Genomic DNA, 57671 nt, shown 5'->3' with positions numbered 1-57671 from the left:
TACCTCGACACGCGTCCCGGCCGCCTCCAGGGCGCCACCGGCACCCGTGGCACCCCCCGCCGCTCCGGCGGGCGCCGACGCGGCGGCGGGCGGCCGGGGTTCCTGGCGCGGACTGTCGCCACCGCCACGTCCGGCCGGGTCCGCCGCCCCGCCGACGACGGCGGGTCCGGCCTGCCCGACGGGCCTGGTCGGTCGCTTGGCTCCGGCGGCGACGGACTCGGCCTGCCCAGTGGGCCGAGCCGGTCGCCCAGCACCGACGGATCCGGCCTGCCCGGCGGACCGGGCGTCACCAACGGCGGACCCGGCCAGGCCGATGGATCGAGCCCCTCGTTCCCCTCCTACGGCGGACACGGCCCGTCCGGCGGGCCGAGCCCGTCGCTTCGCGCCGGCCGCCGTTCGGGCGCGCGGGCGGCCGGGGGCGCCGGGTCCCGCCGGGCTCCCGCGGGCCCCGGCCGGTCGTCCAGGACGCTGCTGACCGGAGTCGGTGTGGCCTCGGCCGTACTGCTCGCGGCGGTCCTGGCGATCACCCTGTGGCCGGACGGCGGGGCGGGCACCGGCGCGGCCCCCGGCACCGGGTCCCCGTCGGGCTCCGCCTCCACCCCCGGCACCGCGGGCCTGCCCGCCGTCGGCCGCCCGGCCCGCTGGCGCGACGCCACCGGCCGGTGCCTGGACGTCAAGGGCAGGCCCCGGGCCGGGGCGGGCGCCGTCCTCGCCGTCTGCTCCGGCGCGGCCACGCAGCGGTGGACGTACGACCCCGACGGGCTGCTGCGCAGCGCGGCCGGCCCGGGCCTGTGCCTGGACTCCCACGCCGACGCCGGAGTGGTGATCCTCGGCGACTGCGCGGGCGCCGGCTCGCGGCGGGGCGACGACGTGCGCTACGACCGCACCGCCGAGGGCGAGTTGCTGCCCCGCTGGGACCGTACGCTCGCCCTCGCCGCGGCCGGCGGCCGGCCCGGCGCCGACCTCGTCGTCAAGGTCCGGGACGGCTCCGCCGGCCTGCGCTGGCGGACCGACACGCCGACGGCGAACAGCGCTTCCCTGCCGGTCACCCACCCACCGGCATCGCGACGCGCCTCGGGTGGGCGGCCTCAGGCGGGGCTCTCGGTCAGGTCGGCCGTCGTCACCGTCGCCGGTCCTGCGTGTCCGGAGAGGGCGAGGGTGAGGTCGAACTCCGCCAGCACACAGCGGATGACGTGCTCCACGCCCGCCTGGCCGTCCAGGCCGAGCCCGTAGACGTAAGGGCGCCCCAGGAGCACCGCCCGCGCGCCCAGGGCGAGCGCCTTGAACACGTCGGCACCGGTGCGCACCCCGCTGTCGAACAGCACCGTCAGCCGGTCGCCGACCGCGTCCACGACCCGGGGCAGGGCGTCGGCCGCGGCGACCGAGCCGGCCACCTGCCGGCCGCCGTGGTTGGAGACCACCACACCGTCCGTTCCGGCGTCCGCGGCCAGCCGGGCGTCGTCCGGGTGCAGGACGCCCTTGAGGACGATCGGCCCCTCCCAGTGCTCGCGCAGGAAGGCCAGGTCCGGCCAGGTGTGGCCGGGGTCCCCGAACAGACCGAGGAAGTGCAGTACCGCCGCGTTCGGGTCCTCGTGCACCGGCTTGGCCAGGCCCGCCAGGAACGCCGGGTCGGTGAAGTAGTTGGCGGTGCCCACGCCGTGCAGGAAGGGCAGGTACGCCTGGTCCAGGTCGCGGGGGCGCCACGCCAGCAGCGGGGTGTCCAGGGTGACGACCAGCACCGAGAACCCGGCCGCCCGGGCCCGGGTGAGGAAACTCCGGGTCACCTCGCGGTCCCGGCCCCAGTACAGCTGGAACCATCGTTCCGCGTCCCCCATGGCCTCCGCCACCTGCTCCAGCGGCGTGCTCGACGCCGACGACAGGATGTACGGCACGCCCTGCGCGGCGGCGGCCCGGGCGGCGGCGGACTCGGCGTCCGGGTGCATGATCGACAGCACCCCGACGGGCGCGAGGGCGAGCGGCGCCGGCAGGGTCCGTCCCAGTATCCCGGTGGTCAGGTCCCGCTCGTGGACGTCCCGGAGCATGCGCGGCACGATGCGGCGCCGGTCGAGGGCCGCCCGGTTGGCGCGGGCCGTGCCCCCGTCCCCCGCGCTGCCCGCGACATACCCCACCGGGCCCGGGCCGAGCCGGTGTTCGGCCAGGTCCTCCAGCCGGGTGAGGTCGGTGGGAAGCCGGGGCACCACCCCGGTCATCCCGTTCAGATAGATCTCGTACTGGAAGTCCGCCCAGTGCTTCGCCATCGTCCCTCCCGCGTCGTCGGCCGCCTGCGCACCCGACGATACCGACCGGTAAGTCGGTGCCCGGCCGGTACCGATGGCGCGGAATGACGGAAGAGTCGGCTCCTGGTGATCACTTCATGAACACAAGGAGTCATCAGGAGGCGCAGAGGGGACCGGGCCGGAATGTTTCAGGACGATTAACAAACAGCTGTTTTTCAGCCAGCTGGCCGCTTCGGGGACGAGGGAACCGCTCAGTTCCGGGCCCGCGTCGGTCGGATTCCGTGACTTCACGCCACTGATTCAACACGAAAGGTTACTGAAACCCGTGGGTTCGATGTGTATTTCGCTGGCGGACTCGGCAGAGTGGCGCTCGCCGCTCCGGTGCCCGACCGGATCCGGAGCCGGCACCCTGTCATCTCGAGCGGAAGGATGCACACAATGCGGAACACCGCGCGCTGGGCAGCGGCCCTCGGCCTCACGGCCGCCGCCGTCTGCGGACCCCTGACCGGGGCCGCCGTCGCTGCACCGGGCGCCGCCCCGTCGTCGCTCTACGCCCCCTCGGCCCTGGTGCTCACCACGGGCCACGGCAACGACGCGGCCACGGCCACTCCGGAGCGCGCCGTCACCCTGAACTGCGCCCCCTCGGCGTCGGGCACCCACCCCGCCGCGGCTCAGGCCTGTGCCGAGCTGCGGGGCGTCGGCGGTGACTTCGACGCCCTGAAGGCGGCGAACGACGTCATGTGTACCAAGCTCTACGACCCGGTGGTCGTGACCGTCCAGGGCGTCTGGCAGGGCAAGCGCGTCGCGTACGAGCGGACCTTCGGCAACATGTGCATGAAGGACGCCGTCGGCGGCAGCCTGTTCGCCTTCTGAGACCGGGATCGTGAGTCCCCGTGGACGCCGGAACAGGCCCGCAACTGGGGAGTGCGGCCTCTGGAGCGGGGAACCCGCGATCTCGAACCGGGGCAGGCGGGCGGAGTGGGGCCGCCCGCCGGCACCGGGAACACAGCCGCTCCCCGGCCGGCCCGTGGGGGGCCGTCCGGGGAGCGGCGAAAAACAACCGGTTTCAACCAGAGACTCAGGCCTTGCGCCGGTGACTCGTGTCGCACCAGGGATAGCGGCGACTGCGCCGACAGGTACACAGAGCGACACGGAAGCGGTCCGAGGAGACCGTGGTCCCGTCCTCCAGCTCGATCTCCACGGGCCCCTCCACCAGCAGCGGCCCACGCCGCCGCATGGTGATCCTGCGGGGCTCGTCAGCGCGGTCGTTCGGCACGGATGACCACCAGCTCTTCCCTGTCGTCGGCCGGCGCGAGCAGCCCGCGCCGGCGCAGCCATTCCTCCCGGGAGCGCAGCACCGGACCGAAGGCGATCCAGCGGCGCCGGACGACCGTGGCCTTCAGGCCCGCCGCCTCCAGCAGCTCCAGGGTCCGTTCGGGACCGCTCAGCGCGGAGTGCACCAGCAGCAGCACCCCGCCGGGGCGCAGCAGCGGTGGCGCGTCCTGGCAGATCCGGTCCAGCAGCAGCCGCCCGTCGAGCCCCGCGTCCCAGGCCCGGGCGCGACCGCGCGGCCCGGGCCCGGCGTCGGGCGCCGGCACGTAGGGCGGGTTGGCCAGGATGATGTCGTACGTCCGGCCGCGGACCGGCGAGAAGAGGTTGCCGCGCCGGATGCGCACCGGCAGCCGGGTCAGCCAGGCGTTCAGCCGGGCCGTCCACACCGCCCGCCGGGAGACGTCCACGGCTGTCACCCGCGCGCCCCGCCGGGCCGCCTCCAGCGCCAGCGCACCGCTGCCGGTGCCCACGTCCAGCACCTGGGCGCCGGGCGGGGGATCCTCCTCGTGGAGCACCTCGGCCAGCAGCTCCGTGTCGTCCTGCGGGGCGTACACACCCGGAAGTACCAAAGCGATCACACCGCGCGTGTACCCACAGCATCAGGATGTATGAGACATCTCCTGTTCCCGGGGTGCCGGCCGGTCCCGGTCCAGGGGAGTGCGCAGCGACGAGCGTCCCGCCCGCCAGTCGGCGAGCAGCCGCCGGCCCAGCCGGTCCTCCAGGAACTCGGTCGCGTCGATCCCGAAGGCCACGTCCGGCGCCAGCTCCGGCTCCTCCTCCAGCAGTCCGCCGATGACCTCCTGCCGGACGACCTGCTCGTGCACCGCGTCCGCCTCCACGTGCTCGTCGTAGAAGAACTCGGCGGCCGGGCCGGCACCGGTGCGGCGCATCGCCCCGGCGAGCCGGCGGGAGCCGGGCGAGGAGGTGATCTCCACCTCGGCGAAGTGGCCCACCAGCGCGCCGCGCAGCCGGCGGTGCAGGCCGAACAGGGACATCAGATTGACCACGGCCAGCATCTCGGCGGGGGCCGCGTCCAGGTAGCGGCCGTACGTGGTGTCCAGGCCGAGGTCCGTCATCAGGTCGGCGAACAGGCGCGCGTGCACCCGGTCGGCCCGGCCGCCGCCGAACTCGTCGAACTCCACGGCGGCCATCCCCGCCTTGGCCCGGCCCCACAGCCGGGGCAGCACCCAGGCGTGCGGGTCGGCCTCCTTCAGGTGGTACAGGGAACGCTGGGCGGCGTACTCGCGTACCTGCCACAGCTCGCCCTCGTCGCACAGGAAGTGACTGACGCCGGTGCCCTCGGCCGGCTCGACGAGCAGGGCGCCCAGCGCGTCGTCCAGGTTGTCGTGGGCGGGCGCGTCGGCGCGCAGCGCGGACAGGAAGCGCTGCTCCAGCGCCGCGCGGATCCGCAGCAGCTCCGGGTCCCACTCGGCTTCCGGGGGGACGCCGGCGAATCCGCGGTAGTGCAGCTCGTAGCACAGGTACAGGGCGAGCTGGAGGTCGTCGCCGTACGGGTCCGCCGCCGCGGCGTCCGCAGGGGCGGGGAGGGGGCCCGTGCCGCGCAGGTACGCGTCGACCGCGCCGGAGAGCGGGCCCCGGGGCGGGGGCAGCTGGGGTCCTCGCAGGTGGTGGTGGTTCATGGAACCCGGGTACCCGGCCCGCGGCAAAGCACGACCGCGGGCGGAGCGACCCGCGCCGCCCCGCCCGGCCGCGCTACTCGCCGTGCGCCTGTTCCTGCGCTCCCGTGTTCGGGGTGATGGCGTCCCCGGCCTCGCCCGAGGCACCCTGGTCCCCGTCGCCCTCGCCGGTCTCCTCGACCTCCCGGAGCACCTCCTCCACCGCCGTCCCGGGCTTCTTCTCGCGGTCGTCGCCGCCGGACATCCTGTCTCCTTCCGCCGTCCTGCCGATCTTCCCTGCGGGTAACCCGCCGACGCCGTCTCAAGCGTGGCGCCGGGGGGAGCGGCCGTGGTCAGGGGCCGGTGGCCCAGGACCAGGCAGCCATGTGACGCCCGGCGCCTACGGGCCTCCGCCGTGCGCGGTGTTTCAGGGTGTGGCGCCCTGGATACACCGCGAGGACTCGGTACCGGAGCCCGCGCGCCCGTGCACACCGTCGCAGTGAGGTCGCCACCATGTCCCACGCCCCGCCCCCCGCAGGCCCGTCGAACCGCGCCCGGCCGGTGCGGGACCTGGCTCCGGAGACGGGCTCCGCCCCCCGCCCGGCGCGGTCCCCGGCCGGCCGTGGCGGTACCGCCCTGGTGACGGGAGCCTCCTCCGGCATCGGTGCCGCCGTGGCCTGCCGGCTGGCCGCCGAGGGCTGGCGCCTCGCACTGAACGGGCGGGACGTCACCCGACTGGAGCAGGTGGCCGCAAAGGCCGGTGCCCTGGCCCTGCCCGCCGACCTGACCCGGCCCGGCGCCCACCACCGTCTCACCGGCCTGGCCCTGGACCACCTCGGCCGCCTCGACCTGCTGGTGGCGGGCGCCGGCGTGGGCTGGGCCGGGGACTTCGCCGGGATGCCCGCCGCGCGCATCGACGAGATCGTCGGCGTCGACCTGCTGGCCACCGTGCACCTCGTGCGCGCCCTGCTGCCCCACATGGTCGCGGCCGGCTCGGGGCGCGTCGTCCTCGTCGGCTCCTTCGCCGGCAGCGTGGGCGTACGCGGCGAGGCCGTCTACTCCGCGGCGAAGGCCGCCCTCGCCGCCTTCGCCGACGCCCTGCGCTACGAGCTGCGCGGCACCGGAGTGGGCGTCAGCCACGTCATCCCCGGTGTGGTCGACACGCCGTTCTTCGACCGGCGGGGCACCCCCTACACGCGGTCCTGGCCGCGGCCGGTACCCGCCGAACGCGTGGCCGGCGCCGTGTGGTCCGCCGTCACCCACGACCGGGACGAGGTCTACGTCCCCGGGTGGCTGCGGCTGCCCGCCCGGGTGCACGGCGCCGCGCCCGGACTCTACCGGCGGCTCGCCGCCCGCTTCGGGTGAGCGGCCATGACCGCCGTCACGGTGCTGCTCGCCCTGTTCGCCGCCCTGTCCAACGCGTCCGCCTCGGTGCTCCAGCGCCGGGCCGCCGTGCAGGAACCGGACGACGGCAGCGGAGCGGGGTCCGTCGTACGCCGGTTCACCCATGTGCTGCGTCGCCGCTCCTGGCTGGCGGGCGTCGCCCTGCTGGCACTGTCCGGCCTGCTCCAGGCCGGGGCGCTGGCCGTCGGCAGCCTGTCCCTCGTCCAGCCGCTGCTCGCCGCCGAGCTGCTGTTCACGCTGGCCGTGGGCAGCGTCGTCTTCCGGCGCCCGCCGGACGGCCGTACCTGGCTGGCGTTCGCCGCGCTCGCCGTGGGGCTGGCCCTGTTCCTCCTCGCGGCGGCACCGACAGCGGGCCGCACCAGCGCGCCGCCCCGGGCCTGGCTGCTGGGCGGGGCCGGGGTGCTCGGTGCCGTCGTCCTGTTCGCCGTGGCCGCCCGCCTCGCGAAGGGCGCGTCCCGGGCGGCGCTGCTCGGCCTCGCCTCCGCCGTGTCCTTCGCCACCACCGCCGCGCTCCTCAAGGAGGCCGTGGGGCGGCTCGGCGACGGGCTCGGGGCGATGTTCGGGCACTGGTCGCTGTATGCCACCGGGGTCGCCGGACTCGTCGCCTTCCTGCTGTTGCAGGGCGCGCTGGGCGCCGGCTCGCTGACGGCCTCCCAGCCGGCCCTCACCCTCGGCGACGCGCTCACCAGCGTGGTCCTCGGCTGGGTCCTGTTCGCCGAGACGGTCCACCTGGGCCTGAGTCTGCTCCCGGAGGCGATCGGCATCGCCCTGATCGGCGCGGGCAGCATCGGCCTGGCCCATGCCCGGACCGTCGGCGGGGAGTGGGACACGGCCGCCCCGGACCGCCCGCCGGCCCGGGACGGGACCCCGGCGCCGGCGCCGCGCAGACACTGATCCCTCGCCGACCCGCTGCCGGCCCGCTGTGCCGAAGGAGGTGGTCACCGATGTCCCTCGGGTCCGGCCGCGCGTGGCGGGCGGCGGCCTTCCTGCTGCCGGCCGGTGCCGCCGCCGCGCACATCGGACCGGCGGCCACCTGGCTCCCCGGCGTACGGCTGCCGCTGTTCCCCGGGCTCTCCGGCACGGGGCACCGCCACCACATCGCGCTCACGTTCGACGACGGACCGGACCCGGCCTCGACCCCGCGCTTCCTCGACGCGCTGGACGGGCTCGGGGTCCGGGCGACGTTCTTCGTGCTCGGCGAGCACGTGGTGCGCCATCCGGCGCTGGCCCGGGAGACGGTACGGCGCGGACACGAACTCGGGGTGCACGGCTGGACCCACGACCGCCCGTGGCGTCCCGCGTTCACCCGGACCGCCGAAGGGGTCGAGCGGAGCGTCCGCGCGGTGCACGACCTCACCGGCTGCCGCCCGCGCTGGTACCGCCCCCCGTACGGCATCCTCACCACGAGCCGCTGGTGGGCCGCCCGCCGGGCCGGGTTGCGGACGGTGCTGTGGTCCGCGTGGGGCAGGGACTGGACGGCCGACGCCACACCGGCGTCCGTACGGGCCCGGATCGCGGCGGACCTGCGCGGCGGCGGCACCGTCCTGCTGCACGACTCCGACCGGCATTCGGCCCCCGGCTGCTGGCACGCGGCCCTGGGCGCGCTGCCGGCCCTGGTCCGGGACTGCCGGGAAGCGGGCCTCTCGGTCGGCCCCCTCCGCGAGCACGCCCCACCCCGGCCGGCGGCACGGTCCGGCACCCTCACGGAGTGAGCGGGGAGGCGCGCCGGTCCCGGTCCGGTCGCTCCGGTGCCGGTGCGGGGCCGTCCCGAGGCGCGACGGGATCAGAGGTCGGTGAGGTGGTCCAGCGGGTCGTGGCGGAAGAGGGCGTGGCCGCGGGTCACCCGTTCGGCGCGTTCGGGGGCGTCGTCCGTGAGCCGGGCGAGTGCCGCCAGCAGGGCGGGGCCGTCCGGGGCGAGTTCGGACAGGCCGAGGCCGGCCATGCGGCGCACCCCGTCCGCGCCGTGGCCGGGCAGGGGGCGGTGGCCGACCACGGGCAGCCCCGCGGCGAGGGCCTGCACGGCGGTCTGCCCGGCGGCGTTGTCCACCAGGGCGTAGGACGCGGCCAGCAGGCCGGGCATGTCGTCGACCCAGTCCAGGGCGAGCACGGCGGGCTCCCGGGAAACCCGCGCGCGCAACCGGTCGTTGCGGCCGCACAGCACCACCGGGAGGTAACCGGCCGCCGCCAGCAGCGAGGCGGTGGCGGCGGGACGGGACGCCGCGCCCCAGGCACCCGCGGACAGCAGGACCGGCGGCCGGCCGGGCGCACGGCCCGCGAAGCGCTCCCGCCACCGCGCGGCCCCGGGGGCCGGCGCGCGGAAGGCGGGCGCGACCACCGGTCCGGTCGTGACCACGGGAACGGCGAGGGAGCGGCGCACGTCGGCCGCCGTCGCGTCCGTCAGACACAGATACCGGTCGTTGCCGGGATGCAGCCACTGCCGGTGCACCGCGAAGTCGAGCAGGAAGACGGCGCTGGGCACCCGCAGCCGGCCCCGGGCCCGCAGATGGCCGGTCAGCTGCGCGGCCAGATGGAAGACGGACACCACCACGTCGGCGCCCGTGCGGTCCACGAGATCGGTCAGCCGGTCCGCGGCGAGCCGCGCCAGCGGCACCCCGCTCGGGCGCCGGCCGGGCCCCTCCCTCAGGAACGCGCCGTACAGATTGGCGTACACCCAGGGCAGGTGCCGTACCGACACCTGGTAACCGCGGCGCAGGCCCGTGCCGAGCCCGTACGGCAGGAGCCGCAGGACGTCCACGACGTACGCCTCGTGCCCGGCCGCGGTGGTCCGCCGCGCGAGTTCGGCGGCCACGGTGTCGTGGCCGGCGCCCATGCTCGCGCTCACGATCAGCGTCGTGCGCCGGCTGCCCGGCGCCTGAGGGTCCGTGGTCCGCACGGCTTCCGATTCTCCGGTGGCGCGGCGCGGAAACGGCGGACGTCCCGGCCGTGTCGCCGTGGCGCCGTGCGGGTGTCCCCGGTCCGGCCGCGAGTTGCCCGGTGCGGGCCGGGGTGGATGAATCGGCACAGGGAAGCGTGTGGGCGGCGAGCACGGGAGGAGCTGTGATGCGGTGGCGGCGCGGCCTGCACCGTGCGTGGGAGTGGCTCGGCGTCCGGGCCCTGTTCACGCACGGGCGTGAGCTGGAGCTGATGCACCGGGCCATGGGGTTCGCCACGCTGGCCCTGGTGACGCTGGCGCCGCTGCTGATCGTGGTGGCCGCCGCGGACCCCCTGGTGCGGGGCGGGTTCGCCTCGTGGCTCACCGACGGCATGGGACTGTCCGGCCGCTCCGCCCGGGTCCTCACCGACGTGATCAGCCCCCCGCGGAAGGTCATCGGCACCACCAGCGTCTGGAGCGCGGTCCTGCTCGCCGTCTTCGGCGTGTCCTTCGGCGGCAGCGTGCAGAACGCCTACGAGCGGATCTGGCTGCTCGCGGCGGGCCCCTGGCACCGGGTCTGGCGGCAGGCGACCTGGCTGGTGGTGCTGATGGCGTACCTCTACCAGGAGGTGACGACGAAGGCGGCGCTGCACGGCACCCAGCGGATCGCGCTCTCCGCGGTCAGCGGCGTGCTCTTCTTCTGGTGGGGGCAGTGGTTCCTGCTGGGCGGCCAGATCCGCTGGCGCGCCCTGCTGCCGGGGGCGCTGGCCACGGTGATCGGCCTGGCCGGCCTGCGGGTGTTCTCCTCCCTGGTGTTCACCCCGCTCATCGTCACCAATGCGCTCAGCTACGGCGCCGTCGGCACCGTGCTCGTGGTCGAGTCGTGGCTCATCGGCGTGGGCTTCGTCATCTACGGCGGTGCCCTGTTCGGCCGCTGGTTCTGCCGGCACCACTGGATGCCGTCCCACTACGACGGGCCGGAGTACGGGGACGACGAGGGGCCGGAGCCGCCGGCCCACCTGCCGGGCGCGCTGGGCGAGCTGCCGCGGTCCTCGGACGGCCCGCCCGGGACCCCGGGGGAGCGCGACTAGAGCCGGACTAGGCCAGCTGCCGGCGCACCAGCTCGTGCAGGCGGCCCGTGGTGTCGGCGAGGAGGTCGGCCGGGGCGCCCTGCTGGACGACCTTGCCGTCCTCCATCACGATCACCCGGTCGGCGTCCAGGACGGTCGACAGGCGGTGGGCGATGACGATCCGGGTGGCGTTCAGCTTGCGGGTGCTGTCGATGACGATGCGCTGGGTGTCGTTGTCCAGGGCGCTGGTCGCCTCGTCGAAGAAGAGGATCCGCGGGCGCCGGACGAGGGCCTGCGCGATCATCAGGCGCTGCCGCTGTCCGCCGGAGATCGCGCCGTTGCCCGCGACGATCGTGTGCAGCCCCATCGGCATCCGCTGGATGTCCTCCGCGAGCCCCGCCAGTTCGGCCGCCGCCATCGCCTCCTCCGGCGTGTACGGCCCGGTGCCGCAGATGACGTCCAGGATGGAACCGCTGAACGGCTGCGCGTGCTGGAGGACCACACCGCACTGGCGGCGCACCGCGGACTGGTCGAGGGCCGCGAGATCCTGGCCGTCGTACAGGACGCTGCCCGAGACCGGCCGGTCGAAGCCGATGAGCAGGCGCAGCAGCGTGGACTTGCCGCAGCCGCTCGGCCCGACGACCGCGACGAACTCGCCCGGCCGTACGGCGAAGGACACGTCGTCCAGGACGAGCGGTCCGTCGTCGGCGTACCGGAACGACAGCCTGCGGGCCTCCAGCGCGCCGGACAGCGGGCCCGGGCGGGTGCTCGCCGTGCGCACCTCGGGCGTGGCCTCCAGCACCGGCTTGATCTCCTCGAACAGCGGCAGCGCCGCCACCGCCGACACGAACGCGCCGGTCAGCTGGGTCACCGAGGTCAGCAGCATGGTGACCGAGGTGTTGAAGGCCAGGAAGTCCGCCGCCGACATGGCGCCCTTCGCCGGGCCGGCCAGCAGCATGAACATCAGCAGCGTGCAGACCGGAAGGTACACGGCGCCGAGGACCGTGGTGATGTTCTTGATCCGGCCGGCCCGCTGCTGGAGTTCCCGGCTGCGGGCGAACTCCCGCGCCCACGCCGCGTACGCGTAGTTCTCGGCCGCCGCGACGCGCAGCTTGGGCAGGCCGCGCAGGGTCTGGAACGCCTGGTTGTTCAGCTTGTTGCCGAGCACCACGAGCCGCCGCTGCCAGCGCACCTGCCACAGCCCGAGCCCGAGGAACACCGCCGCGATGACGACGAGCATGCCGAGCGCGGCCATCGCCATCGGCACGCTGTACCAGAGGAGGAGGCCGAGGTTCATCGCGCCGACCGTCACCGACTGGGCGACCACCGGGCCGACGCCCGCGAGCATCCGCCGCACCGCGCTGATGCCCATGGCCGCGCTGGCCAGTTCGCCCGTGGAGCGCTGGGTGAAGAAGCGGGTGGGCAGCCGCAGCAGCCGGTCCCAGACGGCCGGCTGGAGCGCCGCCTCGATACGGCCCTCCAGCCGCAGGATGGACAGGTTCTCCAGCAGCGTGAACGCCGCAGCGACGACGCCGCTGACCATGACCGCCAAGGACACCTGCACGATCAGCCCCGTCCGGGCCTCGGGCACGTACTCGCCGAGCACCTTGCCGGTCGCGATCGGCACCAGCGCCCCGATCGCCACCGTCACCAGCCCGGCGAGGAGCAGCCGGAGCAGGTCGCCCCGGGTACCGCGCAGGCTGAACCGCAGCAGCCCGAGCGGCCCGAGCCGCCGGTCGGGCAGCGGCCGGTAGAACATCACCGCGCGCGGTTCGAACTCCGCCGCGTTCGCCTTCTCCACCGGCGTCTCGCGCCCCGTCCCGGGGTGGACGGCCACATAGCCGCCGCGCCGCCACAGCAGGGCGACCGGCGCCCCGGACAACGCCCGGTGGCCGACCAGCGGGCCCACGTCCTCCCGCCACCAGCGCCCGTCCAGGCGGACCGCCCGGGTGCGCACCCGGGACGCCAGCGCGAGGCGTTCCACCGGGTCCAGCCGGTCACTGCCGGCACCGCTCCGCGCGGGCTCGGCGAGGGTGATCCCGGCCGCCTCGGCGACCAGCCTGCACGCCGCGTGGGTGGCGTCGGTGTCGGCGGTGGTCGTACGGCGGGAGGAGTGCCCGCCGATGGAGGCCAGCAGGGTCCGGTCGGCCTGGGCGCGCACGGCCTCACCGGCCTTGATCCCGGCCGCGGCGCGGGTCTCGTGGGTGCGCTCCAGCTGCTCGATCCACCGGTCGAGCGCGGTCAGCAGCCGGTACTGCTGATCGACCATGCTCTGCCACAGCGCCGGGTCCATCAGCAGGTCGGCGGCGGCCTCGGCCCCGTACAGCGAGCCGTACTGCACGCTGCCCGGCGGCACCTGCATCCAGAAGACGTCGTCGTCCGCCGGCGCCGCGGCCCGTTCCTCGGCCATCGGCGCCTGGAACAGCACCGACAGGCCCCGGCCGACGCCCAGGGCGACCGCGTACTCCAGCGGGCTCGACGCCGGCGGGACGTACTGCGGGTTGCCGTCCGCGTCGTAGGACCAGGTCTGCGTGTGCGCCGGCTGGTACAGCTCGCGCAGACCGACGCGGTGCACCACACAGTCGCGGACCGGGCGGGCCACCAGGGTGTGCTGGGGCCCGGTGACCGGGCCGAGCAGCAGCGTGCCCGCCTCCAGCCGGCCGAGGTGGTGCCAGTGGCCCTGCTCGGCGGCGTCCACCGCGAACAGGTCCAGGGCACCGGACGCGACCAGCCACAGCACCTGCGGGCCCGCCAGGTCCAGGCGGCCGAGGCCGGCGCAGTCCAGCCGCGTGCCCAGCGCGTCGAGCGCCCCGAGGACGAGGTCGCCTTCGTGCACGGACGTCATCTCACCGCTCCCTGACCAGTGCCGCGTACGCGCCGCCGCGCGCCACCAGCTCCTCGTGCCGCCCGCGTTCCACCACGGTGCCGTGCTGGAGCACGACGATCTCGTCACTGTCGCGGACCGTGCTCAGCCGGTGCGCGATCACCACGCAGGCGCAGCCGCGCCGCCGCAGGTTGTCCATCACGATCTGCTCGGTCTCCGCGTCCAGCGCGCTGGTCACCTCGTCCAGCACGAGGATGCTGGGCCGGCGCACCAGTGCCCGCGCGATCTCCAGACGCTGGCGCTGCCCGCCGGAGAAGTTCCGGCCGTCCTGCTCGACCCGGCTGTGGATGCCGCCGGGCCGGCGCGTCACCACGTCGTACAGGGCCGCGTCCGTCAGCGCCTCCACCACGGCCTCGTCGGGGATCGACGGGTCCCACAGGGCCACGTTGTCGCGGACCGAGCCCTCGAAGAGGAACACGTCCTGGTCGACGAAGGAGACCGAGGCGGCGAGCGCTCCGCGCGGGATGTCCTCCAGCCGCCGGCCGTCGATGCGGATGACCCCGTCCCACGGCGTGTAGAGACCCGAGATCAGCCGGGAGACCGTGGACTTGCCGCTGCCGGAGCCGCCGACCAGCGCCACCTGCCGACCGGGGCCGACCGTCAGGTCGAAGCCGGACAGCAGCGGCTTGTCCAGCGGGCTGTAGCCGAAGGTGATGTTCTCCAGCTCGACGTGCCCGTGCAGCCGGCGGGTGGAGTCGGCGCCGCCGGGGCGGGCGTACAGCGGGTCGGCCTGGAAGTTCTCCACGTCCTTCAGCCGCGCCACGTCGGCCGCGAAGTCCTGGATGCGGCCCGCCACGCCGTTGAGCCGGGTCAGCGGCGCGGTGAAGCGCGTGACCAGCGCCTGGAAGGCGACCAGCAGGCCGATCGAGAGGTGCCCCTCGACCGCGCGCAGTCCGCCGATCCACAGGATCAGCGCGCTGTTGACGGTGGCGAGCGTGGGCGCGACCACGCCCAGCCAGGCGCTCGGCACGCCGAGCCGCTGCTGCTCCTCCAGGGTGGTGGCGTGCTGCCCCGCCCACTTGCGGAAGTACCCGTCCTCGCCGCCGGTCGCCTTCATCGTCTCGATCAGCTGGAGCCCGGTGTAGGCGGTGTTGGTGAGCCGTGCGCTGTCCGCGCGCAGCTTCGCCGTACGGGTCGCGCGCAGCCGTACGACCAGCCGCATGGCGACCACGTTGAGCAGGGCCACGCCGATGCCGACGCACGTCAGCTGCGGGTCGTAGGTGTACAGGAGCACCGCGTACAGCACGACCACGACCGCGTCCACGCCCGCCGCCGCGAGATCGCGGGCCAGGGTCTCGGCGACCTGGTCGTTGGACTGGAGGCGCTGCACCAGGTCGGCGGGGGAGCGCTGGGCGAAGAACGTCACCGGCAGCCGCAGCAGATGGCGCAGGAAGCGGGCGCTGGAGAGGGTGGAGGAGATGATCCGGCCGTGCAGCAGGTTGGCCTGCTGGAGCCAGGTGAGCACCACGGTGAGCAGGACGCACGCGGCCATGGAGGTGAACAGCACGCCCAGCAGCGAGGTCTGGCCGCCGATGAGGAACGTGTCGATGTAGGTGCGGCCGAGCGCGGGGACGGCGGCGCCGACGGCGACCAGCAGGAGGCTGGCCAGGACCGCGGCGGGCAGCGTGCCCGCGGTGCCGCGCAGCCGGGCGGGCATGGCGCCGAGCACGCCCGGCCGGCGCCCGCCCCGGGTGAAGCCGTCACCCGGCTCCAGCACCAGCACCACACCGGTGAAGCCGCTGTCGAACTCCTCCATGGGCACGAAACGACGGCCCTTCGCGGGGTCGTTGACGTAGACGCCGCGCCGGCCGAAGCGGCGGCCCATGCCGTCGTAGACGACGTAGTGGTTGAACTCCCAGAACAGGATGGCCGGCGCCCGCACCTCGGCGAGGGCCGCCAGGTCCATCTGCATGCCCTTGGCCGTCAGGCCGTAACCGCGGGCCGCCTTCAGCAGGTTGGAGGCGCGTGAGCCGTCGCGGGAGACACCGCAGGCGATGCGCAGTTCCTCCAGCGGGACGTGCCGGCCGTAGTGGCCGAGGACCATCGCGAGGGAGGCGGCGCCGCATTCGACGGCCTCCATCTGGAGCACGGTGGGGGTGCGGACCGTGCCGGTACGGGAGGCGGGGACCGGACGCTTCGCGGGAGCCGCCCGTCTGCGGCCGCGGGTTTCCTGGGCGGTGGTCACGGGAGCAGCCAATCGACGGGGTGCTGGTCGGCGAGCCGTACGGAGGCGGTGGCGAGGGTCATGGAGTCCAGCCGGAACGGCGGGCCGTCGGCGGTGGACCACCGGTAACCGCTCCTCGTGGTCCGGGAGGTGTCCAGTTCGACCAGGACGGCCACCGGTCGGCCGGCGCGGGTGAACTGCTCACCGAGCTGGCTGTCACCGAGGAACGCGGCGATGGACTGGGCGGACTGCGCGCCGCGGTCCACCGACCTCACCTCGCCGCGCAGCACCCCGTACCGCTGTGCCGGTACGGAGGACAGGGTCAGGTCGACCGGGGCGTGCGCCGGGATGGCGGCGGCGTTCTCCGCGGGCACGTACACGGTCGCGTACAGCGGGTCGGAGGCGTGGGCGGTCCGTTCGACGGCGGCGACACCGCTGCCGGTCCGGATGATCTGGCCGATGGTGGCGGCGAGTGTCGTGACGCGGCCGGCGGCGACGGTGCGGACCACCGCGTCGCCCCGGTCCGTACGGACCTTCACGACGGGTGCGCCGGCGGGCAGGCGCTGGCCCTGCCGGGCGAGGACGGCCGTCACCTGTCCGGCGACCGGGCTCTGGAGCAGGTAACTGCCCTGTCCGTGCGTGAGGATGGCGGGCGCGCCGACCGTGGAGGCGACCGAACCGGTCACCGCCCAGACGGAGGCCGCCGCCAGGACGACGACGGTGACGGCGAGCGCGAGCCAGCCCTGCGGGCGGGCGAGCCGCACCGGAAGGTCCAGCTCCTCCGGTGACTGGAGCTTGGCGAGGGCCTGTTGGCGGAACTGCACGGGACTTCCCTCACCCGGGGAGAGACAGCGGAACGGCGGTGTACCGGGGCACCCGAGAGTCCCGGAGCCGAGGGACGGCTCCGGGACGCCGGTGACACCGGGGTGCGGTCAGAGACCGGCGACCAGGTTGGTGACCGGCTGGGTGTGCAGGCCGGTGACGCCCTCGACGGTGCCGACGACGGTGTCGACCAGGCCGGAGACCGGGGCGATGCCGTTGACGGTGCCGGTCACGGTGGTGAGGGCGTTCACGGACAGGCCGCCGGAGACGTTGTCCAGCTCGGCGTCCGAGATCTCGGCGGTCTGGACCTGGGGGGTGGAGTTCATGGTGGAACTTCCCTTCGTATGGGTATTTCTCAAGGGGGAGAGCGGCCCCCTCTGGGGACAGACGGACGGCCGCGGCCGCGGGCGCCGGGCACCCGTCTCCGGGGCCCGCCGGACCCCCGCGGTGCGTTGGATCAAAGCACGCACGGCGGATGCGCTTCCAATCAACCAGGGCTCTCACCTGCGCACTTGGCTGGCCGACGGGCGTAACCGTGCAGGTGTGCGCACGGCTTGTCGGCGACTCCTTCACATGCGGCCCGGCATCGCCGCACCGGGCACCGCGCCCGCCGGACCGCGAAACCGGCACTCCGCACCAAAGGTGTGCCGCGGGGGCGCGCGGATGTGCAGATCCCCCGCCACCCGTGACGTGCCTGGGTATTCGATGTGCAGATTCCCTGAAGGGGAGATTCCGCTTCCTGTTCGACGCCGATCGTCACCGGCCGATCACGGAGTGTGCCGACTCGCGGCCTGGTGTCGGATCCTGGCCGAAGTCCCGCGGAGTGTGGCCGAATCGCCGCGCCGGTAAGGCCGTTGGGAAACGGAATTGAACGCACCGCGCGGCCGGTGCGTACCTACGACCATCCAGGCGCCCCGGTAACCACCCCCCGAACCAACTGCCCCGTCAGGGGCAGACTCCCGTCCCCAGGAGGTCGAGAAGGTTGAGTCACAAGCGAATGCCCAAGCGCAAGGCCGCGATAGCGGTGGGCGGTGTCGCGGCACTCGGAGCGGCGGCCCTCCTGCTGCCCAACGCCAACGCCTCCCAGGACAACGACCAGGCGTCAAGCGCAGCCGGCACCGCGAAGACCCTGAAGGCCCAGGACGCCTCGGACCTCAGCGCCCAGGTGCGGAAGATCCTCGGCGACGCCTTCGCCGGGTCGTACTACGACAGCGCCAAGCAGCAGCTCGTCGTCAACGTGGTCAGCGGCGACGACAACGTGGTCGGCCGGGCCCAGAAGGCCGGTGCGGTCGTCCGCGAAGTGGCGAACAGCACCGCCGAACTCAAGGCCGCCGCACGGACGCTGAAGGCCAAGGCGACCATTCCCGGCACCTCCTGGGCCGTCGACCCGCGCACCGACAAGGTCCTCGTCACCGCCGACAGCACCGTCACCGGTGCCCAGTGGAACCGGCTGCGGTCCACCGTGCGCGGCCTCGGTTCGGGCATGGCCACCGTGAAGAGGTCCTCCGGTACCTTCAAGACCTTCCTCTCCGGCGGCGACGCCATCTTCTCCCAGGTGCAGGGCGGCAACATCCGCTGCTCCCTGGGCTTCAACGTCACCGCCTCCGACGGCAGTCCGGCCTTCCTGACGGCGGGTCACTGCGGTGTCGCCGCCAAGGACTGGTCCGACTCCCAGACCGGCAAGCCCCTCGCCACCGTCGACCAGGCCACCTTCCCCGGCGCCGGTGACTTCTCCCTCGTCAAGTACAACGACCCGGCCACGCAGGCGCCCAGCGAGGTCAACACGGGCAACGGGCAGACGGTGCAGATCAACCAGGCCGCCGACGCCACCGTCGGCGAGAGCGTGTTCCGGATGGGCTCCACCACCGGGCTGCACGACGGCACGGTCACCGGCCTGGACGCCACCGTCAACTTCCAGAGCGAGACCGACCCCAACGGCGTCGACACCGTCACCGGACTGATCCAGACGGACGTCTGCGCCGAAGCGGGCGACAGCGGTGGCTCCCTGTTCACCCAGGACGGCAGCGCCGTCGGACTCACCTCCGGCGGCAGCGGCGACTGCACCAGCGGCGGCGAGACCTTCTTCCAGCCCGTCACCGCCGCCCTCCAGGCCACCGGCGCCACCCTCGGCAACGGCGGCAACGGCGGCAACGGAGCGGGGGACCAGGCGGGCGCGGGTGCGGGTGACCAGTCCGGTGCGGGTGCCGGCGATCAGTCGGGTGCGGGTGCGGGTGACCAGTCGGGTGCCGGTGCCGGCGATCAGTCAGGTGCGGGTGCCGGTGACCAGTCGGGTGCCGGTGCCGGTGACCAGTCCGGTGCGGGTGCGGGCGATCAGTCGGGTGCCGGTGCCGGTGACCAGTCCGGTGCGGGTGCGGGCGACCAGTCCGGTGCGGGCGACCAGTCCGGTGCCGGCTCCGGCGCCGGTGACCAGGCAGGCGCGGGTGACGCGTCCGGTGCCGGTCACGCGGCCGGCGGGGGTGCCGGTACGGCCGGCCACGGGGCGACGTCCCTGACCGGCACGCGCTGAGCGGACCGGCGGCCCCCTGACTCCCCGCCCGGCTCCACCCACGGCTCCGGCCGGCGGGGAGCGGTCCGGCCCTCCGGCGGGAGGGCCGGACCACGGCCGTACGCGTCAGCGGTCGTCACGTGCCCGCAGCAGCAGCACCGCCACGTCGTCCACCCGCTCCCGTGCCGCCGCACTGTGCCGGACCACCTCGTCCGCGAGATCCTCCAGCGGCCGGTCGCCGGTCTCGGCGAGCAGCCCGCCCAGGCCGGCCAGCGCGTCCTCGATGTCGACACCCGGGGACTCCACCAGACCGTCGGTGTACAGGACGAGCACCGAACCGGGAGCCAGGGACACCTCGGTCGTCGGGTACACCGCGGACGCTTCGATCCCCAGCAGCGGCCCGCCGGCCAGGTCCAGCACCCGTACCCGCCCGTCCGGCCGTCTCAGCAGCGGCGGCGGATGGCCCGCCCGCGCCATGACGGCCCGCCCGCGCGCCGGATCGAGCCGCAGGTACAGACAGCTGGCGAACAGTTCCGTGCCGAGGTCGATCAGCAGCCGGTTGGTGCTGCTCATCACCTCGTGCGGCGCCTGCCCCACCGTGGTGAACGCCCGGACCCCCGTGCGGATCTGCCCCATCAGGCCGGCCGCGGTCACGTTGTGCCCCTGTACGTCCCCGATCACCGCCGCCGCCAGCGGCCGGGTCGGCACCAGGTCGTAGAAGTCGCCGCCGATGTCCATGCCGTGCGTGGCCGGAAGATAGCGCGCCGCCGCCTCGATGCCGGGCGGTGGCGTCAGCGAACTCGGCAGCAGGGCCTGCTGGAGGCCGTGTGCCAGCCGGAGCTTGGCGTCGTAGAGCAGGGCGCGCTCCAGGGCCTGTGCGATCAGCCCGCCGAGCGAGGTCAGCACCGCCCGCTCGTCGGCGGGGAAGGCGTGCGCTTCGGCGTAGGCCAGCACACAGGTGCCGACCGGCCGGCCGGACGCGATCAGCGGCAGGTACGCCCAGGCAGCGAAGCCGTCCGGGGTCCCGTGGCGGTCCGGATACAGCCGCTCCAGTTCCTCCCGGGACGCGAAGAACGCCGGTACCCCGCTGTTCAGCGCCTGCGTCTCCGGGGCCCGCCCGGACAGCGGCAGCCTGCCGGACCGCTCCGCGACGCGCGGGTCCGGGTAGCCGCGGTGCCCCAGCACGTGCAGCCGGCCGCCCTGTGCCCGCAGGAGCGCCAGGGCCCGGCTGCCGACGGCCGGGGCCACTTCGTCCCAGACCAGCTGCACCACGTCCTGCACCCCCACCGCCTCGGTCAGCGCGCCCGCCAGACTCAGCAGCTGGGAGATCGTCACCAGCCGGGACGGGCCCGGGTCCGCCTGCGGAGCGGCGCGGGCCAGCTCCGCCACCGCCCGGGCCCGGCTGATGCGCACGCTCAGCCCGTTCGTGCTCGGATAGAGCCGGAAGGACAGCCAGTCGCCCGGCGGGCGCAGCGCCACGAACGACGTCACCTGCTGGCTGAGCAGTGCCGCCCGGTACCGGTCCTCGTACACCGGGTCCTTCAGCCAGGGCACCGACACCCAGGGCAGTGTGCCGAGCAGCTCCCCGGCCGGTCTGCCGAGCAGTTCGGTGGCGGCCGTGTTCACGAACCCGATCCGGCCGTGCAGATCCAGCGACACCAGCCCGTACGGGAGCCGGGACACCATCCGCGCCGCCTCCACCGAGCCCAGCGTGCCCGCCACGACCGAGAACGGCGCCGCGAGCACGTCCGGCTCATGGCCCAGCGGACTGTTCTCCTCCGCGGCCCCCTCCAGCCGCAGCGCCAGCCGGTCGCAGGCTTCCGTCAGCCGGTCCCGCTCCCAGTCCGACAGCTCCGGCGGATGCGCGCCCGGCCAGGTCACGAACACCGCGCCGTACACCGCGCGCCGGGTCGCCAGGGGTGCCGCGGCCAGCGCGAACGGGTACGGCAGCACCACTGAGATCCGGGGATAGCGGCGGGCCATCTGATCCTCGCCGCCCACCCACACCAGCCGCCGCTCGCGCACCGCGTCCGCGACCGGGATCGGCGCGCTCAGCCCGACCCGTTCCCAGGGCGCCGCGAACGCCCGTGGCATGCCGGCCATCACGGCCATCTCCAGGACCGGCTCGTCGGGCCGGAGCAGATACACCGCGCCGGAGTGCGCGTGCATCTCCTCCAGCATCGTGGCCAGCGCGAGCGACAGCACCGGCCGGCCGGCCGACGGCCCGTCGGCCGCCCGCACCCGTTCCGGTTCCGGCCCGTCGGACACGCCGACCACCTCCTCGTACGGCCGCGCGTCGCATCCCGGGGACCAGAGTCCCTCGCGGCGGCGCCCCGCGCACGGTGAGCGTCCGGGTGTACCCGGGAACGCGCCCCCGAAGGCGGATGGCTCCGCATACCCCGCGAGGCCGCTTCCCATGCCTGGGCGCGACCGGGTGAGGCGCGGGCGGGCGCGACGGACGGGCCGGCGGCGGGAAACGGCCACGTCCGCGGAGGCGACGCGCCGGGCGGCCTCGGGCGGCTCCTGGCCGCCAGCGCGAGCCCGGCGCGGCGACGCGCACGGCCGGCACCCGGGTCCGGCACCCGTGTCCAGCACGCGGCACGGCGTGTTCCCTTCCCCCGACGCCGGGGACGCCGGGCGGGGGGCGTGGGCCGCCGCGGCAGGAGCACGAGGTGGTGTACGTGGCGGGAGTGTGCGCCCCTGCCGCGCCTCAATGGCTGATTCCTTTCGGCGGGGCCGCGACCGGGCCGGGCGCGCCGGGGGCCGACCGGTGCCGGGCGGCGGGGGCGCGCCGGTGCGGCCGGATCGCGCCGGTGGCCGGCCGGAGCCGGCGGTGTCGTGTTCCGGTCCCGGCCCGGGTGCCGGTCCGGGCCTCTTCCACCGGCCGAATCGTCGTCCCAGATCAGGGGGCAGGTCCGGCCAACCGCCCGGCGGTGGGCCCGAGTTCCCGCGCGGTGAGCGCGCCGGCCCCGCAGGAGCCCGGGTGTGGGTCCAGCGGCATCTTTTTCCGGCGTGCGGGGTTTGCGGGAGGGTGACGGGGGCACACGCGGCAGCGGCGATCCGGCCGCAGTGTGTACTGCGGCGGGGCCCCGCCGAAGCCGCCGAACGGTGACGTGATTGCATCGCATGATCACTCTCCGTTCAACTTCAGGGGGTTGCTTACGGGTGACTCACCGTGAAGACTGTGGCCGAGTTCCATCGAAACGAAGGTGATGTGGAGCGCGGATCATGCCAATCATGGGGCGGCATGGGCTGAAGCTGCGTATTCTCACACCGCGTTTCGGGCAGTCGGAGCCGGGTGCTCCGCTGCCCGTACACGAGCCGGTAGGGCCCGTGCGCTTGGCGCGCGGGAGGTATCGCCGAGGGGGATGAGTCATGTCGGGTTGGTCTGCCGCACGCCGGTATTCGCCGCGGGGCCGTGGCCGGCCGCGAAGCCACGGTGTCCCGCACCGGACCTGCTGAGGACCTGAGGTCCGTCCCGGCACCGGTCCGACGGCGGCCGGCCGCCCGGCCGCGCACGAGGAAGCCACGCGGGTCACGCGCTCCTCCCGCCGGGAACACGTTCCAGTGGTAGTGGCCGAGCCGCGCCCGGACCGCCCCGCCCTCGTGTCGTCGGCCTCCCGTACCACCCCTGTCCGCGCGACTCCTCCGTGCCGCGCACGCCGCTACCAAGGAGACAAGGTGATAGGTAAGCAACCGACGGGCGAGCAGCTCCTGTTGGAGGTGTTACCCGACCGCTGGCGGGGCTTACGCGAGAAGGGGCCGGTGCGCTACGACGAGGCGCAGGGGGTGTGGCAGGTCCTCGACCACGCGAGCGTCGCCACCGTGCTCGCCGATTCGGCGACGTACTCCTCGGACTTCTCCTCCCTCGCCCCCACCCAGGCCGACTTCGAGACCTTCCGGCAGGGCAACTTCGTCGGCATGGACCCCCCGGAACACCGCAAGCTGCGCACCCTGGTGAGCCAGGCGTTCACCCCGCGGGTCGTGCAGGGGCTCGGGCCCCGCATCGAGGCCGTCTGCGCGCGACTGCTGGACGCCGTAGCGGACCGGGACCGCTTCGACCTGGTCGACGCGCTGGCCTATCCGCTCCCCATCATCGTGATCGCCGAACTGCTCGGCATCCCCGCCGAGGAACACCGGCTCTTCCAGGAGTGGGCGAGCGTCCTGTTCGGCGGCGACCAGCTCGGCGAAGCCCCCGACATGGCCGACCTGGAACGCGCCCTGGAGGCCATCGCCCCCACGGTGCGCGAGATGAACGGCTACATGCTGGACCACATCCGCGCCCGCCGTGCCGCCCCCGGGGACGACCTCACCAGCAGGCTCATCGCCGCCGAGGTCGACGGCGTCCGCCTCGCCGACCAGGAGATGGTCGGATTCGTGGCCCTCCTGCTCGTCGCCGGGCACATCACCACCACCGCGCTGCTCGGCAACGCCGTCGTCACCTTCGACCTGCACCCCGGCACGGACGCCGCGCTGCGCGCCGATCCCGCGGGGATCCCGGCCGCCGTCGAGGAGGTGCTGCGCTGGCTGCCCCCCTTCCCGGAGCTGGGCCGCCGGGTCACCCGCCCGGTCGCCCTCGGCGGTCAGGAGATCCCGGCGGGCGCCCTGCTGATGACCCACCTCGGGGCCGCGAACCGGGACCCCGCCCGCTTCGACGACCCCGACGTCCTCGACCTGACGCGGAACCCCAACCCGCATCTGACCTTCGGGCACGGCATCCACTTCTGTTTCGGCGCGCCCCTGGCCCGGCTGGAAGCGCGGATCGCTCTTCACATGTTGCATGAACGATTCCGCATCCTGACGGTCCCCTCCCACGAGGACATCGTCTTCCAGAACCCGGCCGTCATCATCGGCGTACGGCATCTGCCCGTCGAGGTCAGCAGGCCGTAACCCGAGCACGCACGCATTCCCGGCCGGCCCCCGCTCAGCTCTCCAGGGCCGCACCGGCACACCCGCACATGAGACCCACCCAACGGGAGTCCCCTTCTCATGCCGTACTCCATCCCTACCGCCCCGGCCGCCTCCTGGACGCCCTCGCTGTTAAGGGCGGAGCTCCAGGACCGCCTCGACACGCTCGCCCGGACCCACCGGGTACCCGGCGCCCAGCTCGTCCTGGACACCGGCACCGACCTCATAGCCGTGCACACCGGCCTCGCCGACGCGGCGACCGGCACGCCCTTCACCCCGGACACGGCCGTCCCCCTGGGGTCGCTCACCAAGCCCTACACCGCCGCCCTCGTCATGCTGCTGGCCGACGACGGCGACCTCGACCTGGACGAGTCCGCCGCCGGGCAGCTCCCGGAACTGAGAGACACGCCCGGGGTGACGATCCGCCAGCTGCTCAGCCACACCGGCGGTCTGCCCACCGGGCCCGACTCCGACACCGCCGCCGGGACCACCGCCGCCCGCTGCCTCGCGGCCGTCTGCACCGCCCGCGACCTGCTGTTCGCCCCGGGCACCGACTTCTCCTACTCCAACGCCGGCTACGTCGCCGCCGGCCGCCTGGCCGAGACCGTCACCGGCATGCCGTGGCACGAGGCGGTGAGCGCACTGCTCCTCGAACCGCTCGGCACGGTACCCGCGTTCATCGGCGACAGCGCGCCGCGCCGTGCCGTCGCCGCCGGCCACGCGGTCAACACCGCGACAGGTCGGCCCCGTCCGGCCCGGCAGACCCTGGCACCGCTGGAGGCACCGGCCGGTGCTCTGCTGGCGAGCGCCCTCGACCTGGCCGCGCTCGGCAACGCGCTGATCGGACGCTCCGACGTCCTGCCGCCCGCCGTCACCAAGGAGATGCGCCGCCCCGAGACCGCCGCCCGCCCCGGCGCACTGGCCGACGGCTGGGGCCCCGGTCTCGCCCTGTACCGGCAGGACGACCGCGTGTGGTGCGGCCACGACGGCAACGCCCAGGGCACCTCCTGCCACCTGCGGGCCGACCCGGAGAGCGGGATGGTGGTCGCCTTCACGGGCAACGCCGCGAGCGCCACCGCCCTCTGGCGCGACCTCACCGGCGAACTGGCCGGGCTCACCGGCGTCCGGGTGCCCGCCGCCGCCCAGGACACGGACCGGGGCCGGCCCGTGGCCCTGCCCGAGTGCCTGGGCAGCTACCGCAACGGCACCACGACGTACCGCGTCGCACCCGGGCCGGACGGCACGCCGGCCCTGTCCGTAGACGGCGACCTGGCCCTCCCGCTGGTCTGCTACGCCGACCTCACGTGCGACCTGGTCGACCCGGCCACCGGCCGCCTCGAACCCGGCGGCCGCTTCCACCGCGATCCCGCCACCGGCCGGATCGACCGGGTCCAGATATCCGGGCGCACGGCACGCCGCACCGACGACGGCTGAGGCGCGCGCACCGCCGGACCCGGCGGCCGGTCACCGGCCAGGTGGCCCACGTCCCCGGACCGCGAGCCCGTCCCCGGTCCCCGCGCCGGCCGGCACCACCGGTGGCCGGCACGCACCGCCGCCGGACTGCCACCGGCCCGCACACGCCGATGCCGGATCACCGCCCCGGCCCGCAGTTCCCGCACCGTCGCGCACGCCCGCCGTGCCGCCGTGACCCACCGCACCGCCCCGCGGTGGGGCGCGCCGCTGCCCGCGTCCGCCTCCGCTGCCCGCGCCGTACCGTCCCGCCCTCCTAAGGACTTCACCCATGACGGACCTGAACGACAAGCCCGCGCCGGCGTCCTCCCTGCCGCGGGCCGGTGACACCGCCGGGGCGCCGGAGAGCGCCGCGGCCACGGCGTACCCGACGCTCGGCGAGCTGTTCAGCGCGTGGGTGACCCGCACCCCGGACGCACCGGCCCTCACCGACGGCCGACGGACCTGGACCTACCGGGAGCTGTCCGCCCGCGCCGACCGGCTGGCCGGGTACCTGACGCGGCACGGGGCGGGCCCCGACCGGGTGGTGGCGCTCGTGCTGCCGCGCTCCATGGAGCTGATAGCGGCCGAGCTGGCCGTCGCCCGGGCGGGAGCGGCCTTCCTGCCCGTGGACCCCGCCTACCCGGCGGACCGCCGGGCGCTGATGCTCACCGACGCGGCACCCGCGGTCGTCCTCGACGACCCGCGGCGGACCGGCGAACTGCTGGACGGCGCGGACGCCGCCGAGCACCCGGCCGGCGCCGACACCGGGGTCGGGGCCGACCACGCCGCCTACGTCATCTACACCTCCGGATCCACCGGCACCCCCAAGGGCGTGACGGTCACCCACCGCGGCATCGGCGGCTTCACGGCCGCCGCCGCCGAGCGGTACGCCGTCGGCCCCGGCGACCGCGTGCTCCAGTTCTCCTCACCCAGCTTCGACGCCTCCGTCCTGGAGCTGTGCGTCTCCGTCCTGTCCGGTGCCACGCTCGTCGTACCGCCGCACGGGCCCTGGCTCGGCGACGAACTCGCCGCCGTCGTGGACGAGCACCGCATCACCCACGCCCTCATCCCGCCGGCCGCGCTGGCCACCCTCCCCGACCCGGGGGAGGGCACCGCGCGATCGCTGCGCACCCTGATCGTGGGTGCCGAGGCATGCCCGGCCGGGCTCGTCGACCGCTGGGCCCCTGGCCGCCGCATGGTCAACTCCTACGGCCCGACCGAGGCCACCATCGTGGCCACCTGGACCGGGCCCCTCACCGCCGGCCGGGGCACCCCGACGATCGGCGACGCGCTGCCGCATACCCGGGTGTACGTCCTCGACACCGCGATGCGGCCCGTGGCGCCCGGCACGGACGGCGAGTTGTTCGTGGGCGGCGACGCGGTGGCCCGCGGCTACCTGGGCCGGCCGGGCCTGACCGCCGCCCGCTTCGTCGCCGACCCCTTCGGCCCGCCCGGAGCCCGCCTGTACCGCACCGGCGACCGGGTGCGCCGGACCGCCGAGGGGGAACTGGAGTACCTGGGCCGGCTGGACCGGCAGGTGAAGATCCGCGGCTTCCGGATCGAACCCGGCGAGATCGAGGCGGCCCTGCGCCGGCTGGCCGGGGGCGCCGTCGGCGAGGCCGTGGTCGTGGTCCGCGAGGACGAACCTGGCCACCGCCGCCTGGTCGCGTACGTCACCCCGAACGATCCGCGCGGGTCGGCCGAGACCGGGGTCGCGGTGGATTCCCTCGGGGCGGCTCAGGCCGGGGGTGCGGCGGGTTCCGCCGGGTCGGCCGGTTCCGGGGACGTGGTGGCGTCCTCCGGGTCGGCCGGTTCCGGGGACGTGGTGGCGTCGTCCGGGACGGCCGGGGCCCGGAGCGCCGGGGCGTCGTCCGGGACGGCCGGTTCCGGGGACGGGCCGGCTGCCTCGGCGGGGGCCGTCGGCGAGGTGGCCGAGTCCGAGGGTGTGGTGGCGTCCTCCGGGTCGGCCGGTTCCGGGGACGTGGTGGCGTCGTCCGGGACGGCCGGGGCCCAGAGCGCCGGGGCGTCCTCCGGGACGGCCGGTTCCGGGGACGGGCCGGCTGCCTCGGCGGGGGCCATCGGCGGGGTGGCCGAGTCCGAGGGTGTGGTGGCGTCCTCCGAGGCGGCCGGTTCCGCCGACGTGGTGGCCGGCTCGGCCGGGGCCGTCGGGGAGGCGGTCGCCGGCGAGGTGGGCGAGTCCGATGGCGCCGTGGAGTCCTCTGAGGCGGCGTTCCCCGGCACGGGGGCCGAGTCCGTTGGCGCAGGGGTCGCCAACGGGGCCGCCGGGGCCGGGAGAAGACCCGGTGCCGTGGGTGAGGACCGGCCCTCGGGTTCGCCGGCCGTGGGTCACCCACCCGTCTCCTCCGGCCCCTCCGCTTCCGTGGAACACCCCGGCACCGCCGGTGTCCCCACCCCCGCCCGCCCCCTCGACCCGGCCACGTTGCGGGCCGCCCTCGTCGCTGTGCTGCCCGGGCACATGGTGCCGGCCGCCGTCGTGGTGCTGGAGCGGATGCCGCTCACCCCGCAGCACAAGATCGACCGACGGGCCCTGCCCGCTCCGGAGCGGGCGTCCACGGCGGGCCGCGTGCCGCCCCGTTCCCCCCGGGAGCGCTCCCTCGCCGCGATCTGGGCCGACGTCCTGGGCGTCGACGGGATCGGTGTGACGGACAACTTCCTGGACCTGGGCGGTGACTCGGTTCTCGCCGCGCGCGCCCTGTCCCGCATCCGGGACGAGCTGGGAGTGCGGCTGACCGTACGCGACGTCTTCACCGCCCGTACGGTCGCCGCCCTGGCGCCCCTGCTCGGCGACCCGTCCGCCGCCGCCCCGCCGGACCCGATCCCGCCGGCCCCCGCCGGCGGCGTCCTGCCGCTGTCCAGCGCCCAGCGCCGGCTGTGGTTCCTGGACGACCTGACCGACGGCGGCACCGAGTACAACACCGGCGTGTCCCTGCGGCTGCGCGGCGCGCTCGACGAGGACGCGCTGCGCCGGTCCCTGCACCGCCTCGCCGCCCGGCACGCCTCGCTGCGCACCACGTTCACCACCGTCGACGGACAGGGCGTCCAGCGCGTCGCGGCCGACCCCGACCTGCCCCTGCGGACGGCCGACCTCACGGGCGTACCCGGGGCGCGCCGGGCCGAGGCGGCCGAGGAACTGCTCACCGGGGAGCTGTGCAGCCCCTTCGACCTGGAGGCGGGCCCGCTCACCCGCGCGCTGCTCGTCCGCCTCGCCGAGGACGACCACCTGCTGCTGCTGGCCCAGCATCACATCGTCACCGACGGCTGGTCGGTGGGCGTCCTCACCCGGGAACTCGCCGCCCTCTACCGCGCCGAGGCCACCGGCGAGCCCGACGGGCTGCCCCGGCCCGCCGTGCAGTACCCGGACTTCGCCGTGTGGGAGCAGGGGCAGCGGGCCGGGAACGCCGGAAACGCCGGGAACGCCGAAAATACAGACGCCGCTGACCTGGCCTACTGGAGACGGCACCTGTCGGACCTCCAGCAGCTGGAGCTGCCCACCGACCGGCCGCGTCCGGCGGTGCGCACCACCGCCGGGGCGGCACACCACCACCGTCTCCCCGCGGAGCTGACGGCCCGGCTGCGGCATCTGGCGACGGGCCGCGGCACGACCGTGTTCACCCTGTTCGCGGGGGCCGCGGCGCTGCTGTTCGCCCGCTACTCGGGGCAGCGGGACGTGGCGTTCGGCACCGTCACCAACGGGCGGGGCCGCCGGGAGCTGGAGGACGTGCCGGGGTTCTTCGCCAACACGGTGGTGCTGCGCACGGACGTGGACGAGCGGGTGACCGTCGACCGGTTCGTGGAGGGCATGCGGACCACGGTGCTGGACGCCTTCGCCCACGACGGCGTGCCGTTCGACCGGGTGGTGGAGGAGCTGGCGCCCACCCGGGACCCCAGCCGGACCCCGCTGGTGCAGGCGCTCGTCGTCCAGCAGACGCCCCTCGGCGTGCCGCCCCTCGCCGGCGGCCTGCGTCTGGAGGAGCATCCGCTGCCCCGCCCGGCCGCCCGCTTCGACCTGGTCCTGGAGTTCACACCGGACGCCGACGGCGGCTGCGCGCTGACCGTCGAGTACAACACGGACCTGTTCGAGGCGGTGACCGTGGCCCGCCTGACCGGTCATCTGCACCGCCTGCTGGCGGGCATGGCGGACGGCCCGGGCCGCACGCTGACCGAGCTGCCCATGCTGTCGGCCGCGGAGCGGCACACCCTGGTGGACGCCTGGAACCCGCCCGCGCGCCGGAGCCGGGACACCGGGGACGTCACGCTGCCCGGGCTGTTCCGCGCCCAGGTCGCCCGGACCCCCGGCCGGACCGCCGTCGTCTGCGGCCCCGACCGGCTCGACTACGCCGAGACCGACCGGCGCGCCGGCCGACTGGCGCGGCTGCTCGTCGCGCGCGGCGCCGGCCCGGAGACCCTGGTCGCGCTGTGCCTGCCGCGCTCGGTCGACCTGGTGCCCGTGCTGTGGGCGGTGCTGAAGTCGGGCGCGGGCTATCTGCCGGTGGACCCCGCCTATCCCGCCGAGCGGATCCGCTTCATGCTGGACGACGCCCGGCCCGCCCTCGTCCTCGCCACCCGGGACACCGCGTCCGCCCTGCCCGAGGACTGCGTCCCGCTGCTGCTGGAGGACTGCGCCGGCCAGGACGTGCCCGACCCGGACCTGGCCGACGCCGACCTGACCGACGCCGACCGGATCCGGCCGCTGCTGCCGGACCATCCCGCGTACGTCATCTACACCTCCGGTTCCACCGGGCGCCCCAAGGGGGTCGTGGTCACCCATCGCAGTGTCGCCGCGCTGGCCGCCTGGGCGGGGGAGCGGTTCGGACCCGACGGGCTCGCCCATGTGATCGCCTCCACCTCCCTCAACTTCGACGTCTCGGTCTTCGAGCTGCTGTGCCCGCTGCTGGCCGGCGGCTCCGTGGAGGTGGTCGCCGACCTGCCGGCCCTCGCCGACACGCCGGCCCCGCGCAGCGCCGGGCTGCTCAGCGGAGTGCCCTCCGTCGTCTCCCGGCTGGTCGCGGGCGGTACGGCACCCGTGACGGCGGACACCGTCGTCCTGGCCGGTGAGGCCCTGCCCGCGCAGACGGTGCACGACGTGCGCGCCGCCATGCCCGCGGCCCGGATCGCCAACATCTACGGCCCCACCGAGGCCACCGTGTACGCCACCGCGTGGTTCGCCGACGGCCGGCTGCCGGAGCAGTCCCCGCCCATCGGCGAACCCGTGGCCGTGACCCGGGCGTACGTCCTGGACGGCGCCCTGCGGCTCCAGCCGCCCGGTGTCACGGGCGAGCTGTATCTCGGGGGCGGCGGCCTGGCGCGCGGCTACCTGAACCGTCCGGGACTGTCCGCCGCCCGCTTCGTCGCCGATCCGTTCGGCGCGCCGGGTGAGCGCATGTACCGCACCGGCGACCTGGTGCGCCGGCGGGCCGACGGCCGGCTGGAGTACCTCGGCCGGATCGACCAGCAGGTCAAGGTGCGCGGCTTCCGGATCGAACTGGGCGAGGTGGAGGAGGCGCTGCGCCGCTGCGCCGGCGTGGCCGAGGCGGCGGCCACCGCGGCCGACACCGACGGCCACCGGCGCCTCGCCGGCTACGTCGTCCCGGCCCCCGGAGCGCGGGTCGACCCCGAGGCCGTACGCCGGGAACTGGGCCGTACGCTGCCCGACTACATGGTCCCGGCGGTCGTCGTCGTGCTGGACGACCTGCCGCTCAACCCCAACGGCAAGATCGACCGCGGGCGCCTGCCCGACCCCGGCCCCGCCGTGCGGGCCGTACGGCACGTCGCCCCCCGCACTCCCACCGAGCACGCCCTCGCCGCGATCTGGGCGGACGTGCTGCACGTGGAGCGGATCGGCGTCGACGACAACTTCTTCGAACTCGGCGGCGACTCCATCCTCAGCATCCAGGTGGTGGCCCGGGCCCGGCAGGAGGGCCTGATGCTGACCTCCCGGGACCTCTACCAGCACCAGACGGTCGCCGCCCTCGCCCGCCGCGCGGACGCCGCCGGAAGCTCCCGCGCCGCGGCCCCGGCCCCGGAGGCGGCCACCGGAGCGGCCCCTCTGACACCGATCCAGCACTGGCTGTTCGGCACGGCCGCCGAGCGGGCGGCCCACTTCGCGCAGGCGCTGTCCGTCCAGGTGCCCGACGACCTGGACGCGGCGGCACTCGAGGACGCGCTGAACGACCTGGCCGCCCATCACGACGCCCTGCGCTCCCGCTTCACCGCCGGCGACGGCACCCCGCGGGTCGGCTGGGCCGTCGCGGACCGGGCGCCCCGGATCGTCCTGGGCCGGCACACCGGCCCGGACCAGGACACCCCCCACTTCGGCTCCTTCGACCTCGCCGCGGGGCCGCTGCTGCGGGCCGTGCTGCACGACCGCGGCCCCGGCCTGCCGCGGGTCCTGCACCTCGCCGTGCACCACCTGGTGGTCGACGGCGTGTCCTGGCGGATCCTGCTGGACGACCTGGACACCGCCTACCGGGCCCGCCGCGCGGGCGACGACAGCGCGGCGGCCCTGCCCGCGAAGTCCACCCCCGTACGGCAGTGGGCGCGCCGGCTGCACGCGCACGCGGCGGACGGCGGCTTCGACGACGAGCGGGAGTACTGGGCCCGGGAGGTCCCGGACACCGCTCCCGCCGTGCCCCAGGACACGGACGGCGCCAACACCTACGCCTCCCAGCGCGCGGTCACCGTCCGTCTGAGCCCCGAGGACACCGCGGTCCTGCTGCGCACCCTGCCCGAGACCTACCGCACCCAGGTCAACGACGTGCTGCTCGGCGCCCTCGGCCGCGCCCTGTGCGCCGGGACCGGGCGGGAACGCGTGGTGGTCGACGTCGAGGGCCACGGCCGCGAGGAACTCTTCCCCGACCTGGACCTCAGCCGCACGGTCGGCTGGTTCACCACCCGTTACCCCGTCGCCCTCACCGTGCCCGGGGACGCCGGCTGGGACACCGTCCTGAAGGGGGTCAAGGAGCAGCTGCGCGCCGTACCCCGGCACGGCCTCGGCCACGACGCGCTGCGCCACCTCGCCGCTCCCGGTGCCGCGCCCGGCACCCCGCACGCCCAGATCAGCTTCAACTACCTGGGCCGGATGGGGCTGCCGGACGGCGGCGACGGACTGTACCGGGGCACCGTCCGGCCGCTGGAGCTGGACGCCGACCCGGCCGCCGAGCGCCCGCACGCCCTGGAGGTCGTCGGCCACCTCGACGGCGACCGCCTGGAGTTCACCTGGTTCTACTCCGACCGGCTGCACCGGCAGGACACGGTCCGGGCCCTCGCGGACCGCTTCGCGGACGCGCTGACGGACCTCGCCCGGTACGCCGCGTCACCGGGCGCCGCCGGACGCACCCCGTCCGACTTCCCGCTGGCCCGGCTCGACCAGGCCGCCGTGGACCGCGTCACCGGCGCGGACCCGGCCGCCGTGGCGGACGTCCTGCCCCTCACGCCGACCCAGGCGGGCATGCTCTTCCACGGGCTCTCCCAGGACGACCGAGGCGTCTACTTCCAGCAGCTCACCTTCGTCCTGGACGGCGTACCGGACCCGGAGGCCCTCGCCGCCGCCTGGCAGCACGTGACCGACCGCACCGAGGTGCTGCGCGGCCGGGTCGTCTGGCAGGACATACCCGAGCCGCTGCTGGTGGTGCAGCGCCACGCGGCCCTGCCGGTCACCCACCTGGACTGGCGCGACCTGACCGAGGACGAGCGCCGCGCCCGGCTGGACGACGTCCTGGCCCACGACCGCGCGGACGGCATCGACCTGACCCGGGCCCCCCTCCAGCGCCTGCTCCTCGCCCGCGTGTCCGGCACCGCCGTGCGCGTGGTGTGGTCCTTCCACCACCTGCTCCTGGACGGCTGGAGCCTGTTCCAGGTCCTCACGGACGTCTTCGCCCGGCACGCCGGCACCGCGCCGGAGACCGGCCGGGACCGCCCGCCCTACCGCGACTACCTGGCCTGGCTGCGCGGACGCGACACGGCCGAGGCCGAACGGCACTGGCGGCACCGCCTGTCCGGCCTGACCGAGGCCACGCCTTTGCCGTACGACCGCGAGCCGCGCGAGAGCCACCGCGCCGAGTCCACGCACGAGGTCCGGGCCACCGTGCCCGCCGCCGCGACCCGGGCGCTGGAGGAGCTGGCGCGCACCTCGGGCCTGACCCTGAACACCCTCGTGCAGGGCGCCTGGGCGCTGCTGCTGGGCCGTCAGGCGGGCCACGACGAGGTGGTGTTCGGCACCACCGTGTCCGGACGGCCGCCCGAGCTGCCCGGCTCCGACGCCATGACCGGCCTGTTCATCACCACCCTGCCCACCCGGGTCGCCGTCCCGGACCGGGGCACCCTCGTGGACTGGCTGCGCGCCCTGCAGCGCGACCAGAGCGAGGACCGGCGCTTCGACCACGTACCGCTCACCCGGATCCGGACGTTCACCGGACTACCGGAGCGGGTCGGCCTGTTCGACAGCATCGTCGTCTTCGAGAACTACCCGGTGGACGACGGTCTCGCCGCCGCCCACGGGCTGCGCCTCAGCGGCCTGGAGGGCATCGAGACCACCAACTACCCGCTGAGCCTGACCGCCTACCCCGGCCCGGAGCTGACCCTGCGCCTCGGCTACGACCCGGAACTGTTCGACACCGGCACCGCCGAGCGGCTGGCCGAGTACCTGACCGTGCTGCTCACGGGCATGCCCGGCGCGTCCCCGCGCCCGCCCGCCCGGCTGTCGCTGCTCGGCCCGGACCGTCGCGAACAGGTGCTGCACGCCTGGAACGACACCGCCACCGACCTGCCCGACACCACCGTCGCCGGCCTCTTCGCCGCCCAGGTGCGCCGCACCCCCGACGCGGTGGCGCTGGAGGCCGGCACCGAGCGCGTCACCTACCGGGAGCTCGACGCGCGGTCGGCGCGCCGGGCGGCCCGGCTGGCCGCGCTCGGCGTACGGCCGGAACGCCCGGTCGGCGTGCTCGTGGACCGCTCCGTGGAGCTGGTCGTCGCCCAGCTGGCCCTCGTCCGCACCGGCGGGGTGTACGTCCCGCTGGACGGCCGGGCACCGCGCGAGCGGCTGCGCCGGATGCTGGCCGAGGCCGGGGCGGACCTGCTGCTCACCGACGCCACGTGGGAGGAGACCGCCCGCGACCTGCTGCCGGACGACCGCGTCCTGCGGGTCGACGTCCCGGCCGGGGCCGACCACCCCGCGCCCGCCCACGCCGTCCACCCCGACAACGTCCAGTACCTGATGTTCACCTCGGGCTCCACCGGCGTGCCCAAGGGGGTCGCGGTGCGCCAGCGGGACGTCGTCGCGCTCGCCCTCGACCGGGCCTTCACCGGGCACGACCGGGTCCTCGTGCACTCCCCGCACGCCTTCGACGCCGCCACCTACGAGGTGTGGGTGCCGCTGCTGCGCGGCGGCACGGCCGTCCTCGCCCCGCCCACCGACCTGGACGCCGCCGCCGTCCGCCGTGCCGTCACCGAACAGGGCGTCGGCTGCCTGTGGCTCACCGCCGGGCTGTTCCGCCTCCTCGCCCAGGAGGACCCGGGCTGCCTGCGCGGCGCCCGGGAGGTGTGGACGGGCGGCGAGGCCGTGCCGGGGGCGGTCGTGCGCCGGGTGCTGGACGCCTGTCCCGGCCTGACCGTCGTGGACGGCTACGGCCCCACCGAGACCACCACCTTCGCCACCCGCCGCGTCTTCCGCGCCGGCGACCCGCTGCCCGCCGTGCTGCCCATCGGACGCCCGCTGGACAACACCCGCGTGTACGTCCTGGACGGCGCCCTCCAGCCCCAGCCGCCGGGTGTCCCCGGCGAGCTGTACATCGCCGGCGCGGGACTCGCCCGCGGCTACGCCGGCCGGCCCGGTGCCACCGCCGCCCGCTACCTCGCCGACCCCTTCGGACCGGCCGGCGCGCGGATGTACCGCACGGGTGACGTCGTGCGCTGGAGCGCCGACGGCGAACTGCACTTCGTCGGCCGCGCCGACGACCAGATCAAGATCCGCGGCTTCCGCGTCGAACCCGCCGAGATCGAGGCCCGGCTGACCGCCCACCCCGGCATCGCCGAGGCCGTCGTGTCCCTGTACGAGGACGCGGGCCGCAAGCGGCTGGCCTCCCACCTCGTGCCGGCCGAGGGCGCCGCGGTGCCCTCCGCCGCCGCACTGCGCGACCACCTGGCGGCCGGGCTGCCCGACTACATGCTGCCCGCCGCGTTCGTCACCGTGTCCGCGCTGCCCCTGACCGCCAACGGCAAGGTCGACCGGCGGCGGCTGCCCGCCCCCGACTGGTCGGCGGGCGCCGAGGACGCCTACCGGGCCCCGCGCAGCGAGGCCGAGCGGCTGCTCGCCGGGATCTGGGCCGACCTGCTCGGCGTGGAACGGGTCGGCGTGGACGACAACTTCTTCATGCTGGGCGGCGACTCCATCCTCAGCATCCAGGTCGTCTCCCGCGCCCGCGCCGCGGGCCTCACCCTCACCCCGCGCGACCTGTTCCGGCGGCCCACGGTGGCCGGGCTGGCCGCCGGTGGGGCCGCCGCACCCGCCGTCGCCGGCACCGGGCCGGTCAGCGGCGAGGCGGACCTCACCCCCATCCAGCACTGGTTCCTCGACCCGCGGCCCGCCCGGGCCGGGTTCTTCAACCAGTCCGTCGTCATCGAGGCCGCCGGCCCGGTCGACGAGGACGCCCTGCGTCGCGCCCTCACCGCCCTGTGGACCCACCACGACGCCCTGCGCGCCCGGTTCCACCTCGACGGCGACGGCACCTGGCGCCAGCACGTACCGGCCGCCGACGGCCCGGTCCCCGAACTGCTCCGGGTGCACGGTCCGGAGGCCGAGGAACACGTCACGGCGGCGACCCACGCCGGACTGGACCTCGCCACCGGACCCCTGTGCGCCGCCCGCCTGTTCACCGCCGACGGCACCCGGCCCGCCCGGCTGCTGCTCGTCGTCCACCACATGGTCGTCGACGGCGTCTCCTGGCGGATCCTGCTGGAGGACCTGGAGACCGGCTACCGGCAGGCCGCGGCGGGCGAACCCGTACGGCTGCCCGCCCGCACCACCTCCGTGCACGAGTGGGCGCACCGGCTGCGCGAGCGCGCCGGGACCGGCTTCGCCGCCCGGCGCGACCACTGGGAGGAGACCGCCCGGCACTGCGCCACCCCGCTGCCCGCCGACGGCGACGGCGACGCCACCATGGCCGGCGTCCGCGAGGTCAGCGTGCGCCTGGACCGCGGGCGCACCGACGACCTGCTGCGCCGCGTCCCCGGCGCCTACCGCACCCGGATCGACGACGTCCTGCTCACCGCGCTGGGCCGGGTCCTGGCCGACTGGACCGGACGCGCCACCGTCGCCGTCGGCCTGGAGGGGCACGGCCGCGAGGACCAGCTGTTCGAGGACGTCGACCTGTCCCGCACGGTCGGCTGGTTCACCTCCCTGTACCCGGTCGCCCTCACCGTCCCGGCGGGCGACTGGGGAGCCGCCCTGAAGTCGGTCAAGGAGCAGCTGCGGGCCGTACCCGACCGGGGCCTCGGCTACGGCGTCCTGCGCCACCTCGCCCGCGACGCGGCCCTCACCGGCACCCCGATGCCCGGCATCAGCTTCAACTATCTCGGCCGCTTCGACTGGTCCGCCGGCGGCGGCACCCTGATCGGCGCGGTGCCCGGCGGACTCGGTGGAGCGGAGGCACCCGGCACCGAACGGCCGCACCTGCTGGACGTGATCGCCCGCGTCGAGGACGACGAGCTGGAGATCACCTGGCACTACAGCCCCGGACGGCACCACGAGGACACCGTCACCGCGCTCGCCGAGGGCATGCTGCGGGCGCTGGAGGAGCTCGTCGCGCACTGCGCCCGGCCCGGCGCGGGCGGCCGTACGCCCTCGGACTTCCCGCTGGCCCGGCTGGACCAGTCGGCCGTGGACCGGATCGCCGGCGACGGACGCGAGGTCGCGGACGTGTACCCGCTGACGCCGATGCAGGCGGGCATGCTCTTCCACAGCCTGCTGGACCCCGACGGCCGCACCTACGTCAACCAGGTGCAGCTGGTGCTGTCCGGCGTCACCGACCCGCAGGCCCTCGCCACGGCCTGGCAGCACACCGCGGACGCCAACCCGGTCCTGCGCACCGGCCTCGTCTGGCAGGAGACCGCCGAACCGCTCCAGGTCGTGCGGCACCGGGCCACCGTGCCCGTCACCCACCACGACTGGTCCGGAGAACCCGCCGACCGGGGCGCGCGCGACCTGGACCGGCTGCTGGCCGAGGACCGGGAGGCGGGCATCGACCTCGGCACGGCGCCCCTGATGCGGCTGATGCTGATCCGGCTGGCACCGGACCGGGTGCGCCTGGTGTGGACCTTCCACCACGTCCTGCTCGACGGCTGGAGCGCGGCCCAGGTCTTCGACGAGGTCTGCGAGCGGTACGCGGCCCTGACCTCCGGGCGCCCCCCGCGGCCGACCGAGCGCCGGCCCTTCGCCGACTACCTGCACTGGCTGGCCGGGCAGGACACCGGCCAGGCCGAACGGTACTGGCGCGAGACCCTCGCCGGTTTCCAGGCCCCCACCGAGCTGCCCCGCGACCGACGGCCCGCCCAGGCCCACCGCGACGCCTCCTCCGGGACGGTGCGGGTGACCCTCGGCCGGGACGTCTCGGCGCGGCTGCGGGAGACCGCCCAGCGGGCGGGACTGACCCTCAACACCGTCCTCCAGGGCGCGTGGGCGCTGCTGCTGGCCCGCTACGGCGGCGGTGACGACGTGGTGTTCGGCACCACCGTCTCCGGCCGGCCCGCCGGCCTGCCCGGCGTCACCTCGATGGTCGGCCTGTTCATCAACACCCTGCCCACCCGGGCACGCGTCGACGGACGGCGCCTGCTGCCGGACTGGCTGCGCGACCTCCAGGCCGCCCAGTCGGAGGCCCGGCGTCACGACTTCGTCTCGCTGGCCCAGGTGCAGTCCTGGAGCGAGGTGCCCGGCGGCACCAGCCTGTTCGACTCCATCGTGGTGTTCGAGAACTACCCGTTCGACGAGGGCTCGCTCGCCCGGCACGGCCTGGCCATGGAACAGGAACGGGACCTGGAGCCGACGAACTACCCGCTCAGCGTGGTCATCGCGCCCGGCGACAGCCTGGCCGTGAACCTCGACTACGACCCCGGAGCGTTCGACCCGGCGACGGTCGAGGCGCTCGGTGAGAGCCTGCGCACGCTGCTGACCGGGATGGCCACCGACCCCGACCGCCGCCTCGCCGACCTGCCCCTCCTGGACCCGGCCGGCGGCCGGGACCTCGTCGGCCGGTTCGGCGGACCCGTACGGGAGGCGCCGCGGGACACCCTGCCCGAGGCGTTCCGGCGGCAGGCCGAGCGCACCCCGCACGCCCCGGCCGTCCGCCACGGCGACGCGTGCCTCACCTACCGCGAACTCGACGCCCGCTCCAGCCGGCTGGCCCGGCGGCTCATCGCGGCCGGCGCGGGACCCGAGCGCTTCGTCGCCCTGTGCCTGCCCCGCACCGAGGACCTGGTCGTGGCGCTCCTGGCCGTGCTCAAGAGCGGCGCCGCCTATCTGCCGGTCGACCCGCAGTACCCGGCGGAGCGCGTGGCGTTCCTCTTCGAGGACGTACGGCCCGACGCCGTGATCACCAGCGCGGCGACCGCCGGACGGCTGCCCGAGGGCCCGTACACCCGGATCCTGCTCGACCAGGACCAGGACCAGGACCAGGACCAGGACCAGGACCCTGCCGCGGCCGTCCCGGACCCGCCCGTCGGCGACGGCGAGCGGCGCGGCCCGCTGCTGCCCGGCCACCCGGCCTACGTCATCCACACCTCCGGCTCGACCGGTCGCCCCAAGGGCGTCGTCGTCACCCACGCGTCGGTGCTGGCCCTGACCGACTGGGCCGCAACCGAGTTCACCGGCCGGGGACTGGCCCACGTCGTGGCCTCCACCTCCCTCAACTTCGACGTGTCGGTCTTCGAGATCTTCTCCCCGCTGCTGTCCGGCGGCTGCGTCGAGATCGTCCGCGACCTGCTGGCCCTGGCCGAACGCCCCGGACCCTGGCGGGCCGGACTGCTCAGCGCGGTGCCCTCCGCCCTGGACCGGCTGCTCGCGGAGGACGCCGTACAGGTCGGCGCGGACACGGTCGTCCTCGCGGGGGAGGGGCTGCCCGCCCGCACCGTACGCCGGGTCCGTGAGGCCGTCCCCGGCTGCCGGGTCATGAACATCTACGGCCCCACCGAGGCGACCGTCTACGCCACCGCCTTCACCTGCGACCCGGCCGACCCCGACCGCGACCCGCCGATCGGCCGCCCCGTGGGCGGCGCCCGCGCCTACGTCCTGGACCCGCACATGCGCCCGGTCCCCGCAGGCGCGCCCGGCGAACTGTTCCTCGCCGGCACCGGCGTCGCCCGCGGCTACCTGGGCCGTCCGGGCCTGACCGCGTCGCGTTTCCTGCCCGACCCCTTCGGCCCGCCCGGCGCCCGCATGTACCGCACCGGCGACCTGGTCCGCTGGACGGCCGACGGCGACCTGCGCTACCTCGGCCGCGGCGACGACCAGGTCAAGGTGCGCGGCTTCCGCATCGAACTCGGCGAGCTGGAGGCCGCGCTGACCCGGCACCCGGCCGTCGCCGCCGCGGCGGCCCGGGTGGTCGAGCACGCCGGACACCGCCGGCTGGTCGGCTACGCGGTACCCCGCGGGACCGCCCTGCCGGACCCCGCCGAACTGCGCGCCTTCCTCGCCCACAGCCTCCCCGACCACCTCGTCCCCGCCCTGATCGTGCCGCTGGACCGGCTGCCGCTCGGCGCCACCGGCAAGCTCGACCGGCGGGCGCTGCCCGCACCGCGGTGGGCCGCCCAGGCCGCCGGCACCGCCCGGCCGCCGCGCACCGAGGCGGAACAGACCCTCGCGGCGATCTGGTGCGAGGTGCTCGGCGTGCCCGAAGTCGGCGCCGACGACAACTACTTCACCCTCGGCGGCGACTCCATCCTCGGCATCCAGATCGTCTCGGCCGCCCGCCGCGCCGGTCTCGCCCTGACCCCCCGGCACCTGTTCACCCACCAGACCCTCGCCGAACTCGCCGCTGCGGCAACCGAGTTCCACGAGTCCGCTGTCACCGCCGAGCAGGGGCCCGTCGTCGGCGACGCTCCGCTCACCCCCGTACAGCACTGGCTGTTCGACACCCTGACCGGCGACCCCGCGCACTTCAGCCAGACGGTCTCCTTCGAGCTGGCCGAGGACCCCGGCGAGCCGTTGCTGCGCGCCGCGCTGGCAGCCGTACTGGAGCACCACGACGCGCTCCGCATGCGCTTCGAACCGGCCGGGGACGGGCGCCGGCGGCAGTACGGCACCCCGCCCGGCGACGACGCCCCGCACCTGGAGGTGCACGACCACGCGGCCGTGCCCGAGGTGGCCGCCGCCCTCGCCGCCGGCTTCGACCTGGCCGCCGGGCCGCTGCTGCGGGCCGCGCTGTGCCGTCCCGGGGACGGCGGCCGGCCGGTGCTGCTGCTCGCCGCGCACCACCTGGTCGTGGACGCCGTGTCCTGGCGGCTGCTCCTGGAGGACCTGGACACCGCCTACCGCGCCCTGCGGGACGGCGAACGGCCCGACCTCGGCGCCAAGAGCACCTCGTTCGCGGCCTGGGCCCGGCGGCTCGCCGCCCACACCGCGGCGGGCGGTTTCGACGGCGAACTCGCCCACTGGCGCGACCTGGACGCCGGCACCGCCCTGCCCGCCGACCACACCGGCGGTGCGAACACCGCCGCCGTCGAGGAGAGCGTGACCACCGCCCTCGGCGCCGAGGACACCCGCCGGCTGCTCCAGGACGTGCCGGAGGCGTACCGCACCCGCGTCAACGACGTCCTGCTGTGCGCGCTGGGCCGGGTCCTGGCCCGCTGGACCGGCCGGGACCGGGTCGCGGTGACCCTCGAAGGCCACGGCCGCGAGGAGCTGTTCGACGACATCGACCTGGCCCGCACCGGTGGCTGGTTCACCGCGATGTACCCGGTCGCCCTGGACGTGCCCCGCGACGCGGACACCGGCACCGTCCTGAAGGCCGTCAAGGAGAACCTGCGCGCCGTCCCGCACGGCGGACTGGGCTACGGCGCGCTGCGCCACCTGCACCCGACGGCCGGCCCCGCCCTGCCCGGCCTGCCCCAGGTCTGCTTCAACTACCTGGGCCAGCAGGACCGGACCTTCGCCCCGGGCGGCCTGCTGCACGCGCCCCACGGCGCGCTCGGCGGCGGCATGGACACCTCCGCCGAACGCCCGCACCTCCTCGACGTGCTGGGCCGGGTGAGCGACGGCCGGCTGGAGTTCACCTGGTCGTACTCCCGCGAGGTGCACCGGCACGACACCGTCGCCCGGCTGGCGGCCGAACTGACCGCCGAACTCAAGGAGATCGTCCGGCACTGCGCCGAGCCCGGCGCCGGCGGCCGTACCCCGTCCGACTTCCCGCTGGCCCCGCTCGACCAGGCCGCCGTGGACCGGCTCGTGGGCACCGGAACGGACGTCGTGGACGTGTATCCGCTCACACCCACCCAGACCGGCATGGTGGTGCACGGCCTGGACGAGGCCGGACACGGCCTGTATGTCGAGCAGATCACCTTCGTGGCGGACGGCGCCCGGGACCCCGGACAGCTGGCTGCCGCCTGGCAGCACGTCGTCGACCGCACCCCCGTGCTGCGCACCTCCGTCGCCCTGCACGGCGTACCCGTGCCCCTCCAGATCGTCCACCGCGACGTGACCCTGCCGGTCACCGAGCACGACTGGAGCGGTGTGCCGGAAGACCGGCGGGAGACCGAGCTGGAGCGGCTGCTCGCCGACGAACGGGCCCGGGGCCTCGCCCTGGACCGGGCCCCGCTGCTGCGGCTCGCCCTGGTCCGGCTCGGCCCGGACGCCGTGCGGGTGGTGTGGACCTTCCACCACGTCCTGCTGGACGGCTGGAGCGTCTTCCACGTCCTGTCCGACGTCATGGCCGCGCACGCCGCCCTGGTCCGCGGCGAGCCGCCCCGGCTGCCCGAACGCAGGCCGTTCGCGGACTACGCCGGCTGGCTGGCCGCCCGCGACACCGGCCGGGCGGCGGAGCACTGGCGCGGCGTCCTCACCGGCCTGAGCAGCCCGACCCCGCTGCCGTACGACCGCAGGCCCGCGCCGGGCACCACGGCACGCTCCGGCACCTGGCTGTCCCAGCGGCTCGGCACCGAGGGGACGAACCGGCTCCAGGAGTTCGCCCGCCGCCACCGCCTCACCCTCAACACCCTGGTGCAGGGCGCCTGGGCGCTGCTGCTGGCCCGGTGGAGCGGGGAGCGGGAGGTGTGCTTCGGCACCACCGTCTCCGGCCGGCCCGCCGACCTGCCCGGCGCCGACACCATCACCGGCCTGTTCATCACCACCCTGCCCGCCCGGACCGCCGTCGACGGCGCCGCGCCCTGCGCCGCCTGGCTGCGCGCCGTGCAGGAGGCCCGGGCCGAGGACCGCCGCCACGACCACATGCCGCTCAACGAGCTGCACGGACTGACCGAACTGCCGCCGGGCACCGAACTGTTCGACAGCCTGGTCGTCTTCGAGAACTATCCCGTCGGCGACGCGACGGCCGGTGCCCACGGACTGACCGTGCGGGACCTGGACGCCCGGGAGGCCACCAACTACCCGCTCACCGTGGTCGTGTCGCCCGGCGACCGGCTCGCCGTCGAACTCGGCTACGACCCACGCTGCTTCGACCCGGCCACCGCAGGCTCCCTGGCCGGCCAGCTGCTGCACACCCTGCACGCCCTGGCCGCCACGGACGGCACCACCCGCCTCGACGACATCGACGTCCTCCCGCCCGCCGAACGGGACCGGCTGCTGCACCCGCCGGCCCGCCCCGCGCGCACGCCGGTACCCGCCGCGACGCTGCCCGCCCTCGTGGAGGCCGCCGTCGACCGGTGGCCGGCCGCCCCCGCCCTCGCCGGACCCGGCACCCTGCTCACGTTCGCGCAGGCCGAGACGGCGGCCAACCGGCTGGCCCATGCGCTCATCGCCCGCGGCGCGGGCCCCGGCGACCTCGTCGCCCTGCTGCTGCCGCGCTCGGCGGACATGGTGCTGGCCCAGCTGGCGGTGGCGAAGACGGGCGCCGCGTTCCTGCCCGTCGACCCCGCCTACCCCGAGGAGCGGATCGCCCTCATGCTGCGGGACGCGGCCCCCGCCCTCACCCTCGACGCCAAGGAGATCGCCGGCCTGCTCGCCGCACCGCCGCACGACACACCCGGACACCGGCCCACCGACGCCGACCGGACCCGCCCGCTCGACCTGGACGACCCGGCCTACGTCATCTACACCTCGGGCTCCACCGGCACCCCCAAGGGCGTCGTCGTCACCCACCGCGGGCTCGCCGCGTTCTCCGCCGCGGAGGCGGCCCACTACCAGGTGGCCCCCGGCGACCGGGTGCTGGCCTTCGCCACGCCCAGCTTCGACGCCTCCGTGCTGGAGCTGTGCATGTCGTTGCCGCACGGCGCCCGTCTGGTCGTCCCCCCGCCCGGCCCGCTGCTCGGCGCCCAGCTGGCCGACGTGCTGCGCACCGAACGCGTCACGCACACCCTGCTGCCGCCGGCCGCGCTCGCCACGCTGCCGCCCGACACCCCCGGCACCCTGCCGGACCTGAAGACGCTGACCGTCGGCGCCGACGCGTGCGGCGCCGAACTGGTCGGCCGCTGGGCCCCGCACCACCGCATGGTCAACTCCTACGGGCCCACCGAGGCCACCGTCGTCGCCACCTGGTCCGCGCCGCTGCGGCCGGACGGCGCCGCCCCGCCCATCGGCCGCCCGCTGCCCGCCACCGGCGCCTACGTCCTCGACGCCCGGCTGCGGCCGGTCCCCGACGGCGTCACCGGCGAACTGTGGCTGTCCGGGCCCGCGCTGGCCCGCGGCTACCTGGGCCGCCCCGGCCTGACCGCCGCCCGGTTCACCGCCGACCCGTTCGGGCCGCCCGGCACCCGCATGTACCGCACCGGCGACCTGGTGCGCCGCGACGCCCACGGCGAACTGCACTACCTGGGCCGCACCGACCACCAGCTCAAGCTGCGCGGCCACCGCATCGAGGCGGGCGAGGTCGAGGCCGTCCTCGCCAGGGACCCGGGCGTGCTGGACGCCGTGGTGACCGTACGGGAGGACGAGCCGGGCCTGCCGCGCCTGGTCGCCCACCTGCTCACGGCACCCGGCGCCGAACCGCCCACCACCGCCGCGCTGCGGACCCTGGCCGCCCGCTTCCTGCCGGGCCACATGGTCCCCACCGCGTTCGTGGTCCTCGACCGCTTCCCGCTCACCGAGAACGGCAAGACCGACCGCGCCGCCCTGCCCGCCCCGGCACCGGCCGAGGAACGGGAACGGGCCGGGTACGTGGCACCCCGCACGCCCACCGAGGAAGCCGTGGCGGCCATCTGGGAGGAGACGCTCGCAACGACCGTGGGCGCCGAGGACGACTACTACCTGCTGGGCGGCGACTCCATGCGCGCCCTGCTCATCGCCTCCCGCGCCAACGACGCGTTCGGCGTCACCCTCACCCCCCGCGACGTCCTCGTCTCCCGCACCGTCGCCGCCCTGGCGGAACTCGTGGAGGACCAGGTGCTGAGCGAACTGGAAGCCGCCGCGTACGGCCACGACGGCGAGGACGGCGCGCACGAGGGCCAGGACGGCCCGCCCGCGGGACACGGCCGTCCCGCCCCTGACGACGAAGACGCCGCGTACGGCGGCCCCGACCACGACGAACGGTGAGGAACCGACGACCATGACGTCTTCGACCCCGTCCAACCCCGACCACCGCCCCGCCTCCCCGGCGTCCGCCCGGCAGGACCGCGCCGAGGCCCTCCCCGCCGACCTGCGCGAGGCACTGCGCCGGCGCCTCGCCGGACGGGCCGGGGCCGCCGCCCCGGGCACCCGGCAGGGCATCCCGCGCGCCGGCCGGGACCACCCGCTGCCCCTGTCCTTCGCCCAGCAGCGCCTGTGGTTCCTGGACCGCCTGCGCCCCGGCGACGCGCGCTACAACAGCGCGGTCGCGCTCCGCCTCACCGGCACCCCGGACCACGAGGCGCTGCGCGAGGCCCTGACCGCCGTGGTGGCCCGGCACGAGGCGCTGCGCACCACGTTCACGGAGACCGACGGCCGGCCCGCGCAGACCGTGCACCCGGCGGGCCCCGTGCCGCTGCCGGTCCGCGACACCGGCGACCTGGACGCGGACCTGCGGGCGGAGTACTCCCGCCCCTTCGACCTGCGGCAGGGCCCCCTGCTGCGGGCGCTGCTGCTGCGCGAGTCCGCCACTTCGCACGTGCTGCTGCTGACCGCCCATCACATCGTCACCGACGGCTGGTCGATGGGCCTGGTCCTGGACGAACTGTGCACGGCCTACGACGCCCTCGCCCGGGGCGCCGCACCGGACCTGCCCCCGGTGGCCACGCAGTACCCCGACTTCGCGGTGTGGCAGCGCGAGCAGCTCTCCGGGGCCCGCCTCGAAGAGCACCTCGCCCACTGGAAGGACCGGCTGACCGGCGCGGTCGCCCCGGAACTGCCCCTGGACCGGCCGCGGCGCGGCGAGGAGGCGGGCGCGGGCGCCGTCCACACCTTCACCGTCCCGGCCCGTCTCACGGCCCGGCTGCGCGACCTCGCCAGGGACCACCGCACCACCCTGCACACCACCCTGGTCGCCGCCACCCAGGCCCTGCTGGCCCGCTGGTCCGGCCAGGACGACATCACCGTCGGCTCCCTCACCCCCGGCCGGTCGCGCACCGACCTGGAACGCACCGTCGGCTTCTTCGTGAACACGGTCGTGCTGCGCACCGCGGTGGACCCCTCCGCCACCTTCCGCGACCTGCTCGCGCAGACGGCCGACACGGTCAACGGCGCCTTCGCGCACGGCGACACGCCGTTCGAGCGGATCGTCGAAGCGGTGGGCGCACCCCGTGAGGCGGGCCGCAACCCGCTGTTCGACGTGCTGGTCCTGCTGCACCCCGACCCGCCCGCCGCGACCGCCCCGCACGGCCTCGCCACCGAACCGGTCACCGTGCCCCGGCAGGCCGCCACCTTCGACCTGAGCGTGGAGTTCGTCCCGGACGGCGAGCACCTGACCGGCCTGCTGGAGTACCGCACCGACCTGTTCGACCCGGCCACCGCCGAGCGCATGACAAGACAGCTGCTGCGCCTCCTGGAGGGCGCCGCCGGCACGCCCGACAGCCCGCTGGGCAGCCTGCCCCTGCTGTCCGAGGAGGAGACCCGACAGGTCGTCCACGACTGGAACCCCGCCGCACCGACGGTCGACGACACCACCTACCCCGCCCTCTTCGAGCAGCGGGCCGCCCGCACCCCCGACGCCCTCGCCCTCGTCGCCGGCGCCGAACGGCTCGACTACGCCGCCCTCAACGCCCGCGCCAACCGGCTCGCCCACCACCTCATCGCCCTGGGCGCCGGCCCCGAACAGCTCGTCGCGCTGCGGCTGCCGCGCACCGCCGACATGATCGTGGCGATCCTCGCGACCTGGAAGTCCGGCGCCGGCTACCTGCCCCTGGACCCGGCCCTGCCCGAGGAACGCGTCCGGTACCTCCTCGACGACGCCCGCCCCGCCCTGGTCCTGGACGAGGCCACCCTGCGCGCGGTGCCCGCGACCGCCCCGGCCACCGACCCCACCGACGCCGACCGGCGCGCCCCGCTGGACCCCCGGAACACCGCCTACGTCATCTACACCTCCGGCTCCACCGGCCGTCCCAAGGGCGTCGCCGTCGCCCACCGCTCGGCCGTGCGCCTGCTGGCCGCCCACCGCGAGGGCTTCGTCGCCGACGCGGGCGGCGGCCCCCTGCGGGTGGCCCTCACCGCGTCCTTCTCCTTCGACACCTCCCTGGAGGGCGTGCTGCTGATGGCCGACGGCCACCCGCTGCACCTGGTCGACGAGGTGACCCGGATGGACCCGGCCGCCCTGGTCGAGTACGTGGTCGAACACCGCGTCGACTTCCTCGACGTCACCCCGTCCTACCTGCGGCAGCTGCTGCCCGCCGGACTGCTCACCGACCCCCGGCACCACCCCCGCGTCCTCATGCTCGGCGGCGAGGCCGTCGGCCCCGCCCTGTGGCGCGAGCTGGCCGCCCACCCGGACGTGCGGGCCCACAACTTCTACGGCCCCACCGAGTGCACGGTCGACGCGCTGTCCTGCCGTATCGACGGCGGCGACCGCCCGCTGGTGGGCCGCCCCCTGCCCGGCGTCCGCGCCTACGTCCTGGACGACCGCCTCCAGCCGGTACCGCCCGGCGTCGGCGGGGAGCTGTACCTCGCCGGCGCCCAGCTGGCCCGCGGTTACACCGGCCGCCCCGGGCTGACCGCGGCACGCTTCCCCGCCGACCCCTACGGCCCGCCCGGCACCCGCATGTACCGCACCGGCGACCTGGCCCGCTGGACCGCCGACGGCCGCCTCGACTACCTCGGCCGCGCCGACGACCAGGTCAAGGTGCGCGGCCACCGCATCGAGCCCGGGGAGATCGAGGCCGCCCTGCTGGCCCTGCCCGGGATCGGCGCCGCCGCGGTCGTCGCCGCACCCGACGCGCACGGCCACACCCGCCTCGCCGCCTACGTCGTCCCCGCGCCCGGCGCGCCCCGGCCCGCCCCCGCCGACCTGCGGGCGGCCCTGCGCCGCACCCTGCCGGACCCCCTGGTCCCGTCGTCCTTCACCCCGCTCGACGCGCTGCCGCTGACCACCAGCGGCAAGCTGGACCGCCGTGCGCTGCCCGTCCCCGCGCCCATCGAGGGGCAGCGCGAGTTCGCCGCCCCCCGCACCCCGGACGAGGAGACCCTGGCCGGCATCTGGGCCGAGGTGCTCGGCGTGCCCCGGGTCGGCGTCACGGACAACTTCTTCGAGCTGGGCGGCGACTCGATCCTCAGCATCCAGGCCGTCGCCCGCGCCCGCGCCGCGGGCCTGCGCATCGGTTCCCAGGACGTCTTCCGCCACCAGACGGTCGCCGACCTGGCCGCCGCCGCCTCCCACCGCACCGCCCCCCTGCCCGCGCCCCGGCGCCCGCACGAGGACGGGCCCGCCCCGCTCACCCCGGTCCAGGAGTGGTTCCTCGCCACCCACGGCCCGCTGCGGCACTTCAGCATGTCGATGCTGCTCGACCTCCCGCGCGACCTCGACCGGCCCGCCCTGGAACGGGCGCTGGAAGCCGTTGTGGCCCACCACCCGTCACTGCGCGCCCGGTTCACCCGCACCGCGCGGACCTGGCGGCAGCACCCCGGCACCGGCCCGGCCACCGCACTGCTGACCTGCCACGACCCCGCGACCCCGGCCGCCGAGGCCGCCGACGCCGCCCGCGCCGCCCTGGACCCGGCCACCGGCGCCCTGCTGCGCGCCGCCCTGCTGACCGGCGGCGAACGGCCTCAACTGTTCCTCACCGTCCACCACCTGGCGGTCGACAGCGTCTCCTGGCGGGTGCTGCTCGCCGACCTCGAACTGGCCTACCGGCAGGCCGCGGCGGGCGGGGAACCCCGGCTCGAACCCGAGCACACCCCGTCCGCCGACTGGGCGCGCCGGCTCACCGACCGGGTCCGCACCGGGGACCTGGACGACGACCTGGCGTACTGGACCGAGGAGGCCGCCCAGCCCCGCACCCCGCTGCCCGTGGACCTGCCCGGCACCCCGCTCGCCGGGTCCGTGCGCACCGTACGCACCCGCGTGGACCGCGCCACCACCGACGCGCTGCTGCGCCGCGTGCCGGGCGTGTACCGCACCCAGGTCAACGACGTGCTGCTGAGCGCGCTGGGCCGGGTCCTCGCCGACTGGACGGGCACCGACCGGGTGACCGTCGCCCTGGAGGGCCACGGACGCGAGGAGGACCTCGCCGAGGGCGCCGACCTGTCCCGCACGGTCGGCTGGTTCACCACCCAGTACCCGGTGACCCTCACCCCCGCGGACCCGGCCGACTGGGGCGCCACCCTCAAGGCCGTCAAGGAGCGGCTGCGGGCCGTACCCCGCCGCGGGCTGACCTACCAGGCGCTCGGCCACCTCGGCTCACCCCGGCCGGAGGCCCGCGCCCTCGGCGCGCTGCCGCTGCCCGCGGTCTGCTTCACCTACCACGGCCAGTGGGAGGCCGCCCCCGGAGGGGACTTCGCGCCCGCCGCCGACGTACCCGGCCGCGACGTGGACCCGGACCGGCCCCTGGACCACCTGCTGGACGTCTCCGCCGTGGTCTCCGACGGCGAGCTGGAGATCACCTGGCACTACAGCGACCAGGTGCACCGGGCCGGCACCGTCCAGCGGCTGGCCGACGGCATGGCGGGCGCCCTGGCGGCCATCGCCGAGCACTGCGCCCGCCCCGGCGCCGGCGGCCGCACGCCCTCCGACTTCCCGCTCGCCCGCCTGGACCAGGCCGGCGTGGACCGGCTCGCCGGCGACGGCCGGGACGTGGAGGACCTGCTGCCCCTCACCCCCCTCCAGGAGGGCATGCTCTTCCACCGGCTCGTCGGCGGACCGGACGACGTGTACGTCGACCAGGCCGCGCTGCTGCTGGAGGGCGTCAGCGACCCCGACGCCCTGGCCGTCGCCTGGCAGCGCGTCACCGACCGCACCCCCGCCCTGCGCACCCGCGTGGTCTGGGAGGACGTGCCGGTACCGCTCCAGGTCGTGCACCGCCGCGTCACCGTACCGGTGGAACGGTTCGACTGGCGGGAAACAGACGGGGCGGAGCGGGCCGACCGGCTCGCCCGGCTGCGCGCCGACGACCTCGCGCGCGGCATCGACCTCGACACCGCGCCCCTGATGCGGCTGACGCTCGTCCGGCTGCCCGACGCCCGGCTGCACCTGCTGTGGACCTCCCACCACCTGATCCTGGACGGCTGGAGCCTCGCCCAGGTGCTCACCGACGTGTTCGCGGAGTACGCGGCGCTCACCGCCGGCACCGAACCGCGGCCCCCGCTGCGGCGGCCGTTCGGCGACTACGTGCGCTGGCTGGCCGGCCAGGACACCGACGCCGCCCACGCGCACTGGCGGACCGTCCTCGACGGCTTCGCCACCCCCACCCCGCTGCCCGCCGACCGCGTCCGGCGCCCCGGGCACGAGACCCGCTCCGCCGATGTGCACACCGCCGGACTGTCCGAGGAGGTCTCCGCACGGCTGGCGCGCACCGCCCGGTCGGCCGGACTCACCCTCGGCACCGTGGTGCAGGGCGCCTGGGCGCTGCTGCTGTCCCGCTACAGCGCCGAACCGGACGTGCTGTTCGGCACCACCGTCTCCGGGCGCCCCGACGACCTGCCCGGCGTCGAGTCGATGGTGGGCATGTTCATCAACACCCTGCCCACCCGCGTCCGTATCGACGGCGGCCGTACCGCCACCGCCTGGCTCAGGGAACTCCAGGAGGCCCAGGCCGAGGCCCGGCGGTTCGCCGCGGTGTCCCTCGCCGAGCTGACCGGCCTGAGCGACGTACCCGCCGGCAGTCCGCTGTTCGACAGCATGGTCGCCTTCGAGAACTACCCCTTCGACGAGGCGGGCGCGGCCGGCTCCGGGATACGCCTGACGGACGTCTCCTCCCGGGATGCCACCAACTACCCCCTCGTCCTGCGGGCCTACCAGGGCGAACGGTTCGGCTTCGACCTCGCCTACGACCCCGGCCTGTTCGACGCCGCGACCGTCCGGGCGCTCGCCGGCCGGCTGTGCCGGCTGCTCACCGAGCTGGCCGACGACCCCGACCGCCCGCTGCGCGCCCTCGCCTGGACCACCGCCGGGGAACGGCACCGGCTGCTCACCGAGTGGAACGGCACCGCCGAGGGCCGGCCCGCCGAGACGCTGCCCGAACTCTTCGCGGCACAGGCCGCCCGCACCCCCCACGCCGAGGCCGTCGGCTGCGGTGACGACCGCCTCGACTACGCCACCCTGGACGCGCGGGCGAACCGCCTCGCCCACCGGCTCGCCGAACTGGGCGCCGGACCCGAGACGTTCGTGGCCCTCGCCCTGCCCCGCTCCACCGACCTCGTCGTGGCCGTCCTCGCCGTGCTCAAGGCCGGCGCCGCCTACCTGCCCGTCGACCCCGCACTGCCCGCCGAACGCGTCCGGGGCATCCTCGCCGACGCCCGGCCGGTGGCACTGGTCACCACCACCCGCACCGAGTCCGGGACCACCGTGCCCGTCCTGCTGCTCGACGACCCCGCCGTACGGGAGGACCTGGCCCGGCGCCCGGCCACCGGCCCGGCGGACCCGGCCCGCCGCCCGCTGCCCGACAGCCCCGCCTACGCCATCTACACCTCCGGCTCCACCGGCCGCCCCAAGGGCGTCGTCGTCCCGCACGCCAACGTGGTCCGGCTGTTCACCCGCACCCGGCAGTGGTTCGGCTTCGGACCCGAGGACGTGTGGACCCTGTTCCACTCCTACGCCTTCGACTTCTCGGTGTGGGAGCTGTGGGGCCCGCTGCTGCACGGCGGCCGGCTCGTCGTCGTCCCCGAGGACACCGCCCGCTCCCCGGAGGACTTCCTGCGGCTGCTCGCCGACGAACAGGTCACCGTCCTCAACCAGACCCCCTCCGCGTTCTACCCGCTGATCCGCGCGGACGCCGAACTCCCCGACACCGGCGACCGGCTGGCGCTGCGCACCGTCATATTCGGCGGCGAGGCGCTGGACGTCACCCGCCTCGCCGACTGGTACGCCCGCCACCCGGACACCGCGCCCCGCCTGGTCAACATGTACGGCATCACCGAGACCACCGTGCACGTCACCTACGCGCCCCTGGACCGCGACGCCGCCCGGGGCGGCACCGCGAGCCCCATCGGCACCGGCATCCCCGACCTGAGGGTCCACGTCCTCGACGACACCATGAACCCCGTACCGCCCGGCGCGGTGGGGGAGTTGTTCGTCGCCGGCGAAGGCCTGGCGCGCGGCTACCTGAACCGGCCCGGCCTCACCGCGGCCCGCTTCCCCGCCGACCCGTTCGGACGGCCCGGCACCCGCATGTACCGCACCGGGGACCGGGCCCGCCGGCGGGCCGACGGCACCCTGGAGTACCTGGGCCGCGCCGACCAGCAGGTCAAGATCCGCGGCTACCGCATCGAACCCGGCGAGATCGAGGCCGCCCTGCACACCCACCCGGGCGTGGGCGCGGCGGCCGTCGGCGTGTACGAGGACACCGCCGGGACACGCCGGCTGGTGGCCCACGTCGTCGGCACCGGCACCGGCGACCGCACCGTGCCGCCCCCCACCGCCGCGGAACTCCGCGCCCACCTGGAGCGGCTGCTGCCCGCGCACATGGTGCCCGCGGCCTACGTGCCGATGGCCGCTCTGCCACTCACCGTCAACGGCAAACTCGACCGGCGCGCCCTGCCCGCCCCCGGCCCCGACGGCTTCGCCGCCGACGCCGCCCGGACCGCGCCGCGCACCCCCGCCGAACGGCTCGTCGCCGCCGCGTGGACCGACGTCCTGGACACCGACGAGGTCGGCGCCGACGACGACTTCTTCGCCCTGGGCGGCGACTCCATCCTCGCCGTCCGCGTCACCTCCCGGCTGCGCGCCGCCTTCGGCACCGACGTCTCACCGAGGCTGCTGTTCACCCACCCCACGCTGTCCGCACTCGCGGCGGCGCTGGGCGACCCCGGGACCGGCAGCGACGCCGACGCCATCCCGGCCGCCGGCGCGGACGGCCCGGCCCCGCTGTCGTACGCCCAGCAACGGCTGTGGTTCCTCGACCGGTTCGAGCCGGGCAGCACCGAGTACACCACCCTGTCGGTGCTGCGCCTGCGCGGCCCGCTCGACACCGGCGCGCTGCGCACCGCCCTGGACGGTCTGGTCGCCCGGCACGGCACGCTGCGCACCACGTTCGCCGAACACGACGGACAGGCACGGCAGATCGTTCACCCGCCGCGGCCCGTCGACCTCCCCGTGGAGGACCTCGCGGACCCCGCCGCCCTGGACGCCCTCATCGAGCACGAGGCCGCCACCCCGTTCGACCTGGCCGCCGGACCGCTGCTGCGCGCCCGCCTGGCCAGGCTCGCCGCCGACGAGCACGTGCTCGTCCTCGCCGTGCACCACATCGCCACCGACGGCTGGTCCGTCGGCGTGCTCGGCCGGGACCTGGGCGAGCTGTACGCGGCGGCCCTGGACGGCCGCCGCCCCGCCCTGCCCGCCCTGCCGGTCCGCTACACCGACTACGCCGCCTGGCAGCGCGGACGCACCGGCCACGCCGAGGCCGACCTCGCGTACTGGCGCCGCGCCCTCGACGGCGTGACCCCGCTGGAAGTGCCCACCGACCGGCCCCGCCCGGCCGTCCGCACCCGCGACGGCGCCCTGGTGACCTTCACCCTGCCCGCCGCGCTGACCGGGCGGCTGCGCGAGCGCGGCCGGGAGGCCGACGCCACCCTCTACATGACCCTGGTGACGGCCTGCCAGGTGCTGCTCGCCCGCTGGGCCGGCCAGGAGGACGTCACCGTCGGCACCGTCACCGCCGGCCGTGAGCGGCCCGAACTGCACGACGTGGTCGGCATGTTCGTCAACACCCTCGTGCTGCGCGGCCGCGTCCGCCCCGACCTGCCCTTCCGGGAGCTGCTCGCCGAGGTGCGCGGCACCGTGCTGGAGGCGTTCGCCCACCAGGACGTCCCCTTCGAGCGGGTCGTGGACGCCCTCCAGCCCGAACGCGACACCAGCCGTACCCCGCTGTTCCAAGTGATGGTCGCGCTGCACAACCTGGGCGCCGAGACGCTCCGGCTGCCCGGCCTCACGGTGGAACCGGTGACCCCGCCGGTCCGCAACGCCACCTTCGACCTCGCCTTCGACTTCGTGGAGAGCGACGGCGGCCTCACCGGCTACCTGGAGTACAACACCGGGCTGTTCGACGCCGGCACCGCCGAGCGGCTCGCCGGCCGGCTGCGGATCCTGCTGGAGGCCGCCGCCGAGGACCCGGAGCGGGCCGTGGGCGCCCTGCCGCTGATGACCGACGACGAGCGGCAGCAGGTGCTCCGGTACGGCACGGGCGCCCGCCTGTCCGAGCCGGACACCACCTTCCCGGCCCTGTTCGAGGATCGGGCCGCCCGCACCCCGCACCACACTGCCCTGGTGACCCGGGACGCCACCTGGGACTTCGCCGGGCTCAACGAGCGGGCCAACCGGCTCGCCCACCACCTCATCGCCGGCGGCGCCGGCCCCGAGGACGTCGTCGCGGTACGGCTCCCGCGCACCTCAGAGCTGGTGGTGGCGGTGCTCGCGGTCCTCAAGGCGGGCGCCACCCTGGTCTGCCTCGACCCCGCGCTGCCGGAGGACCGCGTCGCGTTCCTCCTCGACGACGTCCGGCCGCACACCCTGCTCACCGGCCTCGGCACGGTGCCCTGGGACCGGCTGCCCGCCCACGACCCGGCCGACGCGGACCGCGTCCGGCCGCTGCTGCCCGGGCACACCGCCTACATCATCCACACCTCCGGCTCCACCGGCCGCCCCAAGGGCGTCGCCGTCGAGCACCGGCAGCTGGTCAACCTCTGCCACGACCACCGCGAGAACCTGCTCGCCCCGCACACCGCCGGCGGGCGGCGGCTGCGGGCCGCGCTCAGCGCCTCCTTCTCCTTCGACACCTCCTGGGAAGGACCGCTGCTCCTCGCCCTCGGCCACGAGGTCCACCTCGTCGACGAGGACGTACGCCTGGACCCGGAGGCGTTCTGCGCCCAGGTCGCCGCGCACCGCCTCGACCTGGTGAACGTCACCCCCTCCTTCCTGCGCGAACTCACCTCCGCCGGCCTGCTCGCCCCCGGCCGCCACCACCCGCGGCTGCTCCTCGTCGGCGGCGAGGCCGTCACCACGGCCACCTGGCAGGACCTCCTGCGCGCCGAACGTGAACTCGGCGTGGCCGTGTACAACATGTACGGGCCCACCGAATGCACCGTCGACGCCGTGTACGGCCGCTGCGCCGACCGGCCCGGCCGGCCGGTCCTCGGCCGTCCCGGCGGCAACCTGCGCGCCTACGTCCTCGACGGCGCGCTGCGCCCGGTGCCGCCCGGGACACCCGGGGAGCTGTACCTGGCCGGGGCGCAGGTGGCCCGCGGCTACCTGAACCGGCCCGGACTGACCGCCGCCCGCTTCCTCGCCGACCCGTTCGGCGGGCCGGGCGAGCGGATGTACCGCACCGGGGACCGGGCCCGCTGGGACCGGGACGGGCTGCTGGAGTTCCTGGGGCGCGTGGACGAACAGGTCAAGATCCGCGGGTTCCGCATCGAGCCCGGCGAGGTCGAGGCCGCCCTCCTCGCCCACCCCGACGTCACCGACGCGGCGGTGAGCGCGCGTGAACACGCCGGCCGTCTCATGCTGGTCGCCTATGTGGTGCCCGCCGTCGGCCGGACCCCCTCCGCCGACGCACTGCGGGTCGCCCTGCGCCGAACCCTGCCCGACCACATGGTGCCCGCCGCGTTCGTCACGCTCCCCGGCATCCCGCGCACCACCAGCGGCAAGACCGACCGGCGCGCCCTGCCCGCCCCGCCCGCGCAGCCCGACAGCGCCACCCCGTACACCGCCCCCCGGACCGCCACCGAGGAACGCCTCGCCGCGATCTGGGCCGAGGTCCTCGGCGTCGAACGGGTCGGCACCCAGGACAACTTCTTCGCGCTCGGCGGCGACTCCATCCTCAGCATCCAGATCGTCTCCCGCGCCCGGCAGGCCGGCCTCGCCCTCACCACCAAGGACGTCTTCCGCCACCAGACGGTCGCCGAACTCGCCCTGCGCACCGGCGAGTCGGCACCCCGCACGGCAACCGGCGAGGACGCCCCGGCCGAAGCGCCGCTCACTCCCATCCAGCACTGGTACCTGGACGGGCGCGAGACCGGGCAGAAGCTGCGTTTCACCATGACCCAGCGCCTCGAACTCGCCCCGGACACCGACCCCCTGGCACTGCGGCAGGCCGCCGACGCCCTCGTACGCCACCACGCGGCCCTGCGGACGCGGTTCCGCCGCACCGCCGACGGCTGGCGCCAGCAGGTGCTGGACGAGGCACCGGACGGCGTCTTCACCCGGCACGACCTGACCGGCCTGGACGACGGGGCGGCGGAGGCGGAGGCGCAGCGGCTCACGGACGAGGCGCAGGCCGCCCTCGACCCCGCCGAGGGCCGGGTCGTCCGCGTCCTGTTCCTCGACCTCGGCCCACGGCGAACGGGACAACTCGTCATCACCGCCCACCACCTGGTGATCGACGGCGTCTCCTGGCGCATCCTGCTGGCCGACCTGGAGACCGCCCACCGGGCCGCCGCGGCCGGGGACCCCGCCGTACTGCCCGCCCCCGGGACGTCCTACGGCCACTGGGCCGCCCGCCTCGACCGGCACACCCGCTCCGGCGGCCTGGACGCGGACCTCCCCTACTGGACCCGCGCCACCGCCGCCCCGGCCGGGCTGCCCGCCGGACGGCCCGGCGCCAACACCCACGGCACCGCCGCCACCGTCACCGTCACCCTGGACGCGGAGACCACCGACGCCCTGCTGCGGCAGGTCCCGGAGGTCTACCGCACCCAGGTCAACGACGTCCTCCTCAGCGCTCTCGGCCGCACCCTGGCCCGCTGGTGCGGGCGCGACACCGTACTGCTCGGCGTGGAGGGCCACGGCCGGGAGGACCTGTTCGAGGACGTCGACCTGTCGCGCACCGTGGGCTGGTTCACCGCCGAGTTCCCCCTCGCCCTGCGCGTCGACCCCGACGCCGGCTGGCACGACACCCTCCGCTCGGTCAAGGAGCAGTTGCGCGCCGTACCGCTGCACGGCCTGAGCCACGGCGCCCTGCGCCACCTCCGGCCCGACAGCCCGCTCACCTCCGCCCCGGCCCCCCGGGTCGGCTTCAACTACCACGGCCAGTGGGACGCCGGCGGCGCCACGGCCGACGGCCTGGTCCGCGGCTCCCTGCCCCCGGCCGGCCGGGACACCGACCCGGACGAGCCCCGCCCCTACCTCCTGGACATCACCGGGGTGGTCCAGCGCGGCCGCCTCGAACTGGGCTGGACCTACCCGGCGGAGATCTACGACCGGGCCACCGTCGCCCGGCTCGCCGAGGAGACCACCGCGGCCCTGCGCGACCTGGTGGCACACTGCGCCCGCCCCGGCGCGGGCGGCCGCACCCCCTCCGACTTCCCCCTCGCCCATCTCACCCAGGACCGGCTGGACCGGCTCGTCGGCGACGGCGGGCACGTCGAGGACGTCCTGCCGCTCACCCCGCTCCAGTCCGGCATGCTCTTCCACGGTCTCGTCGACACCGAGCACGCCTACTTCGACCGTACGGCCGTACGGCTGTCCGGCGTGGCCGACCCGGACGCCTTCGCCGCGGCCTGGCAGCAGGTCGCCGACCGCACCCCGGCCCTGCGCACGAGCGTCCACTGGCAGGGCCTGCCCCACCCCGTCCAGATCGTCCACCGCCACGCCGAGCTGCCCGTCACCCGCCTCGACTGGCGCACCCTGACCCCCGGACAGCGCGCCGAGGCGACCGGCCGGCTGCTCGCCGAGGACCG

The 57671-nt window shown here is 75.6% G+C and carries 21 protein-coding genes and 1 pseudogene (2 of these 22 only partly in view); 11 read left to right on the top strand and 11 right to left on the bottom strand.

What is annotated here, in order from left to right:
- A pseudogene (locus AB0F03_RS15875) lies at positions 1-993 on the top strand (RICIN domain-containing protein); its annotated part reaches 426 nt to the left of the window's first position; the annotation flags it as partial.
- 95 nt (positions 994-1088) lie between these two features.
- On the opposite strand, the gene AB0F03_RS15870 reads toward AB0F03_RS15875, so the two are convergent.
- Positions 1089-2258 (bottom strand): lactate 2-monooxygenase, encoded by a 1170-nt coding sequence (locus AB0F03_RS15870; protein WP_361991360.1) that lies wholly within the window; start codon positions 2256-2258, stop codon positions 1089-1091.
- A gap of 417 nt (positions 2259-2675) precedes the next feature.
- Here AB0F03_RS15870 and AB0F03_RS15865 point away from each other — a divergent pair, with 417 nt between their 5' ends.
- Complete coding sequence (locus AB0F03_RS15865; RefSeq protein ID WP_361991357.1) at positions 2676-3110, top strand: protease inhibitor; 435 nt, start codon at positions 2676-2678, stop codon at positions 3108-3110.
- 205 nt (positions 3111-3315) lie between these two features.
- On the opposite strand, the gene AB0F03_RS15860 is transcribed toward AB0F03_RS15865, so the two are convergent.
- The 4 genes from AB0F03_RS15860 to AB0F03_RS15845 form a co-directional block, all read right to left on the bottom strand.
- The gene (locus tag AB0F03_RS15860) at positions 3316-3513 is read right to left on the bottom strand and encodes a CDGSH iron-sulfur domain-containing protein (RefSeq protein WP_361991355.1); all 198 of its coding nucleotides are present in this window, start codon (positions 3511-3513) and stop codon (positions 3316-3318) included.
- Complete coding sequence (locus tag AB0F03_RS15855; protein WP_361991352.1) at positions 3494-4147, bottom strand: HemK2/MTQ2 family protein methyltransferase; 654 nt, start codon at positions 4145-4147, stop codon at positions 3494-3496. Before AB0F03_RS15855 ends, AB0F03_RS15860 begins: the two co-directional genes overlap by 20 nt.
- Before the next feature lie 21 nt (positions 4148-4168).
- Positions 4169-5209, bottom strand: coding sequence for an iron-containing redox enzyme family protein (locus AB0F03_RS15850; RefSeq protein ID WP_361991349.1), 1041 nt, complete (start codon positions 5207-5209; stop codon positions 4169-4171).
- 73 nt (positions 5210-5282) lie between these two features.
- Complete coding sequence (locus AB0F03_RS15845; RefSeq protein WP_361991346.1) at positions 5283-5450, bottom strand: hypothetical protein; 168 nt, start codon at positions 5448-5450, stop codon at positions 5283-5285.
- A 248-nt stretch (positions 5451-5698) separates the two neighbouring features.
- Between AB0F03_RS15845 and AB0F03_RS15840 the strand changes: the two genes are divergently transcribed.
- Genes AB0F03_RS15840 through AB0F03_RS15830 form a run of 3 tightly spaced genes read left to right on the top strand, consistent with a single transcriptional unit; the run spans position 5699 to position 8301 of the window.
- Entirely contained in the window at positions 5699-6550 is an 852-nt protein-coding gene (locus AB0F03_RS15840; protein ID WP_361991343.1) for an SDR family NAD(P)-dependent oxidoreductase, read from the top strand.
- Between the two features lie 6 nt (positions 6551-6556).
- Entirely contained in the window at positions 6557-7483 is a 927-nt protein-coding gene (locus AB0F03_RS15835; protein WP_361991340.1) for a DMT family transporter, read from the top strand.
- A gap of 50 nt (positions 7484-7533) precedes the next feature.
- Positions 7534-8301, top strand: a complete 768-nt coding sequence (locus AB0F03_RS15830; RefSeq protein ID WP_361991337.1) for a polysaccharide deacetylase family protein — start codon at positions 7534-7536, stop codon at positions 8299-8301.
- Between the two features lie 71 nt (positions 8302-8372).
- On the opposite strand, the gene AB0F03_RS15825 is transcribed toward AB0F03_RS15830, so the two are convergent.
- Positions 8373-9419, bottom strand: a complete 1047-nt coding sequence (locus tag AB0F03_RS15825) for a galactosyldiacylglycerol synthase (protein ID WP_361991533.1) — start codon at positions 9417-9419, stop codon at positions 8373-8375.
- A 230-nt stretch (positions 9420-9649) separates the two neighbouring features.
- On the opposite strand from AB0F03_RS15825, the gene AB0F03_RS15820 reads away from it, so the two are divergent.
- Positions 9650-10552 (top strand): ribonuclease BN, encoded by a 903-nt coding sequence (locus tag AB0F03_RS15820; protein WP_361991334.1) that lies wholly within the window; start codon positions 9650-9652, stop codon positions 10550-10552.
- A 7-nt stretch (positions 10553-10559) separates the two neighbouring features.
- On the opposite strand, the gene AB0F03_RS15815 is transcribed toward AB0F03_RS15820, so the two are convergent.
- The 4 genes from AB0F03_RS15815 to AB0F03_RS15800 form a co-directional block, all read right to left on the bottom strand.
- Complete coding sequence (locus tag AB0F03_RS15815) at positions 10560-13376, bottom strand: NHLP bacteriocin export ABC transporter permease/ATPase subunit (protein WP_361991331.1); 2817 nt, start codon at positions 13374-13376, stop codon at positions 10560-10562.
- Between the two features lies 1 nt (position 13377).
- Complete coding sequence (locus tag AB0F03_RS15810; RefSeq protein WP_361991328.1) at positions 13378-15600, bottom strand: NHLP family bacteriocin export ABC transporter peptidase/permease/ATPase subunit; 2223 nt, start codon at positions 15598-15600, stop codon at positions 13378-13380.
- Positions 15597-16403, bottom strand: a complete 807-nt coding sequence (locus tag AB0F03_RS15805) for an HlyD family efflux transporter periplasmic adaptor subunit (RefSeq protein ID WP_361991325.1) — start codon at positions 16401-16403, stop codon at positions 15597-15599. The genes AB0F03_RS15810 and AB0F03_RS15805 overlap by 4 nt, the downstream gene beginning before the upstream one ends.
- A gap of 108 nt (positions 16404-16511) precedes the next feature.
- On the bottom strand, positions 16512-16727 hold the full coding sequence (locus AB0F03_RS15800) for a type A2 lantipeptide (RefSeq protein WP_361991322.1): 216 nt from the start codon (positions 16725-16727) through the stop codon (positions 16512-16514).
- Between the two features lie 671 nt (positions 16728-17398).
- Here AB0F03_RS15800 and AB0F03_RS15795 point away from each other — a divergent pair.
- Entirely contained in the window at positions 17399-18928 is a 1530-nt protein-coding gene (locus tag AB0F03_RS15795; protein ID WP_361991530.1) for an alpha-lytic protease prodomain-containing protein, read from the top strand.
- Positions 18929-19033: 105 nt separating this feature from the next.
- On the opposite strand, the gene AB0F03_RS15790 is transcribed toward AB0F03_RS15795, so the two are convergent.
- Positions 19034-21175 carry a SpoIIE family protein phosphatase gene (locus AB0F03_RS15790; protein ID WP_361991319.1) on the bottom strand — a complete coding sequence of 714 codons (2142 nt, stop codon included), beginning with the start codon at positions 21173-21175 and terminating at the stop codon, positions 19034-19036.
- Between the two features lie 1413 nt (positions 21176-22588).
- Here AB0F03_RS15790 and AB0F03_RS15785 point away from each other — a divergent pair.
- The 4 genes from AB0F03_RS15785 to AB0F03_RS15770 all read left to right on the top strand — a co-directional run.
- Positions 22589-23797 (top strand): cytochrome P450, encoded by a 1209-nt coding sequence (locus AB0F03_RS15785; protein ID WP_361991316.1) that lies wholly within the window; start codon positions 22589-22591, stop codon positions 23795-23797.
- 99 nt (positions 23798-23896) lie between these two features.
- Positions 23897-25249: a serine hydrolase domain-containing protein gene (locus AB0F03_RS15780; RefSeq protein ID WP_361991313.1), complete on the top strand. Its 1353-nt coding sequence runs from the start codon at positions 23897-23899 to the stop codon at positions 25247-25249.
- Between the two features lie 307 nt (positions 25250-25556).
- Positions 25557-44975: a non-ribosomal peptide synthase/polyketide synthase gene (locus AB0F03_RS15775; protein ID WP_361991310.1), complete on the top strand. Its 19419-nt coding sequence runs from the start codon at positions 25557-25559 to the stop codon at positions 44973-44975.
- A gap of 13 nt (positions 44976-44988) precedes the next feature.
- Positions 44989-57671: the 5' portion of a non-ribosomal peptide synthase/polyketide synthase gene (locus AB0F03_RS15770; RefSeq protein WP_361991307.1), read on the top strand. 7267 nt of this gene lie beyond the right edge of the window; the window shows 12683 of its 19950 coding nt (coding positions 1-12683); the start codon lies at positions 44989-44991; its stop codon lies off the right edge, out of view.

It is taken from the genome of Streptomyces sp. NPDC028722, assembly GCF_040637655.1.
Lineage (GTDB): Bacteria > Actinomycetota > Actinomycetes > Streptomycetales > Streptomycetaceae > Streptomyces.
Note: the sequence above shows the minus strand (reverse complement) of the source record. Positions and strands in the feature narration are given on the sequence as shown.

Bases quoted from the DNA above. Each gene is read 5' to 3' on its own strand.
- AB0F03_RS15870 (WP_361991360.1), bottom strand. From the start codon at position 2,258: ATGGCGAAGCACTGGGCGGACTTCCAGTACGAGATCTATCTGAACGGG.
- AB0F03_RS15865 (WP_361991357.1), top strand. From the start codon at position 2,676: ATGCGGAACACCGCGCGCTGGGCAGCGGCCCTCGGCCTCACGGCCGCC.
- AB0F03_RS15850 (WP_361991349.1), bottom strand. From the start codon at position 5,209: ATGAACCACCACCACCTGCGAGGACCCCAGCTGCCCCCGCCCCGGGGC.
- AB0F03_RS15845 (WP_361991346.1), bottom strand. From the start codon at position 5,450: ATGTCCGGCGGCGACGACCGCGAGAAGAAGCCCGGGACGGCGGTGGAG.
- AB0F03_RS15840 (WP_361991343.1), top strand. From the start codon at position 5,699: ATGTCCCACGCCCCGCCCCCCGCAGGCCCGTCGAACCGCGCCCGGCCG.
- AB0F03_RS15835 (WP_361991340.1), top strand. From the start codon at position 6,557: ATGACCGCCGTCACGGTGCTGCTCGCCCTGTTCGCCGCCCTGTCCAAC.
- AB0F03_RS15830 (WP_361991337.1), top strand. From the start codon at position 7,534: ATGTCCCTCGGGTCCGGCCGCGCGTGGCGGGCGGCGGCCTTCCTGCTG.
- AB0F03_RS15825 (WP_361991533.1), bottom strand. From the start codon at position 9,419: ATGGGCGCCGGCCACGACACCGTGGCCGCCGAACTCGCGCGGCGGACC.
- AB0F03_RS15820 (WP_361991334.1), top strand. From the start codon at position 9,650: ATGCGGTGGCGGCGCGGCCTGCACCGTGCGTGGGAGTGGCTCGGCGTC.
- AB0F03_RS15815 (WP_361991331.1), bottom strand. From the start codon at position 13,376: ATGACGTCCGTGCACGAAGGCGACCTCGTCCTCGGGGCGCTCGACGCG.
- AB0F03_RS15800 (WP_361991322.1), bottom strand. From the start codon at position 16,727: ATGAACTCCACCCCCCAGGTCCAGACCGCCGAGATCTCGGACGCCGAG.
- AB0F03_RS15795 (WP_361991530.1), top strand. From the start codon at position 17,399: ATGCCCAAGCGCAAGGCCGCGATAGCGGTGGGCGGTGTCGCGGCACTC.
- AB0F03_RS15780 (WP_361991313.1), top strand. From the start codon at position 23,897: ATGCCGTACTCCATCCCTACCGCCCCGGCCGCCTCCTGGACGCCCTCG.
- AB0F03_RS15775 (WP_361991310.1), top strand. From the start codon at position 25,557: ATGACGGACCTGAACGACAAGCCCGCGCCGGCGTCCTCCCTGCCGCGG.